The sequence below is a fragment of the Microvirga flocculans ATCC BAA-817 genome, from assembly GCF_000518665.1.
GTDB classification, from domain to species: Bacteria; Pseudomonadota; Alphaproteobacteria; order Rhizobiales; family Beijerinckiaceae; genus Microvirga; species Microvirga flocculans.
The window spans coordinates 110,624-167,476 of record NZ_JAEA01000012.1; the positions used below are offsets into that span (position 1 = coordinate 110,624).

At 66.7% G+C, this 56,853-nt stretch carries 50 protein-coding genes and 5 tRNA genes (2 of these 55 only partly in view); 38 read left to right on the top strand and 17 right to left on the bottom strand.

Features of this window, described 5'->3' with window-relative positions:
* A protein-coding gene (locus L879_RS0114730; RefSeq protein ID WP_027316783.1) for a class I SAM-dependent methyltransferase crosses the window boundary here: on the top strand, positions 1-1,163 show its 3' portion. The gene continues 139 nt to the left of window position 1, outside the view; the window shows 1,163 of its 1,302 coding nt (coding positions 140-1,302); the start codon falls outside the window, past its left edge; its stop codon occupies positions 1,161-1,163.
* Here L879_RS0114730 and L879_RS0114735 read toward each other — a convergent pair.
* The 5 genes from L879_RS0114735 to tsaD form a co-directional block, all read right to left on the bottom strand.
* Entirely contained in the window at positions 1,160-1,666 is a 507-nt protein-coding gene (locus L879_RS0114735; protein ID WP_027316784.1) for a L,D-transpeptidase, read from the bottom strand. The two genes, L879_RS0114730 and L879_RS0114735, sit on opposite strands and share 4 nt — an antisense overlap.
* Positions 1,667-1,790: 124 nt before the next feature.
* Positions 1,791-3,749, bottom strand: a complete 1,959-nt coding sequence (gene acs, locus L879_RS0114740) for an acetate--CoA ligase (protein ID WP_027316785.1) — start codon at positions 3,747-3,749, stop codon at positions 1,791-1,793.
* Between the two features lie 158 nt (positions 3,750-3,907).
* Positions 3,908-4,321, bottom strand: coding sequence for an EVE domain-containing protein (locus L879_RS0114745; RefSeq protein WP_027316786.1), 414 nt, complete (start codon positions 4,319-4,321; stop codon positions 3,908-3,910).
* An 11-nt stretch (positions 4,322-4,332) separates the two neighbouring features.
* Positions 4,333-5,331, bottom strand: coding sequence for an NAD(P)H-dependent glycerol-3-phosphate dehydrogenase (locus L879_RS0114750; protein ID WP_027316787.1), 999 nt, complete (start codon positions 5,329-5,331; stop codon positions 4,333-4,335).
* Positions 5,328-6,383 (bottom strand): tRNA (adenosine(37)-N6)-threonylcarbamoyltransferase complex transferase subunit TsaD, encoded by a 1,056-nt coding sequence (gene tsaD, locus L879_RS0114755; RefSeq protein WP_027316788.1) that lies wholly within the window; start codon positions 6,381-6,383, stop codon positions 5,328-5,330. Before tsaD ends, L879_RS0114750 begins: the two co-directional genes overlap by 4 nt.
* A gap of 121 nt (positions 6,384-6,504) precedes the next feature.
* Here tsaD and hemC point away from each other — a divergent pair, with 121 nt between their 5' ends.
* The 7 genes from hemC to L879_RS0114790 all read left to right on the top strand — a co-directional run bounded on the left by hemC (position 6,505) and on the right by L879_RS0114790 (position 11,834).
* A complete protein-coding gene (gene hemC, locus L879_RS0114760) occupies positions 6,505-7,431 on the top strand; it encodes a hydroxymethylbilane synthase (protein ID WP_027316789.1) in 927 nt (308 codons plus the stop codon).
* Positions 7,431-8,126: a uroporphyrinogen-III synthase gene (locus L879_RS0114765; protein WP_027316790.1), complete on the top strand. Its 696-nt coding sequence runs from the start codon at positions 7,431-7,433 to the stop codon at positions 8,124-8,126. Before hemC ends, L879_RS0114765 begins: the two co-directional genes overlap by 1 nt.
* Before the next feature lie 183 nt (positions 8,127-8,309).
* The gene (locus L879_RS0114770; protein ID WP_027316791.1) at positions 8,310-9,848 is read left to right on the top strand and encodes a COG4223 family protein; all 1,539 of its coding nucleotides are present in this window, start codon (positions 8,310-8,312) and stop codon (positions 9,846-9,848) included.
* A gap of 15 nt (positions 9,849-9,863) precedes the next feature.
* The gene (locus L879_RS0114775) at positions 9,864-11,444 is read left to right on the top strand and encodes a heme biosynthesis protein HemY (RefSeq protein ID WP_027316792.1); all 1,581 of its coding nucleotides are present in this window, start codon (positions 9,864-9,866) and stop codon (positions 11,442-11,444) included.
* An 82-nt stretch (positions 11,445-11,526) separates the two neighbouring features.
* Positions 11,527-11,602 (top strand) — tRNA-Thr (locus L879_RS0114780).
* A gap of 55 nt (positions 11,603-11,657) precedes the next feature.
* A tRNA-Ala gene (locus L879_RS0114785) sits at positions 11,658-11,733 on the top strand.
* Positions 11,734-11,759: 26 nt separating this feature from the next.
* Positions 11,760-11,834 (top strand) — tRNA-Gly (locus L879_RS0114790).
* Positions 11,835-11,997: 163 nt separating this feature from the next.
* Here L879_RS0114790 and L879_RS0114795 read toward each other — a convergent pair.
* From L879_RS0114795 to L879_RS0114820, 6 genes are all read right to left on the bottom strand, one after another.
* A complete protein-coding gene (locus tag L879_RS0114795) occupies positions 11,998-13,689 on the bottom strand; it encodes a methyl-accepting chemotaxis protein (RefSeq protein WP_027316793.1) in 1,692 nt (563 codons plus the stop codon).
* Between the two features lie 219 nt (positions 13,690-13,908).
* A complete protein-coding gene (trpS, locus tag L879_RS21800; protein WP_051435336.1) occupies positions 13,909-14,973 on the bottom strand; it encodes a tryptophan--tRNA ligase in 1,065 nt (354 codons plus the stop codon).
* Positions 14,974-15,174: 201 nt separating this feature from the next.
* On the bottom strand, positions 15,175-16,062 hold the full coding sequence (locus L879_RS0114805; RefSeq protein WP_027316794.1) for a cation diffusion facilitator family transporter: 888 nt from the start codon (positions 16,060-16,062) through the stop codon (positions 15,175-15,177).
* A 279-nt stretch (positions 16,063-16,341) separates the two neighbouring features.
* The gene (locus tag L879_RS0114810) at positions 16,342-18,255 is read right to left on the bottom strand and encodes an adenylate/guanylate cyclase domain-containing protein (RefSeq protein WP_027316795.1); all 1,914 of its coding nucleotides are present in this window, start codon (positions 18,253-18,255) and stop codon (positions 16,342-16,344) included.
* Between the two features lie 68 nt (positions 18,256-18,323).
* Entirely contained in the window at positions 18,324-21,968 is a 3,645-nt protein-coding gene (locus L879_RS0114815; RefSeq protein WP_027316796.1) for a FecR domain-containing protein, read from the bottom strand.
* A 170-nt stretch (positions 21,969-22,138) separates the two neighbouring features.
* Complete coding sequence (locus L879_RS0114820) at positions 22,139-22,528, bottom strand: response regulator (RefSeq protein ID WP_027316797.1); 390 nt, start codon at positions 22,526-22,528, stop codon at positions 22,139-22,141.
* A gap of 375 nt (positions 22,529-22,903) precedes the next feature.
* Here L879_RS0114820 and L879_RS0114825 point away from each other — a divergent pair, with 375 nt between their 5' ends.
* Both L879_RS0114825 and L879_RS0114830 read left to right on the top strand, forming a co-directional pair.
* Complete coding sequence (locus tag L879_RS0114825) at positions 22,904-23,632, top strand: glutamine amidotransferase (protein ID WP_027316798.1); 729 nt, start codon at positions 22,904-22,906, stop codon at positions 23,630-23,632.
* Complete coding sequence (locus L879_RS0114830) at positions 23,629-24,144, top strand: GNAT family N-acetyltransferase (RefSeq protein ID WP_027316799.1); 516 nt, start codon at positions 23,629-23,631, stop codon at positions 24,142-24,144. Before L879_RS0114825 ends, L879_RS0114830 begins: the two co-directional genes overlap by 4 nt.
* Positions 24,145-24,156: 12 nt before the next feature.
* Here L879_RS0114830 and L879_RS0114835 read toward each other — a convergent pair whose 3' ends face one another.
* A complete protein-coding gene (locus L879_RS0114835) occupies positions 24,157-25,590 on the bottom strand; it encodes a helix-turn-helix domain-containing protein (RefSeq protein WP_027316800.1) in 1,434 nt (477 codons plus the stop codon).
* Positions 25,591-25,830: 240 nt separating this feature from the next.
* Here L879_RS0114835 and L879_RS0114840 point away from each other — a divergent pair, with 240 nt between their 5' ends.
* From L879_RS0114840 to L879_RS0114870, 7 genes are all read left to right on the top strand, one after another.
* A complete protein-coding gene (locus L879_RS0114840; RefSeq protein WP_027316801.1) occupies positions 25,831-26,040 on the top strand; it encodes a DUF4170 domain-containing protein in 210 nt (69 codons plus the stop codon).
* A gap of 217 nt (positions 26,041-26,257) precedes the next feature.
* Positions 26,258-27,172 (top strand): glycine betaine ABC transporter substrate-binding protein OsmF, encoded by a 915-nt coding sequence (osmF, locus tag L879_RS0114845; RefSeq protein WP_035459721.1) that lies wholly within the window; start codon positions 26,258-26,260, stop codon positions 27,170-27,172.
* Positions 27,173-27,261: 89 nt separating this feature from the next.
* A complete protein-coding gene (locus L879_RS0114850) occupies positions 27,262-28,437 on the top strand; it encodes an ABC transporter permease (RefSeq protein ID WP_027316803.1) in 1,176 nt (391 codons plus the stop codon).
* A complete protein-coding gene (locus L879_RS0114855) occupies positions 28,424-29,362 on the top strand; it encodes an ABC transporter ATP-binding protein (protein ID WP_027316804.1) in 939 nt (312 codons plus the stop codon). Before L879_RS0114850 ends, L879_RS0114855 begins: the two co-directional genes overlap by 14 nt.
* Entirely contained in the window at positions 29,359-30,126 is a 768-nt protein-coding gene (locus L879_RS0114860; RefSeq protein WP_027316805.1) for an ABC transporter permease, read from the top strand. The genes L879_RS0114855 and L879_RS0114860 overlap by 4 nt, the downstream gene beginning before the upstream one ends.
* 56 nt (positions 30,127-30,182) lie before the next feature.
* Positions 30,183-31,481, top strand: coding sequence for an amidase (locus L879_RS0114865; RefSeq protein WP_027316806.1), 1,299 nt, complete (start codon positions 30,183-30,185; stop codon positions 31,479-31,481).
* A gap of 67 nt (positions 31,482-31,548) precedes the next feature.
* Positions 31,549-31,911, top strand: coding sequence for a YbaN family protein (locus L879_RS0114870; protein WP_368086322.1), 363 nt, complete (start codon positions 31,549-31,551; stop codon positions 31,909-31,911).
* A gap of 295 nt (positions 31,912-32,206) precedes the next feature.
* On the opposite strand, the gene L879_RS0114880 is transcribed toward L879_RS0114870, so the two are convergent.
* A complete protein-coding gene (locus tag L879_RS0114880) occupies positions 32,207-32,485 on the bottom strand; it encodes a hypothetical protein (protein ID WP_027316808.1) in 279 nt (92 codons plus the stop codon).
* Positions 32,486-32,691: 206 nt separating this feature from the next.
* Between L879_RS0114880 and L879_RS0114885 the strand changes: the two genes are divergently transcribed.
* Together L879_RS0114885 and L879_RS0114890 are read left to right on the top strand one after the other, a co-directional pair.
* Positions 32,692-33,264 carry a PRC-barrel domain-containing protein gene (locus L879_RS0114885; RefSeq protein ID WP_035459724.1) on the top strand — a complete coding sequence of 191 codons (573 nt, stop codon included), beginning with the start codon at positions 32,692-32,694 and terminating at the stop codon, positions 33,262-33,264.
* A gap of 36 nt (positions 33,265-33,300) precedes the next feature.
* Entirely contained in the window at positions 33,301-33,480 is a 180-nt protein-coding gene (locus L879_RS0114890; RefSeq protein WP_027316810.1) for a hypothetical protein, read from the top strand.
* A 168-nt stretch (positions 33,481-33,648) separates the two neighbouring features.
* Here L879_RS0114890 and L879_RS21805 read toward each other — a convergent pair whose 3' ends face one another.
* The gene (locus L879_RS21805) at positions 33,649-35,070 is read right to left on the bottom strand and encodes an NAD-dependent succinate-semialdehyde dehydrogenase (protein ID WP_051435337.1); all 1,422 of its coding nucleotides are present in this window, start codon (positions 35,068-35,070) and stop codon (positions 33,649-33,651) included.
* Between the two features lie 451 nt (positions 35,071-35,521).
* Between L879_RS21805 and L879_RS0114905 the strand changes: the two genes are divergently transcribed.
* Positions 35,522-35,606: transfer RNA gene (locus tag L879_RS0114905), tRNA-Asn, on the top strand.
* Positions 35,607-35,730: 124 nt separating this feature from the next.
* Here the strand turns inward: L879_RS0114905 and L879_RS0114910 are convergent.
* Positions 35,731-35,806, bottom strand: a tRNA-Ala gene (locus L879_RS0114910).
* A 165-nt stretch (positions 35,807-35,971) separates the two neighbouring features.
* Here L879_RS0114910 and L879_RS0114915 point away from each other — a divergent pair.
* The 5 genes from L879_RS0114915 to L879_RS0114935 all read left to right on the top strand — a co-directional run bounded on the left by L879_RS0114915 (position 35,972) and on the right by L879_RS0114935 (position 39,572).
* Positions 35,972-36,262, top strand: a complete 291-nt coding sequence (locus tag L879_RS0114915) for a YggT family protein (protein ID WP_027316811.1) — start codon at positions 35,972-35,974, stop codon at positions 36,260-36,262.
* 6 nt (positions 36,263-36,268) lie between these two features.
* The gene (locus L879_RS0114920; protein ID WP_154664223.1) at positions 36,269-36,592 is read left to right on the top strand and encodes a DUF167 family protein; all 324 of its coding nucleotides are present in this window, start codon (positions 36,269-36,271) and stop codon (positions 36,590-36,592) included.
* A complete protein-coding gene (gene folD, locus L879_RS0114925; RefSeq protein ID WP_027316813.1) occupies positions 36,589-37,497 on the top strand; it encodes a bifunctional methylenetetrahydrofolate dehydrogenase/methenyltetrahydrofolate cyclohydrolase FolD in 909 nt (302 codons plus the stop codon). Before L879_RS0114920 ends, folD begins: the two co-directional genes overlap by 4 nt.
* Positions 37,498-37,581: 84 nt before the next feature.
* Positions 37,582-37,881, top strand: coding sequence for a TM2 domain-containing protein (locus tag L879_RS21810; RefSeq protein ID WP_035459775.1), 300 nt, complete (start codon positions 37,582-37,584; stop codon positions 37,879-37,881).
* 266 nt (positions 37,882-38,147) lie between these two features.
* Entirely contained in the window at positions 38,148-39,572 is a 1,425-nt protein-coding gene (locus tag L879_RS0114935; RefSeq protein ID WP_027316814.1) for an FAD-binding oxidoreductase, read from the top strand.
* Positions 39,573-39,604: 32 nt separating this feature from the next.
* Here L879_RS0114935 and L879_RS0114940 read toward each other — a convergent pair whose 3' ends face one another.
* Entirely contained in the window at positions 39,605-40,489 is an 885-nt protein-coding gene (locus L879_RS0114940; protein ID WP_027316815.1) for a LysR family transcriptional regulator, read from the bottom strand.
* 201 nt (positions 40,490-40,690) lie between these two features.
* Between L879_RS0114940 and sdhC the strand changes: the two genes are divergently transcribed.
* The 6 genes from sdhC (at position 40,691) to zapE (ending at position 46,174) form a co-directional block, all read left to right on the top strand.
* On the top strand, positions 40,691-41,086 hold the full coding sequence (gene sdhC, locus L879_RS0114945) for a succinate dehydrogenase, cytochrome b556 subunit (protein WP_027316816.1): 396 nt from the start codon (positions 40,691-40,693) through the stop codon (positions 41,084-41,086).
* 14 nt (positions 41,087-41,100) lie between these two features.
* Complete coding sequence (sdhD, locus tag L879_RS0114950) at positions 41,101-41,517, top strand: succinate dehydrogenase, hydrophobic membrane anchor protein (RefSeq protein WP_027316817.1); 417 nt, start codon at positions 41,101-41,103, stop codon at positions 41,515-41,517.
* 12 nt (positions 41,518-41,529) lie between these two features.
* Positions 41,530-43,353 carry a succinate dehydrogenase flavoprotein subunit gene (gene sdhA / locus L879_RS0114955; protein WP_027316818.1) on the top strand — a complete coding sequence of 608 codons (1,824 nt, stop codon included), beginning with the start codon at positions 41,530-41,532 and terminating at the stop codon, positions 43,351-43,353.
* Positions 43,354-43,367: 14 nt separating this feature from the next.
* The gene (locus L879_RS0114960) at positions 43,368-44,150 is read left to right on the top strand and encodes a succinate dehydrogenase iron-sulfur subunit (protein WP_027316819.1); all 783 of its coding nucleotides are present in this window, start codon (positions 43,368-43,370) and stop codon (positions 44,148-44,150) included.
* A 167-nt stretch (positions 44,151-44,317) separates the two neighbouring features.
* Positions 44,318-44,905 (top strand): AprI/Inh family metalloprotease inhibitor, encoded by a 588-nt coding sequence (locus tag L879_RS0114965; protein ID WP_027316820.1) that lies wholly within the window; start codon positions 44,318-44,320, stop codon positions 44,903-44,905.
* A 75-nt stretch (positions 44,906-44,980) separates the two neighbouring features.
* The gene (zapE, locus tag L879_RS0114970; RefSeq protein WP_027316821.1) at positions 44,981-46,174 is read left to right on the top strand and encodes a cell division protein ZapE; all 1,194 of its coding nucleotides are present in this window, start codon (positions 44,981-44,983) and stop codon (positions 46,172-46,174) included.
* Positions 46,175-46,239: 65 nt separating this feature from the next.
* On the opposite strand, the gene L879_RS0114975 is transcribed toward zapE, so the two are convergent.
* On the bottom strand, positions 46,240-47,547 hold the full coding sequence (locus tag L879_RS0114975) for an NRAMP family divalent metal transporter (protein ID WP_027316822.1): 1,308 nt from the start codon (positions 47,545-47,547) through the stop codon (positions 46,240-46,242).
* A gap of 231 nt (positions 47,548-47,778) precedes the next feature.
* Between L879_RS0114975 and L879_RS0114980 the strand changes: the two genes are divergently transcribed.
* From L879_RS0114980 to lpdA, 7 genes are all read left to right on the top strand, one after another.
* Entirely contained in the window at positions 47,779-48,387 is a 609-nt protein-coding gene (locus L879_RS0114980; RefSeq protein ID WP_084021048.1) for a TetR/AcrR family transcriptional regulator, read from the top strand.
* Between the two features lie 230 nt (positions 48,388-48,617).
* Positions 48,618-49,580: a malate dehydrogenase gene (mdh, locus tag L879_RS0114985; protein WP_027316824.1), complete on the top strand. Its 963-nt coding sequence runs from the start codon at positions 48,618-48,620 to the stop codon at positions 49,578-49,580.
* A gap of 74 nt (positions 49,581-49,654) precedes the next feature.
* The gene (gene sucC, locus L879_RS0114990; protein WP_027316825.1) at positions 49,655-50,851 is read left to right on the top strand and encodes an ADP-forming succinate--CoA ligase subunit beta; all 1,197 of its coding nucleotides are present in this window, start codon (positions 49,655-49,657) and stop codon (positions 50,849-50,851) included.
* Between the two features lie 361 nt (positions 50,852-51,212).
* The gene (sucD, locus tag L879_RS0115000; RefSeq protein ID WP_027316827.1) at positions 51,213-52,100 is read left to right on the top strand and encodes a succinate--CoA ligase subunit alpha; all 888 of its coding nucleotides are present in this window, start codon (positions 51,213-51,215) and stop codon (positions 52,098-52,100) included.
* Positions 52,101-52,160: 60 nt separating this feature from the next.
* The gene (locus L879_RS0115005; RefSeq protein WP_027316828.1) at positions 52,161-55,121 is read left to right on the top strand and encodes a 2-oxoglutarate dehydrogenase E1 component; all 2,961 of its coding nucleotides are present in this window, start codon (positions 52,161-52,163) and stop codon (positions 55,119-55,121) included.
* 66 nt (positions 55,122-55,187) lie between these two features.
* Positions 55,188-56,411 carry a 2-oxoglutarate dehydrogenase complex dihydrolipoyllysine-residue succinyltransferase gene (odhB, locus tag L879_RS0115010; protein ID WP_027316829.1) on the top strand — a complete coding sequence of 408 codons (1,224 nt, stop codon included), beginning with the start codon at positions 55,188-55,190 and terminating at the stop codon, positions 56,409-56,411.
* Between the two features lie 114 nt (positions 56,412-56,525).
* On the top strand, positions 56,526-56,853 hold the 5' end (the start) of the coding sequence (gene lpdA, locus L879_RS0115015; protein ID WP_027316830.1) for a dihydrolipoyl dehydrogenase. The gene runs 1,073 nt beyond the window's last position; the window shows 328 of its 1,401 coding nt (coding positions 1-328); its start codon is at positions 56,526-56,528; the stop codon falls past the right edge of the window.

The window sequence follows — 56,853 nt, forward strand, 5'->3', positions numbered from 1 at the left end:
TGATCAGGCGCGAGAGCGTCATCGCCGCCCTCCTGCGCCGCCCGACCCTCGACACGGCCCTGAACGCCTATGTGGCCGGGCTTCTGGACCTCAAGAACGGCACCATCTTCGACCTCGCCGACCAGCGCCCGCGCGGCAAGGTCGGCAGGCGCCTGAAGGCGGTGAGCAAGCTCAAGGCGCTGAAGGCGGCCTATCACTTCCTGCGCGCGCCCTCGGCCATGCCGCGCCCGCTCGCCCGGGTCGGGGAGAACCCGGACGCCCGGGACGGGAAGCCCCAGACCAACAAGCGCAACGTCGCCTACCATTACGACGTGTCGAACGAGTTCTACCGGCTCTTCCTCGATCCGGAGATGGTCTATACCTGCGCCTACTTTCAGCCGGACTGGCACGACGACATCGCCCGCGCGCAGGCCGACAAGCTCGACATGATCTGCCGCAAGCTGCGGCTCAAGCCCGGCGAGCGCTTCCTCGACATCGGCTGCGGCTGGGGCGCCCTCATCTGCCACGCGGCGCAGCATTACGGAGTGAAGGCCACGGGCGTGACCCTCGCCGAGGAGCAGGCGAAGCTCGCCCGCGAGAAGATCGCGCGACTGGGCCTGCAGGACCGGGTCGAGGTTCTCGTGAAGGACTTCACCGTGATGGAGGGAGAGTTCGACAAGATCTCCTCCATCGGCATGTTCGAGCATGTGGGGATCGCCAATTACCCGTCCTATTTCAGCGCCGTGCACCGCCTGCTCAGGCCGCGCGGGCTCTATCTCCACCACACTATCGCCCGCCGCGCCAAGCGCAGCGACAGGGCGTTCCAGAAGCTCAAGCCCGAATACAGGGCGCTCACCCGCTACATCTTCCCCGGGGGCGAGCTCGATCACTTAGGCATGTCCGTCGCCAACCTGGAGCGCCACGGCTTCGAGGTGCACGACGTGGAGGCTTGGCGCGAGCATTACCAGCGCACCACGCGCCTGTGGTGGGAGAAGCTCAATGCCCGCCGGAAGGAGGCGGAGGCCCTTGTCGGGCCGGAGAAGACCCGCATGTGGCTTCTCTATCTCGCCGGCTGCTCGCTGGCCTTCGAGCGCGCGGCGGTGGGCGTGAACCAGACGCTCGCCTCCAAGCGCACGCGCGGGCCGTCAGGGCTACCGCCGACGCGGGCGGATCTGTACGTTTAAGGCGTCACCACGACCCGCGTGCCCACGCTCACCTGATCGTAGAGATGGACGATGTCCTCGTTGAGCATGCGAATGCAGCCGTAGGACGCGAAGGTGCCGATGGAGCTCGGGCGGTTGGTGCCGTGGATCGCGTATTCGTCGAGGTCGAGGGTGAGCGCCCGCGCGCCCATGGGATTGTTCGGCGCGCCGCCGGGGATCACATCGGGCAGGCGCGGGTTGTCGCGCTTCACCTCGGCAGGCGGAGACCAGGCGGGGCGTACGTATTTTCCGTCGATCCGCGCCTCGCCGAACCATTGCTTGCCGGGCTTGCCCACCGCCACCCGGTAGCGCAGGGCGGTCCCGTCGCCCCGCACGTAATAGAGCCGCCTCTCGCCCGTCCTGATGACCACGGTGCCGGGCGCGATCCGCGCCTCGAACGGCACGACCTCGCGTGCGGAGGCCGATGTGGCGGTGACGGCGATGCCGACGATGGCGGCCAGTGTGAAGGCTGCGCGGATGCTCATGTCTCGAACCCTCCTGCGAGAACGGGTGAGGGTGAGACGCGAGAGATAAGGCTACGGTTCCGTCAGGTTTAGGACCGCCATCCCGGGGCCGCGTGAGCGGCGCCGGGATGGCGCGTCTGCCGGATCAAGCCGCCTTCGTGCGCTTGTTCTGGCGGTTGGTGATCAGGTCGTCGACCACGGTGGGGTCGGCCAGCGTCGAGGTATCGCCCAGCGAGCCGAACTCGTCCTCGGCGATCTTGCGCAGGATGCGGCGCATGATCTTGCCGGAGCGGGTCTTGGGCAGGCCCGGCGCGAACTGGATCAGGTCCGGGGAGGCGATGGGGCCGATCTCCTTGCGCACCCAGGCCACCAGCTCCTTGCGCAGATCCTCGGAGGGCTGCTCGCCCGCCATCAGGGTGACATAGGCGTAGATGCCCTGGCCCTTGATGTCGTGCGGGTAGCCGACCACGGCGGCTTCCGACACCTTCGGATGGGCGACGAGAGCGGATTCCACTTCCGCCGTGCCCATGCGGTGGCCGGAGACGTTGATCACGTCGTCCACGCGGCCGGTGATCCAGTAATAGCCGTCCGCGTCGCGGCGGCAGCCGTCGCCGGTGAAGTACTTGCCCGGATAGGTGGAGAAGTAGGTCTGCACGAAGCGCTCGTGGTCGCCGTAGACCGTGCGCATCTGGCCCGGCCAGGAATCGGCGATCACCAGATTGCCCTCGCAGGCGCCCTCCAGCACCTTGCCTTCCGCATCCACGACCTGCGGCTTCACGCCGAAGAAGGGCCGCGTCGCGGAGCCGGGCTTCAGCTTCGTGGCGCCGGGCAGCGGCGTGATGAGAATGCCGCCGGTCTCCGTCTGCCACCAGGTGTCGACGATCGGGCAGCGGCCGTCGCCGACCACGCGATGGTACCATTCCCAGGCTTCCGGATTGATCGGCTCGCCGACCGAGCCCAGCAGGCGAAGCGACTTGCGTGAGGTCTTCTTCACCGGCTCCTCGCCCGCCTGCATGAGGGAGCGGATGGCGGTCGGGGCGGTGTAGAAGATGTTGACCTGGTGCTTGTCGATCACGTCCCAGAAGCGGGAGATGGTGGGATAGGTCGGCACGCCCTCGAACATCAGCGTCGTCGCGCCGTTCGCGAGCGGGCCGTAGACGATGTAGGAATGGCCCGTCACCCAGCCCACGTCGGCGGTGCACCAGTAGATGTCGCCGTCGTGGTAGTCGAACACGTAATTGTGCGTCATCGCCGCGTAGACGAGATAGCCGCCGGTGGTGTGCAGCACGCCCTTCGGGGTGCCGGTGGACCCGGAGGTGTAGAGGATGAACAGCGGATCCTCCGCGTTCATCTCCTCATAGGGGCAATCGTCGGAGACGAGCTTGGCCGCCTCGTCGTAATAGACGTCGCGGCCCGGCACCATGTTCACGGCGCCGCCCGTGCGGCGCACGACGAGCACGTGGTCCACCACGCCGGGACCGACGGTCTCGATGGCCGCGTCCACGTTCACCTTGAGCGGCACCTTGCGGCCGCCGCGCAGGCCCTCGTCGGCGGTGATGACGAAGGCGGACTTGGCGTCCTGGATGCGGCTGGCGAGCGAATCCGGCGAGAAGCCGCCGAACACCACGGAATGGATGGCTCCGAGCCGGGCGCAGGCCAGCATCGCATAGGCCGCTTCCGGGATCATGGGCATGTAGATCGTGACCCGGTCTCCCTTGCCGACGCCCCGGTTGCGCATGATGTTTGCCATGCGGTTCACTTCCGCGTGAAGCTCGCGGTAGGTGATCTTCTTCGACTCGGACGGGTTGTCGCCTTCCCAGATGATGGCGACCTGGTCGCCGCGGGTGTGGAGGTGCCGGTCGATGCAGTTATAGGCCACGTTGGTGACGCCGTCCTCGAACCAGCGGATCGAGACGTTCTCGGGGCCGAAATTCGTGTTCTTGATCCGGGTCGGCGGCTTGAACCAGTGGATGCGCTTGGCTTCCTCGGCCCAGAAGGCCTCCGGGTTCTTGACGGAAGCCTCGTATTTCGCGCGGTAGCCCGCGTCGTCCAGATAGGCGCGGTGCTTCCACTCCGACGGCACGTCGTAGATCTTCTCTTCCATGGCGCTTCTCCCGAACGCATCTTAGATCAAGTTAGCGCTAGGTTTACGGAAAGAGAGAGGGGTCGGGCAAGCGGGACGGCGATCGGACTTTGGTCTTTGCTACTTTTGGGTGTCGACCGGCCTGTGTCCTCCTCCCATCCCGGGCCGACAGGGGAAGCCTACAACCCGCCCATCCGGCACACGATGGCCCATTCCTCGTCCGTCACCGGCTGCACGGAGAGGCGGGAATTGTTGACGAGAATCATCTTTTCGAGGCCCGGCTGCTTCTTGATCTCCTCGAGCGTGACGGGTTTCGGGAAAGCCTTGACGGCTTTGACGTCCACCATGCCGAACTTGCCGCTCTCATCCGTGTGGTCGGGGTAGTATTCCCGGATCACCTCGACGATGCCGACAACGGCCTTGCCCTCGTTGGAATGATAGAAGAAGCCCTGCTCGCCCAATTTCATCGCCATCAGGTTCTGCTTGGCGACATGGTTGCGCACGCCGTTCCAATGGGTGCCCTTCGCGCCCGCTTCGACCTGCTGGTCCCAGGACCACACGGAGGGTTCTGACTTGTAGAGCCACTTGGCCATCGGTTTCTTGCTCAATGCTCGGATTTGATGGGACGGTTCATGAGCGCATCGACCGCCTCATCGAGGGTCCATGCGCCGGAAAGGATCCGGTCGACGGCTTCCGCGATCGGCATGTCGACATGCTTCGCGCGGGCCAGGGCCACCAGGGCGCTCGCGGTGGCGGCTCCCTCCACCAGCTTGCCGCCGGCAGCCTCCGCGACGCTCATGCCCTGGCCCAGGCGCTGGCCGAAGGCGAAGTTGCGGGAATGGGCCGAGGAGCAGGTGAGCACGAGATCGCCCAGCCCCGAGAGCCCCATCAGGGTTTCCGCCTTGCCGCCATAGGCGCGGGCGAAGCGCAGGAGCTCGGCGAAGCCGCGCGCGATCAGGGCGGCCTTGGCGCTCTCGCCGAGGCCCTTGCCCGCCACCGCGCCGCAGGCGATGGCCAGCACGTTCTTGGCCGCGCCGCCGATCTCGACGCCGCGCAGGTCCTGGCCGTGATAGACGCGAAAGGTCGGGCCGGACAAAGCGGTCGCGAGCTCCTCGGCGAGCGCCGCATCCCCGCAGGCGAGCGTCACGGCGGTGGGCAGGCCCCGCGCCACGTCGTCGGCGAAACTCGGTCCTGACAGCACGGCCACGGGCGAGCCGGGGCGCACGCCCTCCACCACGTCGCAGAGAAACGCCTTGCTCTTGCGCTCGATGCCCTTGGCGCAGAGCACGAGCGGCGTCCCGGGAGGCAGCACGGAGGAGAGCGCCGCCGTCATCTCCCGCGTGGTCTGCGCGGGCGTGACGAGCAGGACGGCGCGGGAGGAGGCCAGATCGCCGAGAGCGGCGGTGACGCGGATGCGCCCGTGCAGCGGGACGCCGGGCAGGAAGCGCGCGTTGGTGCGCGTTTGCGCCAGCGCCTTCGCCTGCTCGGGCGAGCGCATCCAGAGCACCACGTCGTTGCCGGCCGTCGCGGCGGCGTTGGCGAGCGCCGTCCCCCAGGCTCCGGCTCCGGCGATGCCGATCGGTCCGGACGGCTGGGTGGTCACGCCTTCGCTCCCGCCTCGTCGCGGCTCGTGTCCAGGGGCCAGCGGGCGCGGGCCGGGGCGCCGATGTCGTCGATGAGGCCGAGGCGCATCCGCTCCAGGCCCGCCCAGGCGATCATCGCGCCGTTGTCGCCGCACAGCGCCACCGGCGGCGCGACGAGCTTGAGCCCGGCCTCGACGGCGAGACGCTGGAGCGCCTGGCGCATGGCCTGGTTGGCGGCGACGCCGCCGGCCACCACCAGCGCGGTCGGATGGCCCGCGATCTCGCGGAAGGCCCGCAGGCCCACGCGGGTGCGGTCCACCACCACATCCACGATGGCGGCCTGGAAGCTCGCGCAGAGGTCGCAAACGTCGCTCGCCGTCAGCGGCGCGATCTTCTCCGCCTCGATCCGCACGGCTGTCTTGAGGCCCGAGAGCGAGAAATTCGGTTCCGGCCGGCCCTGCAGGGGGCGCGGCAGGGCGAAGCGCTCCGGGTTGCCCTTGGCCGCCTCGCGCTCCACGTGCGGGCCGCCGGGATACGCTAAGCCCAGCATCTTGGCGACCTTGTCGAAAGCCTCGCCGATGGCATCGTCGATGGTGGTGCCCAGCCGCACGTAGTCGCCCACGCCGCGCACCGCCACGAGCTGGGTATGGCCGCCGGAGGCGAGCAGGAGGAGATAGGGAAAGCCGATGCCGTCGGTGAGCCGCGCGGTCAGCGCATGGGCCTCGAGATGGTTCACTGCCATCAGGGGCTTGCGGGTCACGAGCGCGATGGCCTTGGCGGTGGTCAGCCCCACCAGCACGCCGCCGATGAGTCCCGGGCCCGCCGCCACCGCGATCCCGTCGATGTCCTTCACGGAGCAGCCCGCGTTCTTCAGCGCGCGGGCCACGAGACGGTCGATCACCTCCACATGGGCGCGGGCCGCGATCTCCGGCACCACGCCGCCGTAACGGGCGTGCTCGGCGATCTGGCTCAGGACCTCGTTGGAGAGAATCTCGCCCCGCCCGTCGAAGCCGACGCCCACCACGGCGGCCGCGGTTTCGTCGCAGGTGGTCTCGATGCCTAGGATGCGCATGACGTTGGCTGTCTCGATTAAGGTGTTGTCCGGGCTTCCGGCCCGGCGCTCCTCCCCCTATAGTCCGCCGCGCCGCACAAGATCAAACGCAGATCGCACAGGACAGGAGCACCCGAGCAGAATGGCCTCTTCACCGACCCTGGTCATCGGCACGCGAGGCAGTCCGCTTGCCCTCGCGCAAGCTCACGAGACGCAAGACAGGCTGGTCGCCGCCCATGGCTGGACCGTGGAGCAGCTGCCCCTGTCGATCATCAAGACCACGGGCGACGCCATTCAGGACCGGCCCCTTTCGGAGGCGGGCGGCAAGGGGCTCTTCACCAAGGAACTCGACATCGCGCTCCTCGACGGCTCCATCGATCTCGCCGTCCATTCCGCCAAGGACCTGCCGACGACTCTGCCGGAGGGAATCGCCATTGCGGGCTTCCTGCCGCGGGAGGACGTGCGCGACGCCTTCATCAGCCACCGTTTCAAGAGCCTCGCCGATCTTCCCGAGGGCGCTGTGGTCGGCTCCGCATCCTTGCGGCGGCAGGCGCAGATTCGCCGCCTGCGGCCGGATCTCCAGGTCACGCTCCTGCGCGGCAACGTGCAGACGCGGCTCGCCAAGCTCGAACGCGGCGAGGTCGATGCCACGCTTCTCGCCATGGCGGGCCTGCGTCGCCTGGGGCTTACCGATCATGTGACCGCGGTTCTCGACACGCAGGATTTCCTGCCCGCTGTCGGGCAGGGGGCCATCGCCATCGCGGTCCGCGCCGCGGATGAACGGGTCCGCGCGGCGCTCCAGCCGATCCTCGACGCGCCGACGGCGCAGGCGCTCGCCGCCGAACGGGCTTTCCTGACCGTTCTCGACGGCTCCTGCCGCACGCCGATCGCCGGGCATGCGCGGCTGATCGGCAACGACCTGGAAATCCGCGGCCTCGTGCTGCGTCCCGACGGATCTGAGAGCCTGGAGACGGTGCGGCGCGGCGCGCCGGACGACGCGGCGGCTCTCGGGCGGGACGCCGGCAGCGAGCTGCGCGCACGCATGCCGGCCGGGTTCCTGAAAATCTGATGCGGTTCCTCGTCACCCGCTCTCCCGACGACGCCGTGCGCACGGGGCAGAAGCTCGCCGCCCTCGGACATGAGGCATGCCTCGCGCCCGTGACCCGGATCGTCCCGACGGGCGATCCCCTCCCGGCCGATCCCTGTGACGCCCTGATCGTCACCAGCGCCCATGCGGAGGAAGCCCTGCACGCGCTCGACCGTCGCAAGCCCGTCTTCGCCGTGGGCGAGCGCACGGCCGAGGCGGTGCGCGCTGCGGGATTTGCCGAGGTCGCGGTGGCGGATGGCGACGCGGTGTCCCTGTCGCGGCTGATTCGCCTCCGGGCCCGGCCGGGCATCGCGCTCCTTCACGTGACGGCGCGCCATCACAAGGAGGAACCGGCAGCCTCCCTGCGCGCCGCCGGGTTCACAATCGTGCAATGGGAGGCCTATGAGGCGCAGGCCGTCGAGGCTCTGCCCGATATGGCCGTCGAGGCCCTGCGCTCTGGCCAAATCGATGCGGCGCTCCATTATTCCCGGAGGAGCGCCGATCTCGTCGTCCGGCTGGCGGAGGAGGCGGGCCTGGCCTCCGCTCTCCGGGCCATCCCCCATCTCTGCCTGTCGGCGGACGTCGCCGCTCCCTTGAGGGCGCTGGGTGCAACGACCGTCGAGGCTGCGGAACCGTCGGAAGAGGCGCTCCTGTCGTGTCTCGACAGCCTCCCATGACCCGCGCCGCCGCTTCGGTTACGATCCCGCCAGGGATCCTTGCCAAAGGAGACGACCATGATTCGACGGGCCTGCCGTTCCCAGCCGCCAGGCCCGGATGAAGAGGCTGCCGCTTGCCTGCGCTCAAGCTTGCCTCAATTCCATCGCACACTGATTTTTTGCAGATTTCGCCAAGAGTGACCCGTGACCGATTCATCTGATCCCCGACGCCCGAAATCCTCCCGCAGGAAGCCCGCGCGCGAGCCGGCGACCCTCGACCTGCAGGCCACCGTGATCGACGACGGCGCGAACCGGGCCAGCCCCGAAGGCGGCGTCGAGGATAAAGTCGGCCAGGGTATCCACGGCGAGGAGGCGCGGGCGCCGGAAGCCGCACCGGCGGATACCCTGCCGGGCGGGACGCCCGACGAAACCATTCCGAGCGGCAGCGAACCCCCGGTCACGGCGACGGCGACCCCCGAGACCACCCTCGACTCGGGCATGGGCACCGACACGCTGCCGTCCGGGGAGACGACGGAACAGGAAGCCGTCGCTCGGGAGCCGTCCGCATCCGAGGGGCGGGCAAAGCCCATGCCTTCTCCGGCCGCGCCGGAGCCTCGCAGTTCGGCCGGAGCCCTCATCGGGGCGGGATTGATCGGCGGCCTCATCGGAGCGGGAGCCCTCTACGGATTGCAGGCCTGGCAGGCGTCCACGGGCCAGACCCAGCCGGTGGAGCTGCGCCTCGCCCAGCTCGAGCAGCGCGTGGGCGCTCTCCGGCAGCCCGCTCCCGCCGCGCCGGCTCAAGGCAATGCCCAGGCGTTGGAAGGGCGCATCCAGGCTCTCGAAACCGCGAGAGGCGAACTCGACCGGCGGCTCCAGGCTCTCCAGAACACCGCCGGGCAGGCGGCCGCGCAGGCCCAGGAAGCCCTCAGCCGCCCCCTGCCGGAGGCCCCGGCCCCCCAGGTCTCTCCCGAGAACGAGGCCGCGCTCGCCGACCTCTCCAGCCGGCTTTCGTCCCTGGAGGAGCAGATGCGGGCCAATGCGCAGAGCGCGGCGAATGCGGCGGGAGCCGCCCAGGATCTCGACCGGCGGATTGCGGATCTCGACCGCCAGCTTGCGGAAACCGGCCGCCGGTTCGCGGAGGCCGACCGCCGGATCGGCGAGCAGGAGCAGCGTTTCTCCGCCCTGTCCCGGCAGGCGGCCGAAAGCACCCGGACCGCCGAGGCGGCGAGCCAGACCGGAACCCGTGTCGTCCTGGCCGGACGCCTGAACGACGCCCTGAACAGCGGAGCGCCCTATGCGGAGGTGCTCGACGGCGTGAGGAAGGCTGGCGCCGATCCGGCCCGGCTGGCGCCTCTCGAGCCGTTCGCCCAGCAGGGCGCCCCGACGGCGGCGGCGCTGGCGCAGAGCTTCGAGCCCGTGGAGACGGCGATCCTGCGGGAGAGCCGCGGTCCGGCCGAGAGCTGGACGGACCGGCTCCTGCGCATGGCGGACAAGGTGGTGACGGTGAGGCCCGTGACCGAGCCGGGCGCGACCGGCGTTCCCGCTCAGGTCGCCCGGATCCGGCAGGCGCTGGAGCGCGGCGACGTGGTGGAGGCGGCCGCCGCCTGGGACACCCTGCCCGAACCGTCGCGGCGTCTGTCGGAGGAGTGGGGCCGGCAGGTCAAGGCCGTCGCCGAGGCGCACCGGGCCGCTCAGGGGCTCAGCTCCGATGCTCTCGCCACCCTCAACCGTCCGACGCAATAAAAGGATCAGCCCAGCATGTGGCGCGCTCTCGTCTTCATCGGTCTTCTCTGCGTCGCGGCTTTCGGCGCGGTCTGGCTGGCCGACCGGCCGGGCACGGTCCTGATCACCTTCAGCGGCTACGAGGTCCGCATGTCCGTGGCGGTCGCCGCCATCGCCCTGGTCGGCCTGGCGCTCGTCCTGGCCCTGCTCTGGTCCCTGGTCTCGGGAATCCTGCGCCTTCCCTCCCGCCTCACCTTCGCCTCGCGGGCGCGCCGCCGCGCCCGGGGCTATCAGGCCGTCTCCCGCGGCATGGTGGCGGTCGGCGCTGGCGATACCATCGCGGCCCGCCGCTATGCCAACGAGGCCGAACGTCTTCTCGGCCGCGAGCCGCTGACGCTCCTCCTGAAGGCGCAGGCGGCCCAGGTCTCCGGCAACCGCGAGGCCGCCGAGGCCGCCTTCACCCAGATGATGGAGGAGGACGAAACCCGCGTCCTGGGCCTGCGCGGCCTCTTCGTGGAGGCGCGCCGCCGGGGCGACGGGGCCGCGGCCCAGGAATATGCCTCCGAGGCGGTTCGCCTCGCCCCCGCTGCTGCCTGGGCAAGCGATGCGGTTCTCGAGGCGCGCTGCGCCGATCGCGACTGGCGCGGGGCGCTGGAAGCCATCGAGAGGCGGACCTCCCTCGGCCTTCTCGACAAGGCCACCGCCAGGCGCCACCGGGCGGTTCTCCTCACGGCGGACGCCCTGGAGCGGGTGGACCACGATCCGGAGGGCGCCCTGCGCAGCGCCCTGGATGCGGCGAAGCTCGCGCCGGATCTGGTGCCGGCCGCGGCGGTCGCGGGCCGCCTGCTGTCGCGCAGGGGCGACCTGCGCAAGGCCGCCAAGGTGGTGGAGGCCGCCTGGCGCAGCCTGCCCCATCCGGACCTGGCCGATGTCTATCTCAACCTGCGCCCGGGCGATTCGGGCCTCGACCGTCTGAAACGGGCCGAGACCCTCATACGGCTCTCCGGCGGCGCGCCGGAGGGACGCCTCGCCGTCGCCCGCGCCGCCCTGGAGGCGCGCGAGTTCGAACGGGCCCGAAGCGCCCTCGATCCCCTACTTCAGGACCGGCCGAGCATGCGGGTCTGCCTCCTCATGTCCGATCTGGAACAGGCGGAGCACGGCTCCACGGGCAAGGGCCGCGAATGGCTCGCCCGCGCGACCCGGGCCCCGCGCGACCCGGCCTGGATCGCCGACGGGGTCGTCTCCGACCACTGGGCCCCGGTTTCGCCCGTCACCGGCCGTCTCGACGCCTTCGTGTGGCAGGCTCCGCCCGACGTGCTCATCGCACCCGAACTGACCCTGCACGACGATGTGACGGCGGATCTCGACGACGAGCCGAGGCCGCTGCCTGCCATGCCCGCGCCCAAGGCTGCCCTAGGCGAGGCGCCCGTGTCCGAACCGGAGCCCGTCGTCGCGGCGCCCGAGGCGAAGGCCGATGCCACTCCCGGCGAACCGGTGAAGGAGCAGGCGGGCAAGCCGCTGCCCGAACCGGTGGTCTTCCCGGCAAGCCCCCCGGACGTGCCGAAGCCGAAGGAGGAAGCGGCGGCCGCTCGCCGCAGCGTTTTTTCGGTCTGGTAGGGCCATTCCGCCCCTTCCCGCCCTTGCCAAGCGGCGGGGGAGCGGGTAAGAGGGCGGCCTCTCGGATCGCAAGCATTGCGATGCCGCAATAGCTCAGCTGGTAGAGCACCTCATTCGTAATGAGGGGGTCGGGGGTTCAAATCCCTCTTGCGGCACCATTCCCATCCTTGACGGCAGGGCAGCCTGGCGGGCATCGACGGGAAGGACTGGAAGGGGGCCATAGCTCAGCTGGGAGAGCGCTTGCATGGCATGCAAGAGGTCGGCGGTTCGATCCCGCCTGGCTCCACCATCCTGCCAAGACGAGAGACGGAGCGTGCGGGTGTAGCTCAGGGGTAGAGCACAACCTTGCCAAGGTTGGGGTCGAGGGTTCGAATCCCTTCGCCCGCTCCAATTTTCAAAAAAGCCGCCTTCGGGCGGCTTTTTGCTTTTCAGGGCCCATCCGCGCTCGCTGACGGTGTTTCAGCGTGTCGGAAAAGAAAAGCCCGGCCAGGGGCCGGGCTTTCCGTTGGCTTCGAGCTGCATGCTTCCCTTGAGGGAAAAGTCAGGCCGATCCTTAAGCGGCCTTGACGCCGTGAAGGAAGGTCTCGACCTCGCGGCTGAGATCCTCGGAATGGCGGGCGAGCTCCTGCGCGGCGCCCAGCACCTGGGCGGCCGCTGCGCCGTTGCCCTGGGCCGCCTGCTGCACGGACACGATATTGCCCGTGACGGATTCCGTGCCGCGTGCTGCCTCCTGCACATTGCGGGCGATCTCGGCGGTGGCCGCGCCCTGTTCCTCCATGGCGGCGGCAATCGAGGTCGAGATCTGCGACATCTCGGTGATGGTGCGCGCGATCTCCTGGATCGCCGCGACCGTATGCTGCGTCGCCTGCTGCACCGAACCGATCTGGCTCGCGATCTCCTCGGTCGCCTTGGCGGTCTGGCTCGCCAGTTCCTTCACCTCGGTCGCGACCACGGCGAAGCCCTTGCCGGCTTCGCCTGCGCGTGCGGCCTCGATGGTGGCGTTGAGCGCGAGCAGGTTGGTCTGGCCCGCGATCGTGTTGATGAGCTGGACCACGTCGCCGATCTTGCCTGCGGTCGCAGCCAGCTCATGGACCGTCGCATCCGTGCGCCGGGCTTCCTCGACGGCCTTTTCGGCGATCTGCGAGGATTGGGTGACCTGGGTGGAGATCTCGCGGATCGAGATGGACAGCTCCTCCGTGGCGGCCGCCACGGTCTGCACGTTGGACGAGGTCTGCTGCGCGGCGGAGGAGACGCCGATCAGCTGGCCGACGGCCTGCTCGGCGCCGGACGACATGGATTGCGCGGTCGCTTCCATCTCCGTGGCGGCGGAGGACAGGCCCTGCGTCAGGGCCGAGACCGTGGCGTCGAAGCGCTTCGTGAGCTGATCGAGCGCCTCGGCCCGGCGCATCTTGGCTTGGTTCTCGGCTTCCTGCAGGGTGGCGAGGCGGCGCGCCTCGATGGCGTTGTCCTTGAACACCTGCAGCGCGCGGGCCAGATTGCCGACTTCGTCCCTGCGATTGGTTCCCGCGACATCCACCTCGAGATCGCCGCCGGCCAGACGGTCCATCGCGCCGATCATCCCGTTCAGAGGACGCACGACGGCGAACACGACGATCGACCCGAGCAGGGCGATGGCGACGAGAATGCCGATGGTCGAAGAAGCCTTCAGGGTCCATGAGGTCTCGGATGCCAGATCGTCCGCATCGCTGGCTCTTCTCTGAAGCGTTTCAGTAGTAAGTTTCGTCAGATCCTCCAGCATGGTCCGCAGCTTGAGGCGCGCTTCGCGTCCCTCCGTGCTCGACACCTGCATGGCGTCGTCGATGCGGTGCGACCGCGACAACGCGACGCTTTTATCCATGAAGCTGAAATAGGTCTCGACCTGAGCCTTGAGGTTCGCGACTCTTTCTTGGCGCTGCTGATTATCGGCTAGGGCCGCCAGCTGCTCGATCTGCTTGAACACGAGCTCCTTCTGCTGGGCGTAGGTTCTGCCCGCGGACGCGATCAGCTCGGGATCCTTGTACAGGATCAGGTTCTTTTCCTGGGTCGAAGCCTCGTTCACTTCGGCCTTGATCTGAAGGATCAGGGCCTGCCGTGCCACTTCCTGCTCGACGAGATCCTGCGTGTCCTGGGCCAGGTGCTGAAGCCCGCGGTCCGCGATCACGATCAGGCCGATGGCGATGGCGACGAAGATAAAGGTTGGGATGGCTAGTTTGACGATCAGCTTGAGGTTGTCGAGGAAGCGCATGTTTCTTGTGTGGCCTGCCCGCATCGCCGCGGGAGGCGCACGCCCCCATGGCGCGCGGATTGACAGGCTCCCGGGGTCTATCGAGCGAAGCTTGCGCCGTGCTTGCCCGAAGCTTCCATGACCATGCCTTTTCTGCAGGGAAGGATTGCGGCCTGTCAGGACGCTTCCGGTCATGACAGGCTCGCATTCCGAATGCGGCGCATCCGTCGAAGGTGCGCCTCAGGCCGCCGTGCTGTCGCGAAGAGCGCACGCCCGATCTTCAATCCTCTCGAAGGCGAGCAGTCCGAGACCGGACCGCACCTCATCCAGCGTGGCTTGTGTCCTTTCCCGCGCCGCGCGCGTGCCGGATCGCACAATGTCCAGCACGTAGCCCGGATCCTGCGCCAGGGCGGCGCGGCGTTCGCGGATGGGCGCGAGCAGCGCCTGCAGGATGTCCTCCAGGCGGCGCTTCACGGCTGCGTCGCCGAGGCCGCCGCGCCGGTAATGCGCCTTGAGCGCCTCGACGGCCGCGCGATCCTCGTCGAATGCATCGAGATAGGTGAAGACGACATTGCCCTCGACCGTCCCGGGCTCGCCGGCGCGCAGGTGGTTGGGGTCCGTATACATACGGCGCACGGCATCCCGGATGTCGTCGGGCGTCGCGGAGAGCGGGATCGCATTGCCTTGGGACTTGCTCATCTTCCCCTTGCCGTCGACACCGGGAAGACGTCCCACCGATGGAATCAGGGCGCGGGCCTCGGGCAGAACCGCGCGGCCGATCTGCCGGTTGAGACGCCGCACGATCTCGTTCGTCTGCTCGATCAGGGGCGCCTGGTCCTCGCCCACGGGAACGACCGTCGCCTTGAAGCCGGTAATGTCGGCCGCCTGGGCCGCCGGATAGCACAGGAAGCCTGCCGGAATGTCGCGTCCGAAGCCGCGGGCCTGGATCTCCTCCTTGATGGTCGGGTTTCGCTCGAGGCGCGAAACCGTCACGAAGTTGAGATAGAGCAGGGTCAGCTCGGCGAGCGCCGGCAGTCCCGATTGCAGGCAGATGGTGGTCTTCGCCGGGTCGATTCCGACCGCCAGATAATCGAGCGCGACCTCCAGCACGTTCCGGCGCACCTTGGCGGGATCGGCGGCGTTGTCGGTGAGCGCCTGGGTATCGGCGAGCAGAAGATATTGCCGGTGGCTGTGCTGAAGCGCGACGCGGTTCCTGAGGGATCCGGCATAATGGCCGAGATGAAGGGGGCCGGTGGTCCGGTCGCCTGTGAGAATGACGGGGCGCTGGTCGGTGTCGAGGGGCATTCTGGCTCTCCAGGGTTTGAGAGCCGCCGTGACGAAGACCTGTCGGGATGAACGAACGCTGCCTGCCGTGCACGGCGGCTACGTTCGTTTCAGATCATGACGACGTGCCGCTCCCTTCAGGAGCGCCACCACAGAGACTTGATGGAGGTCGCACGGTCGTTCATGTGGGCATGAATGCCATGTCGGGACGGGCCGCGCAAGCTACAGAACCACGATGCCTGCGTGCTTGGCCTTGTTGTCCGGTTCCACGTGGATCGTGATGAGGGCGTCTTCCACATCCGCCTTGAGCGCGCGTTCGAGGCGGTCGCAGATGTCGTGGGCGTCGGTCACGCTCATGGCGCCCGGCACCACGAGGTGAAAATCGATGAAGGTCATCTTGCCCGCATGGCGCGTGCGCAGGTCGTGCGCCTCGATGGCGCCTTCCGCATTCACCGCGATGATCTCGCGCACGCGGGTGAGCGTCGTATCGGGCAGGGCCTCGTCCATGAGGCCGCCGATGCTCTCCTTCATCAGGCTCCAGCCTGACCAGAGAATGTTGAGGGCGACCAGCCCGGCGAGGACGGAATCGAGCCAGGCCCATCCGGTGACGGGGACGAGCATGAGGCCGACCAGAACGCCGCCCGAGGACATGACGTCGGTGAGAAGATGGCGTCCGTCGGCCACGAGCGCGGGGGAACGCAGGCGCCGTCCGCGATGAATGAGGATCCAGGACCAGGCGGCATTGATCACGCCCGCCAGCGCATTGATGGCGAGGCCCTCCATGGGGGCGTCGATCATCTTCGGCGACAGGAAGCCGAAATAGGCTTCGCGCATGATGGCGAGCGCCGCCACGATGATCAGCACGCCCTCGAGGACGGCAGAGAAATACTCCACCTTGTGATGGCCATAAGGGTGATTGGCGTCCGCCGGCGCGGCGCTCACGCGAACGGCCATGAAGGCCGCGACCGCCGTCACCACATTGATGATGCTCTCCAGGGCGTCGGAATAGAGCGCAATGCTGCCCGTGATGTAATAGGCGGCATATTTCAGGACGAAAACAATGGTTCCGACGAATATGCTGCCGATGGCAAGTTTATGAATCTTGTCCATGGCGCGACACGAAAAAAGCTGGATCGGGGAGAACGAGGCGACCTTATAGAGCCTGATGACGCAAGCGCAAGATCTTGTTTTACTTGCAATTCGTTTGCAAAACCAGGATCGCCGCCGTGACGGACAAGGAAAGCCAAGCCTGATCGGGCTTTCACGGCACTTGAGCATTTTTCGGCGAAGTGGATCCCGTTCGCCGTCCAGACAATGCGCCATGGCGAAGACGAGAGCTGCTTTTGCTTGGTGGAAACAGCTCTTGCCGGTCGCGCTTTCGCGCGGGCCTTACTCCTCGATTGCGGACGCCTTGAGCCGCAGCTTCCCGTAATAGGTCGACAGGGACGGCGCGAGCGTCCGGCACTGGTCGATCAGCGCGAGGGCCTCCCCGCGCTTTCCGGCGCCGATGCTGTCGAGAACGGTAGGGTGCAGCTCGGTCAGTTCGGAAAAGGCCTTGTCCTGGCCAGAGTTCTTCGGGGCGAGGATGGTGAACACGGTCGATCTCTCGGTGCGCCCCTTGACGGCGATGCGGTCGAGTTCGATCAGCACGAAATGGTCCTGCAGGGCCTTTGCGGTCGCCGGTCCGAGGACGATGGAAACGCCGTATTCCTTCGACAGGCTCTCCAGCCGCGAGGCCAGGTTCACCGTGTCCCCGAGCACGGAGTAATCGTAGCGCCAGCGGGAGCCCACGTTGCCGACCACGCAATCGCCCGTGTTGATACCGACGCCGATGGCGAAGACCGGCGCATCCTCGCCCTGCTCCCGCCGCAGCTCCGCATTCAGGCGCGCGACCGCCTCCAGCATCCGCAGGGCGGCGCGGGCGGCGCGCAAGGGATGGTCGGGACACGGCAGGGGCGCGTTCCAGAAGGCCATCACGCAGTCGCCGATATATTTGTCGATGGTGCCCCCTTCCGCGAGGATCGCTTCCGAGAGCGGATCGAGCAGGCGGTTGATGAGCGCGGTGAGGCGCTCTGGCTCGTCCTTCAGCTTTTCCGACAGGGTCGTGAAGCCACGCACGTCGCAGAACAGGACCGACAGGTTGCGCCGCTCGCCTCCCAGCTTCAGGGCGCCCGGATCGCGGGCGAGCTGGGCCACGAGCTCCGGCGAGAGATAGCGCGAGAAGGCTTCCGAGACGGCGCGGCGCAGATGCCGCTCGCGGGCATAGTCCAGGCCGAAGCGGGTGCCGAACACCGCCAGCGCCGCCGCCGCCGGAAGGGCCGGCGGCACCCATACGCGGCTGAAGCGCAGAACCGCCCAGGCGCCGACGAAGAAAAAGGCGAGCACGAAGAAGGCGGACAGGCCCGTGCGCCACGAGACGCCGTGCGTGCAGAGGGCTGCGGCCAGCATCGCCCCGGCCAGCACGAGAAGCACCATGGCCCATGGCGGCGCGGGCAGCACGTAGAGGCCGTGACGCAGGTTGTCGAGAATGGTCGCCTGCACCTCCACGCCCGCCGTGAGCGTGCCTTCCGTCAGCGTATAGGGCGTGAGGAACGTGTCGGGCGTGCTCGCGTCGGCCGTGGTCGCCGTCTTCGGGCTCAGGCCGACCAGGACGATCTGGTCCTTGAAGTAGCCGGGCGGCAGAAAGTTCGCCGGATCGAGAGCCTGATAATAGGACGCCGTCGGATAGGAGCGGTCCGGGCCGAAATACTGGATCAACGCGCCGTCGGGAGCGGGCGCGGCCTGCGCCCCGCTCAGGCGGAGCGCCTCGGCCGCGAAGCCGTCGTGAAGCGTGGGCATGCGGCGCAGATAGCCGTCCCCGTCGGGATCGACCGAGGCGATGCCGGCCACGGCTCCGGCATCGAGGAACGGATCGAGCGGATTGACCTGCGTGATCTGGGTTCCCTGGTTCAGCACGATGGTCGCAACATCCGCCGCCAGGACCACGCCCGGGCCGAGCGCCTTGGCGAAAGCCGAATCCGCTTCCTCGGTCGACGGCTCGGCGAAGATGATGTCGAAGGCGACGACTTTCGCGCCGGCCGCGCGCAGGCTCTCGACGAGCCTGGCGTGCAGCTCCCGCGACCAGGGCCAGCGCTGGCCGATCTCGGAGAAGGACGGCTCGTCGATGGCCACCACGATCGCTCCCGGTTGGGATGGACGCGGCGGGGCGATGACCGAGAGCAGGTCGTAAAGCCGTGCCTCGATCAGGCGGAAGGGAGGAAAGAACACGACCGGAATCAGAAGGGCCGCGATGAGGCCCGCCATGGCGAAGTGTCGCCAAAGCGGGTCTCCTGCACCGTTCCTCTGAGAGGCTGTATTCTCGTCGCTCACCCTCAGAACCTGGCCTTCAGGCTTGCCTCGAACGTGCGGCCCGGCCCGCGGGCGTCGAGGGCAAGCTCGTACTTCTCATCGAACATATTGAGCACGCTCAGGCCGAAGAGAAGCCTGCGGTCCGGCGTCTCCCACGAAAGCGTCGCATCCGCCGTCCAGTAATCGTCGATGGGGCGGCCTTCGATGTTGCCGGTGATGTCGCTCAGGAAGGTTCCGGCGAAGGTGAGCTTGAGACGGCTCGGATGGACGAAGGTCACGCCCGCGCGGGCGAACTTGCCGGCGATGAAGGGCACGTCGGCGCCGGGCGCTTCTTCCGAGCGGATCTTCGACGAGACAGTGCCGACGGTGCCGAACACGCCGAAGCCATGGGTGAGCCACAGGTTCGCCGTCGCCGCGAGACGCTCGATGCGTGCCTTCCCGATGCCGAGAGTGTCGACCGAATAGGCCACCGGAATGTTCAGGTCTTCCGCTTCCTGGCGCTGGTACTCGACGGCGGTGAAGACATAGGGCGACCATTCCGCGTCCCAGCGCAGGGCGAGGGTCTTGGTCTCCCCGCCGAATCCGATGGGCAGCTCGTTGGGGGCCAGGCCCACGGTGGTGACGGGCGCCAGCGTGAAGGCGATCGGCTGCAGCATATCCTGACGGTAGGCCGCCCGCAGCCACTGGCCTTCGAAGGGCGAGACGGCGATGCCGACGCGCGGCGCGATCATGGTCTCGTCGTTGTTTTCGACCTCGATGGTGCTGCGCTCGATCCCGGCCTGCGCCTCGAGCCAGTCGAAGGGACGCCAGAACGCATCCGCATAGAGGCGGCTCGCATTGAAGTCGGTGCTCGTCCGGTCGTCGATATTGACGAACTTCTCGTAGGTGCTCGTGACCCGGTTGAAGGTAAAGCCCCAGCCGCTATTGCTCTCGGTGCTGCGTCCCCGCTGCGCCTCAAGTCCGTAGTGCAAGGTGACGTCGCCGAAGCCGATCATGTGGGACAGGCTGGCCGCTGCGCCTTCGACGCGGGTGCGCGTCCAGTTGGTTCCACCTTCGATGAAGTTGGGATTGGTGGGCGAGACGACGGCCACCTCTCCATAGCGCCGGTCCAGGGCATTGATTCCGAACACGGCGCCGGTCAGCACGTTCCTGTCGCTGAAGCTGTGGCTCCACCCGGCGCCGCCCAGCATGGCGGTGCTGTCCAGGGTCGCATTGAGCAGGCTTGAAGGAGTCGAGATCGAGGCCAGGGCAGGATCCCTGTTCGCTCCGGCGCCGAAGACGAGAAAGCGGTCGGATGCCGACGGCGCCATGCCGACGAAGAAGGCTCCGCTATCCGCGCCCTCCTTGTCGATCAGGTCGCGTCCATTGGCCTTGGCGCGGCTCGCCGTCAGGGTGAAGGAGGTCGGCAGCGGCTCGTTCGAGAAGCCCTGCGCCGTCGCTTCGGCGCCCCAGCCCCAGCGGCCGTTGTGACGCAGCGCGGCGCCGCCCACCTCCACGTCCAGGAAGGGACGCCGGATGAAATCGGGGCGTCCGATGCGGCCGGACACGGCCAGCGGATCGAAGAAGAGACCCTGGATCGTGAGGTTGAGCGCCGTCATGTCCGTGTCGACGCCGGTCTCGATGGTCGACACGTCCGGTTTCTGGGTGAAAACCCTGGGCCGCTGGACGGCCGACTGGTCGAAATAGCTCGATGCCGTGAAGGGATCGAATACCCGGTCGCCGTAGAAACGGGACCATTCGTTCAGGTTCAGGAAACGATAGGCCTGCGCCGGATAGGAGCCGCCGTCCTTGTTCACGGCGATGCCTGTGAAGTCGCCGCCCCGCTGGCGGTAGCGCCGCAGGGTCTCCCGGGCTGCCAGAACGGCCTGGTCCGCCTGGTACTGGTCGATGGCGATGCCGGTGCGCACGCTGGAGACGACGGGATCGTTCGGATCGAGCCGGTCCGCATTGTCGAGGGCCTGGATCGCCAGCTCATCGTCGCCGTCCTGGTAATAGGCGAGGGCGGTCAGGAGCAGGCCCTGCGACAGGCCGGGATTGGCGGCCGAGCCGGCGAGGATGGCCTCGAGCCCCTTGGCGGATTCACCCTTCTGGAGCAGGTAGCGGCCCCGTGCGAGATAGGCCACGTGGAAGCCTGGATCGAGGCTGAGCGCCTTGTCGATCAGGGCGCCCGCCTCCTCCACCCGGCTCTGGTCCAGCAGAAAGATCGCCAGATTGGCATAGGCCACCGGGCTCCACGGGTCCTCCGCGATGGCCCGGCGCAGGGCCTCTTCGGCTGCAATCGGCCTGTCGCGATCCGATTCGAACAGGCCCAGCGTATTCCACAGGCCGGCATTGCCCGGCGCGGTCTCAAGGGCCCGGCGCAGGGACTCGACGGCCCCGTTGACCTCTCCGTCGATGTCGCCGCGGATGCTGCTGTCGGCGGCGATCACCTCCGGATCGTCCGGATCGAGAGCCTTGGCCCTGGCGATGGAGGCGCGCATGTCGTCGCGCCGGTTCAGCGTGTAGGCCACCGTCGCCGCGGCGGCGGCGATCCGCGCATCGTTCGGGAAGCGCTTCTCCGCGGCCTTCAGCACGTCGGCCGCCGCGTTCAGGTCCTGCTTGAAGGCGACCACATAGGCATGGGCCAGCGCGCCCCACGCATCGTTGGCGGAAGCCGCAGGCTCCGCGTAGATCCGCTTCGGATCGGCCAGGGATTGCGTGATGTAGCGGCCATAGGAGGCCAGGGCGCGTCTTTTGGGATCGACGCCCCGCTCCGCCTTGGCGAACAGGGCCGCGGCTTCGGACCAGCGGTGCTGCGAACCGAGGAGGGCGGCCTCGACCATGTCCGCGCGGGCGCGCTGCGCTGTGCTGAGCCGCCGCTTGCGGGCCTCGGCGAGGGCCTGTGTGGCGACGTCCCGGCCGTCATAGGAGGGAGCGATCTCCGCCAGGGTGAGCCAGTCCTCCGCGCTGCGCGCCTCAGGCGCAAGGGCCTTGATCCGGGCGCGTTCCGCCCGCAGGCCCGGACCGGTCAGGGGCGTGGTCGAGAGCGATGAGAACGTCTCGCGCAGGCTCAGGTAGAAGAGCATCTGCTCGCGGTCGTTGGAATTCGTGAGCACGAATTTCGTCGGGGCCTGCCCGATGGAGACCACGGCCCCTTCGCCCTGGCGGACCGTCACGGTGCCCTGCGAATTGGTCAGCTCCACCACGCCTTCGAGCACGATGAGGGAGGTGCGGCCGCCTTCGACCGACAGGGACCAGTCGGTGCCGCGGATCGCCGCCACGGCCGCGGGCGTCTTGACGTCGACGCCGGTTCCGCCGCGGGCCGCCCGGGCCCAGATATTGCCGCTCTGAAGGCTGAGCTCTGTCGTGCCGGCGTTGCCGGCGGCCACGTCGTTCACGGTCAGGGTCGAGTTGCGGCCGACGCGGATCTGGGTCTGATCGGCGAACAGGATCGCCAGATTGCCGATCGCGTTGGTGCGCAGGGTATCCCCGCCGACCACGTTCTGCTGGAGCGCGGCCGCGCGCCAGAGATCCTCGCGCACGAAGCGCATTTCCTCGCCGCCCTTCGCCGCCACGATGGCGCCGGCGGACGGGCCTTGCCGCGGAATGGGGGACTGGGCCTGCGCTTCGGCAAGGCTCAGAGCCAGCGCGCTCGCGGCGGCCAGAAGCGTGAGGGAACGGACAGACATGAGTGAACCAACTCGACCGGGGGTACCTGCTCTAACGTTACTCGAACTTAGCAGGAAGGGACCGGGATCAAAGTCGATTCACGCAGCCGATGCTGTGTTTTGGAGCACAGGGTGAACGATTGCGGCATATGCGCCACAGTGAGGCTATGCAATGCCGCTTCGGAACGGCTTCAGCCCGTCTTGCCCCGCGCGGCGAGAAGCTTCTGCTTGAGGTCGTTCTGGGCGAAGGGTTTCTGCAGGACCGGACGGTCGCGGAACGCGTCGCGGATCCCGGCGCTGCCGTAGCCTGTCGAAAAGACGAAGGGAATGGAGCGCTGCGCCAGGGCCTCGGCCACCGGATAGATCGGCTCGCCGGCGACGTTCACGTCGAGAATGGCGAGATCCACCTTCTCCTGCTCCACCGCATCGAGAGCGGCCGAGAGCCGGGCCGCCGGACCGATCACCTCGCAACCGAAATCGAGGAGCATGTCCTCCAGCAGCAGGGAGATTGCCGCCTCGTCCTCGACGACGAGAATCCGCAGGCCGGAGAGATCGTCTTCGCTCGCTAAGCTGTCGGTCACGGTTTTACTTTCTTTCACGCAAGGCCTTGGAGAGGGCTCCCCAGAGCGGAGGTCGGGCGCCCTCGATGCCGTCGACGTCAGGCCTTGAGAATCAGATATTTCTATCATTTCGTGCGGTCATGCAAAAGTTTCGTGCGTGGCTTCGATGCAACATCCTTGCGCGGGTGAACTTAGGGTGACGGTTTCGTTCGCCTAGTCCCGGCCTGCCTGAATCGACCCGGTATGGACAGCGCGGCCCAGGACGGGACGGAGGAGGCCGGAAAGGAAGGGATCGCAGCCTCTTGCGAAGGCGGCCGCTTGTCCTGAATAATGGCCCCATGTTGTCGCGTCGCCGCTTCCTCCCCCTCATGAACGCCTGCGCATCGGACCGCTTCCATGCCTAGGCGGGCCCTCAAAGCACCGGTTCTCATCGTCCTGCACCAGGAGCACTCGACTCCCGGCCGGGTCGGGCGCCTCCTTCTGGAGCGCGGCTATTCCCTCGACATCCGCCGCCCGCGCTTCGGCGATCCGCTGCCGGAGACCCTCGCGGAGCATACCGGCGCCGTGATCTTCGGCGGTCCCATGAGCGCCAACGATCCGGACGATTTCGTCAAGACCGAGATCGACTGGATCGAGGTGCCGCTCAAGGAGAACAAGCCGTATCTGGGCCTCTGCCTCGGGGCGCAGATGATGGCCAAGCACCTGGGCGCCCGCGTCTGGACCCACCCGGAGGGCCGGGCCGAGATCGGCTATTACCCCCTGCTGCCCACGGCGGCCGGGGAGAGGCTGAGCGAGGATTGGGGCGTGCCATGGCCGGGCCATGTCTATCACTGGCACCGCGAAGGCTTCGATTGTCCTTCGGGAGCCGAAACCCTGGCGACGGGCGACGATTTCCCGACCCAGGCGATCCGCGCCGGCGAGAAGGCCTTCGGCCTCCAGTTCCATCCGGAGGTGACGCACGCCATGCTCTGCCGCTGGACCGTCGTCGCCGAAGAGCGGCTGTGCATGCCCGGTGCGCAGGACCGGGTGCGCCAGATCGACGGGCGCTATCAGTACGACCCGCATGTTTCCCGCTGGCTCGACCGGTTTCTCGACCATTGGCTCGACGAGGGCGCGCGCGCATGAGTGGCGGGACCATTCTCGTCACGGAGCGCCTGCGGCTCTGCCCATGGCAGGACGAGGACTTTCCGCTGTTTGCGGCCTTGCATGGCGATCCGGATGTCCAGCGCTTCCTGGAGGCGGGAGAGGATGCCTGGGACGAGCCGATCCTCCGGGAAAAGTTCGCGCGCTTTCGCGCCGATTACGCCGCGCACGGCTGGTCGAAGTTCAAGGCTCTCGACGCGCAGGGCCGGTTCGTCGGCCGCGCGGGCTTCAGCCGCTTCGATGAGACGGGCGAGCTCGAACTCGGCTACAGCTTCAGGCGCGACGTCTGGGGCCAGGGCTATGCAACGGAGGTGGCGAGCGCCCTGCTGAGGTGGATCTATGGAGTTGCGCCCATCGATCATGTGATCGGCTTCGCGGTCGCCGAGCACAAGGCATCCCGCAGGGTGCTGGAGAAGGCCGGAATGACGTTCACGGGCCTGAGGGGCATCAACGGCATTCCCAACGCCTTCTACCGGCACGACCGCCCCGCCTGACGGCCTTCGCCTTCACGTGGCGTCGAATTCGAAGGGCGAGACGCCGCGCCTCATCTCGTCCACGATCAGCGCATGCATGAGCGGCGGCGCGGCCCGCTGCGGGCAGGCGGCGCGCTCGCACAGGCGGCAATTGACGCCGATGGGCGTGGCATCCGCCGAGGCGAGGTCGAGCCCCCGCGCATAGACGAGGCGATGGGCGTATTTCAGCTCGCAGCCGAGGCCCACCACGAATTGCGGATCGGGCGCGCCCCAGGGGTTGAAGGCGCGTTTGACCGTGCGGGCCACGGAGAACCAGCGTGAGGAATCCGGCAACTCGACGATCTGGGTCGCCACCTGGCCCGGCGAGCGGAAGGTGGAGTGCAGGTTCCAGAGCGGGCAGGTGCCGCCGAACTGGGAGAAGGGGAAGCGGCCCGACGAGAAGCGCTTCGACACGTTGCCCGCCGCGTCCACGCGCACGAGGAAGAAGGGGATGCCCCGCGCTCCCGGACGGGCGAGGGTCGTGAGCCGGTGCGCCACCTGCTCGAAGCTCGCGCCGAAACGCGCCCCTAGCACCTCCACGTCGTAGCCCAGGGCCTCCGCCGCCGCATGGAACTTGCCGTAGGGCATCATGAGGGCGCCAGCGAAGTAATTGCCGAAGGAGACCCTGAGCAGGCGCCGGGCCGGGCCGTCCGCGGGCTCCAGCCGCGCGGCCAGCGCGTCGATGGTCTCGCGCATCTCCGCGAAGGCCAGCTGATAGGCGGCCTGGAAGGTGCGTCCCGAAGGATCCACCATTTCCGAGATCAGGAGCTGGCGGCGGTGATGGTCGTAGCGGCGCAGGTTGTCCGACATCACGTCGATGGGCATGACGCGCACGCGGATGCCGTGCTTCGCGCGCAGCCGCTCGGCGATCGCGAAGAAGGGCTCGTGCCCCGTCACGGCGAGATCCGAGGCCAGGGTTTCGGCCGCTTCGTCCAGCTCCGGGAAATGGTTCTTGGCCTCGTGGATCAGCTCGCGCACCCGGTCGACCGGGTTCACCTGCGGCGCGTCCTCGGCGCGGTCCCGGTCGCTGAGGTTCGGGGTCACCGCCTCCCGGGCGCCGCGCATGGCCTGATAGGCGCGGTAGAGGCGGTTGATGGCGTCCACGAGGGAGGGGGCGCTCTCGATGGTCTCGCGCAGCTCGAGCCGCGCCACCGGGGTGCTGCGGAACAGCGGATCGGCGAAAACCTCCTCCAGCTCCGATGCGGTGCGCTCGTGGTCGTCGTTGGCGAATTCGCGCGGGTCCAGCGAATAGGCATGGGCGAGGCGGATGAGCACCTGCGCCGTGATCGGGCGCTGGTTGCGTTCCATGAGGTTCAGGTAACTGGGCGAGAGCCCGAGCTCCTCGGCCATGCGGGCCTGGCTCAAATTGAGGTCCCGCCGCAGGCGCTTGAGGCGGGGGCCGACAAAGAGTTTTCTGCTCTCATCCATTTGTAAATCTTTTTACAAATTGACCGATCTGATGGTGTCGTCCATTTACAAGGCTACTTTTCTTTTGAAATCAGCCATTGAAACAAAGACTTCTTCTGGAATTATATCCCTCAGACGCCCTGCCGACGCAGACTACTTTGTGGGTCGGAGGGGCACCTTGTCAACGGATGTAAACTTTATGATGAGGCTCTGCGCGCGAAGGAAGGCGGCGGGGTCCCGATCGGAGAACGGAGAACGGCCATGCAAAAGTCACGTTTCTGGGTGGTTGGCGGCGAGTACACCTCCTGCGACTGCGAAACCATGATCCAGGGCACGGAACGCGTCGTGGGTCCCTTCGAGAGCCGCACGGAGGCCGAGCGCACCTGGCGTTCCCTCTCCGAGGATCACCGGCCGCAGGCGCAGATCCGTTTCACCATCGCCCAGGAACCTCCGACGACCCTGAGCGCCTGAGAGGCCACCAACCGCGCTTGAGGGGCGTTACCCGCCGGAGGCTTCGTCCTCCGGCGGGTTTTCTGTCTCGTCCGCTCACGTCTTCGTCCGTGCCCCTCTGCCTCAATCCCGCAGCTGTCGTCTTTGTCATGTGCCGCATTTTTGAACGGCGAACCGGATCCACTTCGCCGAAAAGCGCTCTAGATGCAGCGAGGCAGGATTTCACAAGGGGATTTCCATGAAGACCGTCCTCAAGCCGCTCGCCTTCGCCTTTGCCCTCGGCTTCGCGGCCATGAACGCCGCCAGCGCCGACGTGGTCGTCTCCTCCAAGATCGATACCGAAGGGTCGGTCCTCGGCAACATCATCCTGCTCACGCTCAACGCCAACGGCATCAAGACGCAGGACCGGATCCAGCTCGGAGCCACGCCCGTGGTCCGCAAGGCGATCACGGCGGGCGAGATCGACATCTATCCCGAATATACCGGCAATGCGGGCTTCTTCTTCAACAAGGCGGACGATCCTCTCTGGAAGGATGCGGCGAAGGGATACGCGGCGGCCAAGACGCTCGATTACGACGCCAACAAGATCGTCTGGCTCGATCCCGCGCCCGCCAACAACACCTGGGCCATCGCCCTGCGCAAGGATGTGGCCGAGGCGAACAAGCTGAAGACCATGTCCGATTTCGGCCAATGGGTCGCCAAGGGCGGCAAGGTCGTGCTCGCGGCCTCCGCCGAGTTCGTGAACTCGGAAGCGGCCCTGCCAGCCTTCCAGAAGACATACGATTTCAAGATGAAGCCCGAACAGCTCATCGTGCTCTCCGGCGGCGACACGGCGGCGACCATCAAGGCGGCGGCCGAGCAGACGAACGGCGCCAATGCCGCCATGGTCTACGGCACCGACGGCGGCATCGCGCCCTCGGGCCTCGTGGTCATGGCGGACGACAAGGCCGTGCAGCCCGTCTATGCTCCCGCGCCCATCGTTCGCGAGGCCGTTCTCAAGGAGAATCCCAAGATCGCCGAGATCCTGAAACCCGTCTTCGCCTCTCTCGATCTCGCCACGCTCCAGGAGCTGAACGCCCGCGTCCAGGTGGGCGGCGAGCCTGCGAAGGCCGTGGCGACGGATTACCTGAAGTCCAAGGGCTTCCTGAAGTGATGTGACGCCCCGATCCGGCGAACGGGCGGGGATCGACAAGGGCCGGACGCCGCGTGAACACGATCTCTTCCCGAACGACCGCCTCCGGCATGACCTCCTTGCGCTCCATCCCCTCCCTCGATCGGCTCGGAAGCGTGCTCGCCCTCCTGATCGGCGTCGCGCTGCTGGCGGCCCCCTTCATCACGTACCGGGCCAATCGCATCGTCGCGGGCGAAGGGCGCATGCTGGCCGATGCGCTTCCCTCGAAGCCCGCCGTCGCCGTCATCGCCGTGGTGCTGGCCATCGCCTTCTGCGCGGCCTTCGTCCGCAAGCCGCTGGTGCGTCTGGGGGCGGCCGCTCTCGGCCTGGCCGCGATCCTTCCCGCCGCCGGGTGGTCCGCGAGCTTCGTCACGCCGGACGGCAATGCCTTCGCGCGCGTCTCGCCCTCGACCGGGTTCTGGCTGCTTGCGCTGGCCTTCGCGCTGCTCGCGGCCGATGCGCTGGCCCGCCTGCGCCTCGGGCCCTGGGCGAGGTTGCTCGCGCTGGCCGTGGCGGCGGGAGCGGTCGCACTGCTGCTGGCATCGGGCGCTTGGGACGATCTGTCCCTCCTCAAGGAATATGCGAACCGCGCGGACAGCTTCTGGCGCGAGGCGCGCCGGCATCTCTGGCTCGCCCTCGGCTCCATGGCGGCGGCCTGCCTCGTCGGGTTGCCGCTCGGCATCCTGGGCCATCGCATCCGCGCCATGCGGATTGCGGTCCTTCAGGGGCTCACCATCGTGCAGACGATCCCCAGCATCGCGCTCTTCGGCATCCTGATCGCGCCTCTCGGATTCCTCGCCGCTCAGGTGCCGCTCGCGGCGGCCCTCGGCATACACGGCATCGGCGCGGCGCCCGCCTTCATCGCGCTCTTTCTCTATTCCCTGCTGCCGGTCGTCGCCAACACGGTGACGGGTCTCGATCAGGTGCCCGCAGCCGTCATCGATGCGGCGCGCGGCATGGGTCTCTCGCGGCGGCAGCGCCTGGTGCAGGTCGAGCTGCCGCTCGCCTTTCCGGTCATTCTCGCGGGAATCCGCATCGCGCTGGTGCAGAATCTGGGCCTCGCCACCATCGCCGCGCTGATCGGGGGAGGGGGATTCGGCACCTTCGTCTTCCAGGGCATCGGGCAGACGGCCATCGACCTCGTGCTGCTCGGCGCGATTCCCACGGTGGCCCTGTCCTTCGCCGCGGCCATCGTCCTCGATGCGATCATCGATCTGACACAGCGGGGTGCGCATGATCGACATTGAGCATCTCACCAAGCGCTACGGCGCAACCACGGTCGTCGACGACGTGTCCTTCCGCGTGGAGGAGGGCACGGTCGCGGTCGTGGTCGGCACCTCGGGAGCGGGCAAGTCGACCCTGCTGCGCATGATCAACCGCCTCGTGGAACCGAGCGCGGGCCGCGTCCTCATCGACGGCAAGGACACGATGACGATTCCGGAGGACGAGCTGCGCCACCGCATCGGCTACGTGATCCAGGGATACGGACTCTTTCCGCATCGCACGGTCGCGCAGAACATCGCCACGGTGCCGCGCCTGCTCGGCTGGGACAGGCGGCGCATCGCGGCGCGCGTCGAGGAGCTGCTCGACCTCTTCCAGCTCGATGCGGCGGAGTTCGCGACGAAATTTCCGCACCAGCTGTCCGGCGGCCAGCAGCAGCGGGTAGGCGTCGCCCGCGCCCTTGCGGCCAAGCCCGCCGTTCTTCTGATGGACGAGCCCTTCGGCGCGCTCGATCCGGTGATCCGCGGCAAGGCGCAGGACGACCTGCGCGCGATCCAGAAGCGCCTCGGCACCACCATCATGCTCGTGACCCACGACATGAACGAGGCGTTTCATCTCGGCGACCGCATCGCCGTCATGGACCGGGCGCGGCTCCTGCAATATGCCTCTCCGGCCGATATCCTGACGCATCCTGCGGAAGCCTTCGTCGAGGAGCTCGTGGGCACGACGGAGCGCCCGTTCCGTCTCCTGTCGCTGACGACGGTTCAGGACGCCCTCGAGCCCGGAAGCGCCGAAGGGCAGCCGGTTCCGCTTTCCGCCAGCCTGCGCGATGCGCTCTCGCAGCTGATCTGGCTCGGCAGGCAGGCGCTGCCCGTCACCGATTCGTCCGGCGCGCCGGTCGGACGCATCAGCGTGGACCGCATCCTCCGGCACGGTCGCGCTGACCCATGAGAGCGCAAGCGGTCCTTCTTCGCGCGGCGGCTCTTCTCCTGCTCGTGGCGTTCGTTGCGCGGCCGCAGCTCTTTGCCTTCGCATTCGAGCCGCTCACCGCGAACAACGCGTCGGCGATCTACGATCAGGGCAGTCTCCTCGCGCTCACCCTGTCGCATCTGCGCACGGTGTTTCTCGCGACTCTCGCGAGTTCCGTTCTGGCCGTGACGCTCGGCGTCTTCGTCACGCGTCCCTTCGGGCAGGAGTTCCTGCCGCTGTCGCGCAGCCTCGTGAATATCGGCCAGACCTTTCCGCCCGTCGCGGTGCTGGCGATTGCGGTGCCGCTCGTCGGATTCGGCGAGAAGCCCACCTTCATCGCGCTCTTTCTCTACGGCCTCCTGCCGATCTTCGAGAACACCCTCACCGGATTGGCGGATGTGGAGCCGCAGACGCTGGAGGCTGCCAAGGGCATGGGCATGAATGCCCGCCAGCGCCTGATCCAGGTGGAGCTGCCTCTCGCGCTGCCGGTGATCCTCGCGGGCATCCGGCTCTCGGTCATCATCAGCCTCGGCACCGCCACCATCGGCTCGACGGTGGCGGCCAAGGGGCTGGGCGAGGTCATCATCGCCGGCCTGCAATCCAACAACGTCGCCTTCATCCTCCAGGGCGGATTGGTGGTCGCGCTGCTGGCGGTTCTCATTCACGGCGGATTGGCAGCGGTGGAGCGCGCCGTGGCCCGGCGGCTGGGCCGTCCGGCTGGGGCGGCGACGTCCCAGCCGTCTTGACAGCGGGCGCCCGCTCGGGTGCTAACCTTCCTGTCCCGCCTTCCATTCGGTGTTTCATGACGACGATCCGAGACAAGCTCGAAACCATCCTCGCGCGCCTGGAAAGGCGCGCCGCCGAGGAGCGCGTGTTCCTGCGCCTTTACGAAGATGCGGCCCGCGCCGCGGCGGACGCCGCCGACGCGCGCAAGCGCGCAGGCGTCTCCTTGGGCCCGCTCGACGGCGCGATCGTCTCGATCAAGGATCTCTTCGACGTGGCGGGAGAAACCACCCTGGCGGGCTCCGTCGCCCTGCGCGACAGGCCGCCCGCGGCGCGGGACGCCGCCATCGTCCGCCGGTTGCGCCAGGCGGGGGCGGTGATCCTGGGCAAAACCAACATGGTCGAGTTCGCCTATTCGGGGATCGGCCTCAACCCGCATTACGGCACGCCCGGCAATGCGGCCGATCCGCTGCGGGTTCCCGGCGGCTCCTCGTCGGGGGCCGGCGTTTCCGTGGCCGAGGGAACGAGCGAGATTTCCATCGGCAGCGATACGGGCGGCTCGGTGCGCATTCCGGCGGCCTTCAACGGCGTCGTTGGCTTCAAGCCCACCGCCCGCCGCATCCCGCTGGAGGGCGTATTCCCGCTCTCGCCCAGCCTCGATTCCGTGGGACCGCTTGCGAAGAGCGTCCAGGACTGTGCCGATGCGGACGCCATCATGGCGGGCGAGGAGCCGCGCCCCGTCCAGCCCTGTCCGCTGGCGGGCTTGCGGATCGGCTTGCCGCGCGGACGCCTGTTCTCCGACACCGAGCCGATGGTGGCCCAGGCCTTCGAGGCGACCGTGAGCCGCCTGTCGCAGGCGGGCGCGCGCCTGTCGGAACACGACATCGACGATCTGCTCGAGGCCATGGCGCAGACCACGCGCGCCGCGTCCATCGCCTCCATCGAGGCGGCGGAGATCCATGCGGATTGGCTGACGGCGAAGGAGGCGGAGATCGACCCGCTCGTGGGGCCTTCCATCGCCCGCAGCGGCGCCGTTCCGGCTCCCGTCTACATCCGCATGCTCCGCGACCGGCGCGCGCTCGCCGCCGCCATGGACGAGCGCCTGTCGGCCATCGACGTGCTGGCCCTGCCGACCACCGCCATCTCCGCCCCGCCGATCGCGCCGCTGGAGGCGGACGAGAAGCTCTATCACCGGACGGATTGGCATATCCTGCGCAACACGATGTTCGGCAATCAGTTCGATCTCACCGCCATCTCGCTGCCGATTCCCGGATGCGAGCGCCCCGTGGGCTTCATGCTGGTGGCGCGCCACGGGCAGGACAGGCGGCTTCTGGACATCGCGGCGGGCGTCGAGGCGATGCTGGCGCAGGGACGATGAGCGGGCAGGCACGAAAGCGCGGGACTAGCGTTATGTCTCATCCGTGCCGAAGCCTGCGAGAACCGGGATGATGCGCCTCGTCTATCTGTGCTGCGGCTATGCGAGCCTGGGGCTCGGCATCGTCGGAATCTTCCTGCCGGTTCTGCCGACGACGCCCTTCGTTCTGCTGGCCGTCTGGTGCTTCGCGCGTTCCAATCCCGATCTGGCGCACAAACTTTACAGCCATCCCCGGTTCGGTACCCTGCTCACCACATGGCGCGATCAGCGGGCCATTCCCTTTCGCGCCAAGGTCTGGGCGCTGACCATGCTGGCATCATCCTATGGGCTGATCCTGTGGCTCTCCGAAAGCCGCGTCGTGCCCATGCTGCTCGCTGCGATCATGGGCAGCGTCGCGCTCTTCATCGCGACGCGCCCGAGGCCGCGGCCATAGGGAACATTCAAGGCGTCAGGAGATTTCAAACAAGCGAAGTCGGATCGCGCTCCGGCACGGGCGTCTCCGATTTGGCCCCGCTTGCGCCATGCTATGGCCCAGGTTCCGGTTAGGCTTCATGCATCTTCAAAGGGAGCAACGCCATGCGAAGTGTCAGCCTTTCGGTCTTTCTGCTTGCGGCTGCGGCCATCCTCTCGCCGCTGCTGCTTGCGCTGGCCTACACGGCAAGCGTGTTCGCATCCGCCCTGATGTTTCCTTGACGATCCGGCATCCGCTTTTTTGCCCCGACATTGTATCAATGCCGAGGATTGGCGATCTCCGCCGTCAGCTTCGGCAGTTCCTTGGTCATCCAATCGACCATCTGTTCGCTGGTCGTGAGGTGGTCGGGCATGGAAATGTACGGCCCGTGCGACTCGTAAATCGCGATCGGGTCGCGGGCTCCAAGGATCGGGTCGAGTTCGTCCTCGATCTCCGGCGTGATGGTCCGTCCGCCGAACCAGGTCAGGAGCAGGAGGAGCATCCCGACGGCGCCGGCAAGGACGACGAGCAGAGACATGGTCAGGTCTGCGATCACCGGCCCTTTCCTCGCGGTCCGACACCCCATCTTCTGGCACCAGCCTAGCGCATCGCGCCTCAAAAGTGGACCCGGTATTTGTCGGGCGCGACACTCCGGTTTTGCGGTTTGCCATGCAGGAACCGGTTTGAGGCCGGGACATTGAGGTTTACAATGATCACCCGGTCCATGAATGCGACGCAATTGATCCTGTGAGGGAGGCGCGCATGAGAACCTATTACGTGTTCCAGTCGACGAGCATTCCCGGCCTGCGCGGGTTCGCCGAGAGCCCCGCCGGAGAGGCATTGCCCGCGGATCAGGGGCCCTGGACCCCCTTGCAGCAGATCGGCCCCGACGAGGAATGGACGCTCGATATCAGCCGCGCGATCGTCGCCGCCGGAATTCTCGAAAACGGCTTCTATCTCTGGGGGCCCGTCAACCGCCCGGCTTCGACGCATCCCGTGATCGAGAGCGACCGCGTCGAGGGCACGGCCGTCTACGACCCGCAGGGAACGCAGATCGGCACCATCAAGCGGCTTCTGATCGAGAAGGCGAGCGGGCGCGTGCTCTATGTCGACGTGACCTTCGGCGGGTTCTTAGGGGTAGGCGTGCACCATCACACGATCCCGTGGGACAAGCTGTCCTACGACACGGAGCTCGAAGGCTATCGCACCGATATCACGGAGGCGCAGGTCGTCGGTGCGCCCGCCTTCTACGGCGACGATCGGGTCTGGCCCGAACGCAGTCGCGAGCAGGAGCTGCGCGATTACTGGCACGACATCCCACGCGGCCCGATCTGATCGGGACGCCAAACGGAGACGATCAGGATGAAGCACATGTTCAAGGTCGGCCAGGTCGTTCAGCCCCGGAGCGTTTCACAGAAGCTTCCGCACGACCGCTTCAGGATTCTGCGCCTGCTTCCGTCGACGGCGGGCGGAATGCCTCTCTATTGCATCAGGAACGACGCGGAAATGATCGAACGCGTCGTCGAGCAGAACGACATCGAGGCCGCATAGCGGCCGGTATCCGGCGCGCCGCGCGGGCCATTCCGGGGCCTGCCCTTCCGGGAACTCGTGGGCGTTTGCGCCGTTGATTCTCCGAATGCCTTCGTTCCCTCTGGTAAACTCAGACAGCCTGTCGGGTCCTCCGTTCAGGCTTTTTCTTTGCGCTCTTTCCTTCGCGCCTCAACGCTCCACCACCACGCTCTTGATGTTGGTGAATTCGCGGATGCCGAAATAGGAGCATTCGCGGCCATAGCCCGATTCCTTCACGCCTCCGAACGGCATGCGCGGATCGGAGCGCACATTCGCATTCACGAAGCTCATGCCGGATTCGAGCGCGCCGGCGGCGATACGCTCGCCGCGGTCCAGGTCCCTTGTGAGAACGCCTGAGCCCAGGCCGAAGGGCGAGGCGTTGGCGATGCGGATGGCCTGCGCCTCGTCGGCGGCTTCGATGATCGCCGCCACGGGGCCGAAGACCTCCTCGTCATAGGCGGGCATGCCGGGCCGCACATCCGTCAGCACGGTTGCCGGATACCAGGCGCCCGGCCGGTCGGGCACCTCGCCGCCGAGGAGAAGACGGGCGCCGCGATCGATGCTTTTCTGAACCTGAACGTGGATCGCGTCGCGCGCCTTCACGCTCTGCAGCGGCCCGAGCTTCGTCGCTTCGTCGCGGGGATCGCCCATCGGATAGGCCCTCATGGCCTCCACGAAGGCGCGCTCGAACGCCGCGCGCACCTCCTTGAGCACGATGAAACGCTTGCCCGCGATGCAGCTCTGCCCGCCATTGACCATGCGCGCGGCGGCGCAGACGCGGGCCGCCCGGTCGATATCGGCATCCTCGAGAACGAGATAGGCGTCGGAGCCGCCGAGTTCGAGCACGCTCTTCTTCAGCGCTCCGCCGGCAGCGCTCGCCACCTCGCGCCCGGCTCCTACGCTGCCCGTGAGGGTCACGGCGGCGATGGAGGGCGCTTCGATCAGGGCGCGCACATCCCGGCTCGGGACCAGCAGCGTGCGGAAAAGGCCCGCCGGAAACCCCGCCTCGCGAAACACGCTCTCGATGGCAAGCGCGCAGCCCGGAACGTTGCTCGCATGCTTGAGCACGGCCGCATTGCCCGCCATGAGAGCGGGCGCGGCGAAGCGGAACACCTGCCAGAACGGGAAGTTCCACGGCATGACGGCGAGCACGACGCCGAGCGGATTGTAGGTGACGAAGGCCCTGGGGCCGCCGAGATCCACAGGCTCCGCGGCGAGGTAGCGTTCTGCGTTCTCCGCGAAGTGGTCGCAGTTGAAGGCGCATTTCTCGATCTCGGCCAGGCCTTCCTTGCGGAGCTTGCCCATTTCCGCGGTCATGATGTCGGCGAATTCCGCTTGTCGGCGGCGCAACACGGTGGCGGCCTTCCTCATGAGGCCCGCCCGGTGCGCGAAGGACGTCTGCCGCCAGGCTTCGAAGGCGTGGCGCGCCTCCCGCGTCATGGCCAGGGCCTCGTCGAGGCTATGGCCTTCGTAAACGCGGCCGTCTTGTCCGGTTGCCGGATCGACGGTTCCGAAACGCGGTCTCTGGTCCTGCGATGCACCGCTCTCGGGCCGGCGGGTATTCTCGTCCATGGCTTCGACTCCCGGGGCTCGACGGCCCGTTTCCTGCGGCGAAGGAACGGACGGAATGGGGGAGCCGTTCCCGCATCCTCTTCAGCACATGATCACGTTCCCGGCCCTTGCTTCGGCCCTCGCCGGCCGCGAGGGCCTATTCGTGAAGTAATCAGGAAGGGGCACTCGGTGTTGTGCAGCATATCGTCGGAGCACGGCCTTCCGCAGAGAGGTAATACCCAAGAGCATGTTTTGCTGCATTGCAAAAATGAGCCTGAAATTGATAATGATTGTGCGCGATAAGGACGGAATGAAGAAGGTTATTTCAATCAAACGAAGCTCAGTTGTTTGGTAATATCCTTTCGAATTGCGTTCATCTGCGAAAAGCGAGGATGGTTATTCGCCGATGATGGCCTGCAGCCTGTATCCGGTGAAGAGCTGCTTCAAGGATCGGTCCGATACTTTCGGGTATTCCCAGATGGCGGAATTGGAAGACGCAGCGTGCTGTTGACGCGCCGCCGCAAGGCGTGGGGGTTCGAGGCCCTCTCTGGGAGCCACCTTGCTCGAAGACTTCGTGAAAAATTCACCCTGTGAGGCAAGGTAAGCCGCCCAGCGGAGGCTTCATGCCTGTCTTGAGTTTGGGGAGAGGAAAGCGAAGGACCGAAAGTTCTGCCAAGGGCTTGGTGGAGCTGAGGGGATTCGAACCCCTGACCTCTGCAGTGCGATTGCAGCGCTCTCCCATCTGAGCTACAGCCCCGGTCTGTATCACGACCAAGCGGGGCTCGTTTTAGGCTTCCTCGCTTCGGTCTGTCAATCGGCGTGAGGGGCTTCCGCAAGGCGGGAGGCCTCAAAGGGGCGGGATGGGTTGTTCGGCCGCGCTTCAAACGCTACATGAGCAACGCCGATCCCTGACAGGTCTCCCATGCGCGCGCTCCTCAATGTCATTCTGCTGGCCCTGCAGCTCTATACCTACCTGATCATCGCCTCCGCGATCCTGAGCTGGCTGGTGGCCTTCAACGTGGTCAACACCCGCAACGATGTCGTCCGCTCGATCTGGAACTTCCTGGATGCTGTGACCGAGCCGGCCCTGCGGCCGATCCGGAACATCCTGCCCAATCTCGGCGGGGTCGACATCTCGCCCATCATCCTGATTCTGCTGATCATTTTCATCCAGAACCTGATCGTCGACTATCTCATGCCGATTGCCTTCTGAGGAGGCCTGGCCATGCCCTGGCGCATCCGCCCCGACGGCCTCGAGGTCCGGGTCCGCGTGACCCCCCGGGGCGGGCGCGATGCGGTCGACGGGGTCGAGACCCTCTCCGACGGCAAGCCCGTCCTCAAGGTCCGGGTCAGGGCCGTGCCCGAGGACGGGGCGGCGAACGAGGGCGTGAGGCGCCTTCTCGCCAAGGCCCTCAAGGTTCCCGCCTCGGCGGTGAGCCTGGAGGCGGGCGCCACGGCCCGGCTGAAAACCTTTCTGATCTCAGGCGAAGGCGGCCCGCTCGCCGCCGCTCTCGCCGCTTTGACAGGACGAGACGACCCATGACCGCCACGATCATCGACGGAAAAGCCTATGCCCAGGGCCTGCGCGCCCGCATCGCCGCGGCGGTCGGGACGCTCGCGGGGCAGGGCGTGACGCCGGGGCTCGCCGTGGTGATCGTCGGCGAGGACCCGGCCAGCCAGCTCTACGTGAAGAACAAGGCCCGCCAGACCGTCGAGGTCGGCATGCGCTCCTTCGAGCATACGCTTCCGGCCTCCACCAGCGAGGCGGAGCTGCTGGCCCTCGTCGCGACGCTCAACGCCGATCCGGCGGTGGACGGCATCCTCGTGCAGCTGCCGCTGCCGAAGCAGATCGATGCGCAGAAGGTGATCGAGGCCATCGATCCGGCCAAGGACGTGGACGGCTTCCACCCGATCAATGCCGGCCGGCTGATGACCGGCGTGCCGGGCCTCGTTTCCTGCACGCCGCTCGGCTGCCTGCTGCTCGCGCAATCGGTGCGCCGGGATCTGTCGGGGCTCAACGCCGTGGTGGTCGGGCGCTCCAACATCGTCGGCAAGCCCATGGCGCAGCTCCTCATCGCCCAGAGCTGCACGGTGACGGTCGCCCATTCCAGGACCCGCGACCTTCCGGCTGTGTGCCGTAACGCGGACCTGCTCGTCGCCGCCGTCGGACGGCCCGAAATGGTGCGCGGCGACTGGATCAAGCCCGGCGCCATCGTGATCGACGTGGGCATCAACCGGGTGCCGAACCCCGCCGCGGGCGAGGGCAAGACCCGGGTGGTCGGCGACGTGGCCTATGCGGAGGCCGTGAAGGTCGCCTCCGCCATCACCCCGGTGCCGGGCGGCGTCGGCCCCATGACCATCGCCTGCCTCCTGCGCAACACCCTGGAAGCGGCCTGCCTCCGGCGCGGGCTGACGATGCCTCAGGTGGATTTTGCGAGTGCCTCGTGAAAGGATTCACATTCGTCTGACAGATATCCTCGACGGATACCGCAAAGTCTGACACTGATGATCGATATAAAAGCGGGGGCGCGCATGACACTGACGACAGAGCAACATCTTCTCATCGAGACCCGTGTCACGAACGAGGGGCCAAGCATTGTCGTGGCCTATCTGTTCTGGTTCTTCCTTGGCATTTTCTCGGCCCATCGCTTCTATCTCGGGCGACCCGGCACGGCGATCCTTCAGATCCTGTCGTTCTTTGTTCTGATCGGCTTCGTCTGGCTGTTCATCGATCTCTTCCTGATCCCTGGCATGGTTCGCAGCAAGCAGCAGGAACTCAGGCAGCGCTTGGCCTATCAGCTGAGTGGACAATCCGGGTTGGTTCCCGCCTGATCCCCGCTTCGTCGGAAGGGGGCTTGAGCCGTCCTTCCGCACATACTCCATGAGCTGTCGTGCCGAGGGGGCGGCCCTCCTTCGGGTCGACGCCATGAATGGCCATGGTGCGTGCGGTTCGCCTCGATCACGCGTCGGACGGCGTCGAAGCTGCGCAGCCCTGCCGGAAAATCCCGCAGGATCCGAACGAATGCCTTGCGCCGTCTGGATGGCGGGCGCAAAATGTTGGCTGTGGGGCGACGGTTCACCCTTGAGAGGAGCGAACCATGAACGACATGAGCCTCATGAATCTGCAATCGGAAATGACGACGGTCAGCGCCGCTGCGATCGAGGCGCTGGCGGCGCAGCAGCGCGGCCCCGTGCTCGATGCGCACCACCCCTCCTATGACGGCGTGCGCGGAATCTGGAATGCGATGATCGACCGCAAGCCCGCCCTGATCGTGCAATGCGCGGGAGCTGCGGATGTCATTCATGCGGTGCAGTTTGCGCGCGACAACCGATTGCTCGTCTCGGTCCGTGGCGGCGGGCACAACATCGCCGGCAACGCCGTTTGCAACGGCGGCCTGATGATCGATCTGTCGCCGATGAAATCGGTGCGCGTGGATGCCAAGGCGAAGCGGGTCTGGGTCGAGCCGGGCGCGTCGCTGGCCGATGTGGACAAGGAAACGCAGGCCTTCGGCCTCGCGCTGCCGACGGGCATCAATTCCACCACGGGCATCGCCGGGTTGACGCTCGGCGGCGGGTTCGGCTGGATCACGCGCAAGTTCGGCCTCACCATCGACAACTTGGTGGCGGCCGACGTCGTGATGGCGGACGGCCAGATGGTGCGCGCCAGCGCGACCGAGAACCCGGATCTCTTCTGGGCCCTGCGCGGCGGCGGCGGGAACTTCGGCATCGTCACCTGCTTCGAGTTCAAGCTCCACGAACTCGGCCCACAGGTGATGTCGGGCCTGGTGGTGCATCCGTTCGACGATGCGAAAACGGTTCTGGCCCAATACCGCGATGCCCTGGAGGCCGCGCCCGACGAGCTGACGTGCTGGGCCGTGATGCGCCAGGCGCCGCCGCTGCCGTTCCTCCCTCCGGAATGGCATGGCAGGAACGTGGTGATCCTCGCCATGTGCTATTGCGGCGATCTCGCCGCAGGCGAGAAAGCGACGGCCGGGCTGCGCGCCATCGGCAGGCCGATCGCCGATGTGGTCGCTCCGCATCTTTTCGCCGGCTGGCAGCAGGCCTTCGATCCGCTGCTGACCCCCGGTGCCCGCAATTACTGGAAGAGCCTCGATTTCATCGAGCTCTCCGATGCGACCATCGACCTTCTGACCGATGCGATCCGCGCATTGCCGGGCCCGGAATGCGAGATCTTCATCGGCCATGTGGGCGGCGCCGCCGGACGGGTCCCAGCGGAGGCGACGGCATTTCCGCAACGAAATTCGCATTTCGTGATGAACGTGCACGCGCGCTGGCGCGATCCGGCGATGGACAAGGCCTGCATCGCCTGGGCGCGTGGGATCTTCGAGGCGGGCAAGCCTCACGCCGCTCCGACCGCTTACGTCAACTTCATGCCGGGCGACGAGTCGGACCGCGTCGAAACCGCCTATGGAGGGAATTATTGCCGCCTGGCCGAGATCAAGCGGCGTTACGATCCGGAGAACCTGTTCCGCATGAACCAGAACGTGCGGCCCGCGCATTAGGCTCCCTTGAGCGTGGGTGAGTTCTCAACCCCTCACCCCTTGCGCAAGTGCTCCACGAGCTGCCGCGCCGAGGGGGGCAAGTCCTTGAGCGAGCGGATGCACAATGTGAGGTCGCGGGCGGCCCAGGGATCTTCCAGGGCGACGGTCTGGATGGCCGTGGTGCGGGTGGCGCGGCGGGCCGTGGTCTCGGGCACGATGCCGACGCCCACGCCCGCCTCGACCATGCGGCAGACGGCGTCGAAGCTCCTGAGCTGCACCCGCAGGCGCAGGGGCTTGCCGGTCCGGCTGGCCTTGGCCGAGAGGAAGCGCTGGAGGGCGCTCGCCCGGTCGAGGCCCACGAAATCGTGCTCCAGCACCTCGGCGAAGGGGATGCTGGGGCGGGAGGCGAGGGGATGGCCCTTCGGCACCGCCAGGACGAAGCGGTCGCTGCGGAACGGGTAGGTTTCGAGCTGCCCGGTCTCGACCGTGCCCGCCACGATGCCGATATCCCCGACCCCCTCCGCGATGAGCCCCACGATCTCGTCGCTCAGGCGCTCCTCCAGGTCGATGGACACCTGGGGGTGCCCGGCGAGGAACGTGCCCAGGGCCTCCGGCAGGAACTCGGTGAGCGCATTGGTGTTGGAGAGAATCCGGATCTGGCCTGTCAGCCCGCCCGTGTAGGAGCCGAGATCCTCCCGCAGGCGCTCGGCCTGGGCCAGCAGGGCGCGGGCATGCTGTAGCAGGGTCCGCCCGGCAGGCGTCGGGGTCACGCCCGCCCGGGTGCGCAGGAGAAGGGGAGCCCCGAGGGACTTTTCCATGTTGCGGATGCGGGTGCTCGCGGCCGCCAGGGCCAGATGGGCCCGCTCGGCCCCGTGGGTGATGCTTCCCGCCTCGACCACATGCCGGAAGAGGCTCAGGTCCGTCAGATCGAATTGCATAGGTTTCCTTCGTCATTCGCGAAGGGAGATAAGAATAATTAAAAATTGCGCGGTATGCGAGCCTGAAGCATCTTCGCCGCTGACGAAGTGTGGCCCTCTGTCACCCGATTGGGCGGAAGGCGCATTGCGGTGTTGCCGCGCATCCGATACGAACCGTTCCAAACTACGCGCGACGACCGTCGCCGACCAGGAGTGAACACCATGGCTGAGGCGAAAGTGGCCCCCAGGCCCCTGTCCCCGCATCTTCAGATTTACCGGTGGAGCTGGACGATGGCGATGTCCGTCGCCCACCGCCTGACCGGCATCGCGCTTTACGGCGGCATCGCGCTCTTCGCGATCTGGCTCGTTTGCCTCGCCGCCGGTCCCGGGGCCTTCGACGCCGTGCAGTGGTTCTTCGGCTCGCCCCTCGGCACCCTCATCCTCTTCGGCTACACCTGGATCCTCATGCACCACATGCTCGGCGGCGTGCGCCACCTCGTGTGGGATTTCGGCTACGGCATGGAGGCCGCCCAGCGGATCGGCATGGCCCGCCTCACCCTCATCGGCTCGGTCGCGCTCACCCTCGCGATCTGGGTCGTCGCCTTCGTCGCTTTCTAAAGGAGACCGGACCCATGGCCGACAACAGGGCTGATACCCGCGTTTCCATGCGCACCCCGCTCGCCCGCGTGAAGGGCCTCGGCGCCGCCGGGCACGGCGTCGAGCATTGGTGGCTCCACCGCGTCACCGCGGTGGCGAACATCCCGCTCGTCATCGCCTTCGTGATCGTCGTGGCGGCGCTCGCCGGCTCCTCCTACCAGGACGCCATCGCCATCGTCTCGCATCCGCTCGTCGCGATCCTCCTGATCCTCGCGGTCGTCTCGGTCACCAACCACATGCGCCTCGGCATGCAGATCGTGATCGAGGACTATGTTCACGACAAGGGCCTGCGCGTCGTCGCCGTGATTGCGAACAATTTTTATGCGGCGGTCATCGCGGTCGCCTGCCTCTACGCCATCCTCAAGGTCAGCCTCGGCCGCATCCTGGTTTAAGGAACTCAACACATGGCTCAAGCAACGAACGGCGCAGCCATCAACGGCAAGGCCTACACGATCGTCGACCACACCTTCGACGTGGTGGTCGTGGGCGCGGGCGGCGCGGGCCTGCGCGCCACCGTCGGCTGCTCCCAGGCGGGCCTGCGCACCGCCTGCATCACCAAGGTGTTCCCCACCCGCTCGCACACGGTCGCGGCGCAGGGCGGCATTTCCGCCTCGCTCGGCAACATGGGGCCGGACGACTGGCGCTGGCACATGTACGACACCGTGAAGGGGTCTGACTGGCTCGGCGACCAGGACGCTATCGAGTATCTGTGCCGCAACGCTCCCGCCGCCGTCTACGAGCTGGAGCACTGGGGCGTTCCCTTCTCCCGCACGGCGGAAGGCAAGATCTACCAGCGCCCCTTCGGCGGCATGACCACCGAATACGGCAAGGGCACCGCGCAGCGCACCTGCGCCGCCGCCGACCGCACGGGCCATGCGATCCTGCACACGCTCTACGGCCAGGCGGTGCGCAACCAGACGAACTTCTTCATCGAGTATTTCGCCCTCGACCTGATGATGAACGACGAGGGCCGCTGCATCGGCGTCGTCGCGCTCAACCAGTCGACCGGCGAGATCCACCGCTTCCGCGCCCATATGACGATCCTCGCCACGGGCGGTTACGGACGCGCGTATTTCTCGGCCACCTCCGCCCATACCTGCACGGGCGACGGCAACGCCATGGTGCTGCGCGCCGGCCTGCCGCTGCAGGACATGGAGTTCGTGCAGTTCCACCCGACCGGCATCTACGGCGCGGGCTGCCTCATCACCGAGGGCGCGCGCGGCGAGGGCGGCTATCTCACGAATTCGGAAGGCGAGCGCTTCATGGAGCGCTATGCGCCCTCCGCCAAGGACCTCGCCTCCCGTGACGTGGTCTCCCGCGCGATGACCATGGAGATCCGCGCCGGGCGCGGCGTGGGCAAGAACAAGGACCACATCTATCTCCACCTCGACCATCTCGACCCGAAGATCCTGCACGAGCGCCTGCCCGGCATCTCGGAAAGCGCGAAGATCTTCGCGGGCGTCGATGTGACGAAGGAGCCGATCCCGGTCCTGCCGACCGTGCATTACAACATGGGCGGCATCCCGACGAACTATCACGGCGAAGTGCTGACGCTTAAGAACGGCAACCCGGACACGGTGGTGCCGGGCCTGATGGCGCTCGGCGAAGCGGCCTGCGTGTCCGTGCACGGCGCGAACCGCCTGGGCTCCAACTCGCTCATCGACCTCGTGGTGTTCGGTCGCGCGGCGGGCCTGCGCTGCGCCGAAATTCTGGAGCCCAACGCGCGCCATGCGGACCTGCCGAAGAATGCCGACGAGCTCGCGCTCTCGCGCCTCGACAAGTTCCGCTACGCCAACGGCTCGACCCCGACCGCCGAGCTGCGCCTCCAGATGCAGAAGACCATGCAGAACAACTGCGCGGTGTTCCGCACCGGCGAGGTGCTGGAAGAGGGCAAGAAGCTGATCCACGACGTGTGGAACGCGGCCGCCGACATCAAGGTCACCGACCGTTCGCTCATCTGGAACACCGACCTTCTCGAGACGCTGGAGTTCGACAACCTCATCGGACAGGCGGTCGTTACCATGGAAGGCGCGGCGAACCGTCAGGAATCCCGCGGCGCCCACGCCCGCGAGGACTTCGCCGAGCGCGACGACAAGAACTGGATGAAGCACACCCTGGCCTGGCTCGACGACACCTCCCACAAGGTGACCCTCGATTACCGCCCGGTGCACACCTACACCATGTCGAACGACATTCAGTACATCGAGCCCAAGGCTCGCGTGTACTAAGGAAGACAGCAACGATGGCTCAGTTCACTCTTCCCAAGAACTCCCAGTATACCGAAGGCAAGTCCTGGCCGAAGCCGGCCGGCGCCACGAACGTCCAGGAATTCCGCATCTACCGCTGGAACCCGGACGATGGCGCCAATCCGCGCATCGACACCTACTATGTCGATCGCGACGATTGCGGCCCGATGGTTCTCGATGCGCTTCTGTGGATCAAGAACAACGTCGACTCGACGCTGACCTTCCGCCGCTCCTGCCGCGAGGGCATCTGCGGCTCCTGCGCCATGAACATCATGGGCGGCAACACGCTGGCCTGCACGCTCGGCATCGACGATTGCGGCGACGGCGCGATCAAGATCTATCCGCTGCCGCACATGCCGGTGTTGAAGGATCTGGTGCCGGACCTCACGAGCTTCTTCGCCCAGCACGCCTCCATCGAGCCCTGGCTGCAGACGGAGACGGCGGAGCCGGAGACCGAGTGGCGCCAGACGCCGGAGGACCGCTCCAAGCTCGACGGGCTCTACGAGTGCATTCTCTGCGCCTGCTGCACCACCTCCTGCCCGAGCTACTGGTGGAACGGCGACCGGTTCTTGGGCCCCGCGGCCCTGCTCCAGGCCTATCGCTGGCTCATCGACAGCCGCGACGAGAACACGGGCGAGCGCCTGGACAACCTGCATGATCCGTTCCGGCTCTATCGCTGCCACACGATCATGAACTGCGCGAACACCTGCCCCAAGGGCCTGAATCCGGCGAAGGCCATTGCCGAGATCAAGAAGATGATGGTCGCGCGCGCCGTTTGAGGCGTCTTCGCAACACATCCCCAAAAGGCGCCTCGTGCGCCTTTTTTTGTGGGCCGCGATCCCATATGTCGAAGCCAGAATAAAGTTGGCCTGGGTTCATATTCCTTCCTGTAGCCTGGGTTGAATCGGGACCCGTCCGGGTGGACGGCCTGCATGCGAGGACGACGATGACGAAGCCCCTCTGGCTCACGATTGCTGTGATCTCTTCCGCGCTCGCCCTCGGCGCGTGCTCCTCGACCCGCCTCGGCGGCGCTCCGGTCCGGAGCGCGGCGGCGGCCCCCATCACCGAGGCTCCCCCTGTCGAGGCGGTGCCGTCCGGCCCCATCGAGGCCAGCCCGCTGCCGCCCGTCGCCGGTGCTCCCGTCGCTCCCAACCTGACGGAACCTCCGGCCGGAGGCACGGACATCGCGGGCCTGCCGCCCGCGCCTCCGCCGCCGACCGTGGCCGCGCCTGCGCCCGCGCCGGTTGCGGTGCCCTCCAGCCGCACCGCCATCGTCGGCAACTGGAACGCCCAGACCTCCGGCGGCAGCTGCCGCATCCAGCTCTCCAGCAGCCCGGCCCTCGACCTCTACCGGGCCTCGGCCACCGCTTGCGCCAACAAGGACCTGTCCAAGGTCAATGCCTGGGATTACCGCGACGGCGAGGTCTATCTCTACCAGACCGGCGGCGCCGTCGCCGCGCGCCTGCGCGGCTCGTCCTCATCGCTCAGCGGCGTGATCGCCAAGTCCGGCGCTCCCCTGTCGCTCTCGCGCTGAGTTCCGAAGAGCGCGGCAGTCCATTCAGGCGCAAGCCGTTTGCGCTGAAGGCACGAGAGGCGTATCGATCATCCCGTGAACGACACCTCCTTTTCCTCGCCTCTCTCCATCACGGCCCGGTACAACGCCCTGGTCACGTCGGGCGCCATCGAGCGCGATCCCGCGCAGGTGGCGCTGCTCCGGCGGCTCGAGGCGCTGGCCGAAAGCCTCGCCAATCACCGGCTCGCCCGCAAGCCCAGCGCGCTCGGCTGGCTCTTCGGCAAAAAGAGCGCCGCGCCGCCGCAGGGGCTCTATGTCTGGGGCTCGGTCGGGCGCGGCAAGACCATGCTGATGGACCTCTTCTTCGAGGCGCTGACCGTGCGGCGCAAGCGCCGGGTCCATTTTCACGCCTTCATGGCCGATGTGCACGAGCGGATCCACGAGTACCGGCAGAAGCTGAAGAGCGGGAAGGTCGCGGGCGACGATCCCATCGCGCCCGTGGCGGAGGCGCTGGCGCAGGAAGCCTGGGTGCTCTGCTTCGACGAGTTCACCGTCACCGACATCGCCGACGCCATGATCCTGGGGCGGCTGTTCACGGCCCTCTTCGCCCATGGGGTCGTGGTGGTGGCGACCTCCAACGTGGAGCCGGAACGGCTCTACGAGGGCGGCCTAAACCGGTCGCTCTTCCTGCCCTTCATCGGGCTCCTGCAGGAGCGGATGGCGGTGGTGAAGCTCGAGTCCCGCACGGATTTCCGGCTGGAGAAGCTCGCGGGCAGCCCGGTTTTCTACACCCCGGCGGACAACCACGCCCATCTTGCCTTGAGCCGCGCCTTCAGGAGCCTTACGGGCCGGGATCACGGCAACCCCGTGACCCTGACCGTCAAGGGCCATCCGGTGGAGGTGCCGCAGGCGGCGGGCGGGGTGGCCCGCCTCTCCTTCGCGGATCTCTGCTCCAAGCCGCTCGGAGCCGCCGATTACCTCGCCGTGGCCGAGGAGTTCCATACAATCATCCTCGAGAACATCCCGAAGATGACCTTCGAGCGCCGCAACGAGGCGAAGCGCTTCATCATGCTGGTCGATGCCCTCTACGACGCCCATGTGAAGCTTCTGGCCTCCGCCGAGAGCGAAGTGCACGCGCTTTATCATGCCGATACGGGCCGCGAGGCCTTCGAGTTCGACCGCACCGTCTCGCGCCTGATCGAGATGCGCTCCGAGGAATATCTCGCCCTGCCGCATGGCCGGTCGGATTCGGAAGCCTCCGGCAGCACGACGGGGCTCGCCGAGACCTGAGGCGGCTCAAGCATCGGACGAGAAAGTGGACTTGCACTTTTGGGATCGAATCCGATGCTTTCTTCTCAGCCGAGGAACAGGCTCGCAAGAAGAGCGATGACGGCGAGGCCCATGAGCCCCGTCGCGCCCCAACCGGCCCAGGCGAGCCAGGTCCGCACCGTATAGTCGCCCAGTACCCGCCTGCTGGTGACGATGCCCATCATCATGCCCATGATGGGGGCCGCCGCGATGCCGTTGAAGACGGCGCTCCAGAGAAGCAGCTTGATCGGGTCGATGCCGGACAGGGCGAGCAGGATCCCCAGGGATGTCGCGCCGCCGAGGATCAGGTAGAAGCCGCGCGCTTCGACCACGGTGAGCTCCAGGCTGTTGCGCCAGCCGAACGCATCCGCCACCGCGTAAGCCGCGGAGCCCGCGAGCACCGGCACGGCGAGCAGGCCAGTGCCGATGATCCCCATGGCGAAAACGGCGAAGGTGAAGGGGCCCGCGATGGGCCGCAGGGCCTCGGCCGCTTCCGACGCGGTCTGGATATCCGTGACGCCGCTCTTGTGCAGGGTGGCGGCGGTCGTGACGATGATGAAGAAGGCGACGAGGTTGGAGAAGACCATCCCGATCCAGGTATCGACGCCGATCTCCCAGAGCCGCGCCTTGGCCCGCTCCGGCGAGCGCGAGAAGCTGTGGAGATGCCCGAGCTTCTCCTCCTCCACCTCCTCGGCCGCCTGCCAGAAGAACAGGTAGGGGCTGATGGTGGTGCCCAGGATGGCGACCACGAGAAACCAGTAATCGGCGTTCGACGAGAATCGCGGCAGGAAGGTCGCGGCAAAGACCTCCGCCCAGGGCACATGAACGCTGAAGGCCGCCGCCACATAGGCGAAGAGAACCAAGGTCAGGCTCTTGAGGTAGGGCGCGTAGCGGCGATACGAGATAAAGACCTGGAGCACGAGGCAGAGCAGGCCGAAGGCGGCGGCATAGACATGAGCCGGACCGCCGGCGAGCATCCGCAGGGCTTCTCCCATGGCGGCCAAGTCCGCCGCGAGATTGACGATGTTGGCCGCGCATAGCAGGGCGACCAGCGCCAGCACGAAAGGGCGCGGATAGATCGCCCACGCATTGGCGACAATCCCCCGCCCCGTGATCGCGCCGATCCGGGCGCTGACGGTCTGGATCGCCACCATGAAGGGTGTGGTCAGGAACACCGTCCACAAGAGGCCGAACCCCGTCTGGGCCCCGGCCTGGGAATAGGTCGCGATTCCGCTGGGATCGTCATCCGCCGCGCCCGTGATCAGGCCAGGGCCGAGCAGGTTGGCCAGGGACCTGCGATGCCGCGACGAGCTTGGGTGCTTGCTCCCCGGGTGCTTGGGCGGAGATTTCGCCACGTGGACCTCTCGGCGGTTGCTCTCGGCAGGGACGGAACGTCGGATCGATCCCGGGATGGCCAATCCGCCGGCGGACCGATGCGCCAGTAGGCGCGATGCAGGAGGGCCGCGTCAAGCTGGCTTGATCCTGGCGCCGCCGGCGTCCCGATGGTATCGATACGGCGATCGCCTCAATCCTGGAATGCGGTCGGGCCGAGCCGGTCCCGATCCTCCCGTAGCCGGGCCGAAGTCATGAAGAATGTGCGCCATACGGTGCCGGTGGACGTGCAGCTCCTGAACATCGCGGCCGATCAGCTGCGCCGCCACGGCCCCCGCCACGTGACCGTGGTCGGCATCGCCGATGCCGCCGGCATGACCCATGCCAATGTCTACCGCTACTTCGCCAACAAGGGCGCCCTCATCGACGCAGTGGCCGGCCAATGGCTGCGGCAGATGGAAGCCATCATCGCCGAGATCGCGGATTCCCCCGACCCCGCCGACGACAAGCTCGAACGCCTGATCCAGGCCTGGGCGCGCGCCCACCGGGACCTGCTGAAGCAGGACCGGCACCTCTTCGATGTCTATTGCACCGCCACCGAAACTTCGCGCTCCCTTGTCCGCAAGCACCGGGCGCGGATGCGCCAGCTCATCGAGCGGGTCCTGGACGAGGGCATCGTCACGGGCAAGTTCGACCCCCGGGACCGGGAGAAGGCCCACGCCTTCATCAGCGACGCGGTCTACCGCTTCATCAACCCCCTGACCGTCCGCCTGGACGCGGACGTTCCGCAGGACATCCTCGACCAGCGCCTCGCCACGATGATCCGCGTAGTCTTGAGGGCTCTGGCCAATGGAAGCGTGTAGCGTTAGTTACAAATTTCAAAAAATGTAACAGGAAAATCCTCTGCCTCTCGGCCGGTCCAAGCGCCTGTAATGCAAAAGTATTTTCCAACGGTTAAGCTTGAGCGCCAGGCCGCGAAAGCGCAAAGCCTTGATCTTTAACCTTTTGTTCGCTTGATGACGGGCCATCTCTCGTGTCAAACAGCGCCGACCTCAAGAAGGCTCTTCGCCTCAGCAAAACCCAAGGACAGACCATGGCCCGGAAAAAGATCGCGCTCATCGGTGCAGGCCAGATCGGCGGAACGCTCGCCCATCTCGTCGGCTTGAAGGAACTCGGCGACGTCGTGCTCTTCGACATCGCGGAAGGCATTCCCCAGGGCAAAGGTCTCGATATCGCGGAATCCGCGCCGGTCGACGGGTTCGACGCCAAGTACAAGGGCGCCAACGACTACGCCGCCATCGAAGGCGCCGATGTGATCATCGTGACCGCCGGCGTGCCGCGCAAGCCCGGCATGAGCCGCGACGACCTGATCGGCATCAACTTGAAGGTCATGGAAGCGGTCGGCGGCGGCATCAAGCAATATGCCCCGAACGCCTTCGTCATCTGCATCACCAACCCGCTCGACGCCATGGTCTGGGCGCTCCAGAAGTTCTCGGGCCTTCCTGCCAACAAGATCGTGGGCATGGCCGGCGTTCTCGACAGCGCCCGCTTCCGCCACTTCCTCGCCGAGGAGTTCAACGTGTCCGTCGAGGACGTGACCGCCTTCGTGCTCGGCGGCCACGGCGACGACATGGTGCCCCTCGTGCGCTACTCCACCGTCGCCGGTATCCCGCTGCCCGACCTCGTGAAGATGGGCTGGACTTCCCAGGAGAAGCTCGACACCATGGTCGAGCGCACCCGCAAGGGCGGCGGCGAGATCGTCAACCTGCTCAAGACCGGCTCCGCCTTCTACGCGCCGGCCGCTTCCGCCATCGCGATGGCGGAGAGCTACCTGAAGGACAAGAAGCGCGTCCTGCCCTGCGCCGCCTACCTCAACGGCCAGTACGGCGTGAAGGACATGTTCGTCGGCGTTCCGATCGTGATCGGCGAGAAGGGCGTGGAGCGCATCGTCGAAGTGTCGTTCTCGGCCGAGGAGAAGGCCATGTTCGACAAATCGGTCGCATCCGTGCAGGGTCTCGTGGACGCCTGCAAGCAGATCAACCCGGCTCTCGCCTAAAATAACCTCAGGACGTCATGGCCGGGCTCCGTCCCGGCCTTCACGCCTTCAACCGCAGCCGCGGAGACAAACGAATGAACATCCATGAATATCAAGGCAAAGCCATTCTGAAGGAGTTCGGGCTGCCGGTCTCCCGCGGCAAGGCCATCTTCTCCGCCGACGAGGCGGAAGCCGCCGCCAAGGAACTCGGCGGTCCACTCTGGGTCGTGAAGTCCCAGATCCACGCGGGCGGCCGCGGCAAGGGCAAGTTCAAGGAAGCCGCCGCCGGCGAGAAGGGCGGCGTGCGCCTCGCCAAGTCCGTGGACGAGGTGAAGGAATTCGCCAAGCAGATGCTCGGCAACACCCTCGTCACGATCCAGACGGGCGAGGCCGGCAAGCAGGTCAACCGCCTCTACATCGAGGACGGCTCGGACATCGAGAAGGAATTCTACCTCTCCATGCTCGTCGACCGCGAGACCGGCCGCGTGGCCTTCGTCGTCTCGACGGAAGGCGGCATGGACATCGAGCAGGTCGCCCACGACACCCCTGAGAAGATCCTGACCTTCTCGGTCGATCCGGCCACGGGCGTCCAGGCCTTCCACGGCCGCAAGGTCGCCCAGGCGCTCGGCCTCAAGGGCCCGCTTGCCAAGGAGGCCGAAGACCTCACCGCCAAGCTCTACGCCGCCTTCACGGCCAAGGACATGAGCATGCTGGAGATCAACCCGCTCATCGTCACAAAGGACGGGCACCTCAAGTGCCTGGATGCGAAGATCTCCTTCGACTCCAACGCGCTCTACCGTCACCCTGAGATCGTCGAACTGCGCGACATCACGGAAGAGGACGAGAAGGAGATCGAGGCCTCGAAATACGACCTCGCCTATATCGCGCTGGACGGCACCATCGGCTGCATGGTCAACGGCGCGGGCCTCGCCATGGCGACCCTCGACATCATCAAGCTCTACGGCGAGGAGCCGGCGAACTTCCTCGATGTCGGCGGCGGCGCGTCCGAGGAAAAGGTGACGGCGGCGTTCAAGATCATCACCGCCGACCCGAACGTGAAGGGCATCCTCGTCAACATCTTCGGCGGCATCATGAAGTGTGACGTCATCGCGCGCGGCGTGCTCGCGGCCGTGAAGGCGGTGGGCCTCCAGGTTCCGCTGGTGGTGCGCCTCGAGGGTACCAACGTCGAAGAGGGCAAGAAGATCATCCGCGAATCCGGCCTCAACGTGATCCCGGCGGACGACCTCGACGACGCCGCCCAGAAGATCGTGAACGCAGTTCGGGGCGTTTGATGAAAGCCGAGCAAGCATTCACCCCTAGCACGACTGACCTCGAATTCCCGCATTTCGTATGCTGGGATACCGAGCCGGTACGAAACGCCGCCCACGAGGCGAGGTTTTCAAGCCAACAGGATGCGAAAGACTTCTTCGAAATCAAGAAGCTAGTGCGGCCTGAGCTTTGTGTCTGGAGGGGAGTGCTTGGCAGGCGTCTCGATAATGATTCATTTGATTGGATGCATATTGAATGGTCTCCTGCCAGAGCTGAACAGCAACAAATCCCGACAGATGGAGAGGCTTATGCTTGGTCGGACTGGAAGAAAGTTCGATACAAAGCGTGCAAGCCCGAGGCATAGAAATCCCTAAGGCGCAAAAAATGTCCATTCTCATAGACAAGAACACCAAGGTCATCTGCCAGGGCTTCACCGGCAAGAACGGGACCTTCCACTCCGAGCAGGCCATCGCCTACGGCACCAAGATGGTCGGCGGCACCTCGCCCGGCAAGGGCGGCTCCACGCACCTGAACCTGCCCGTGTTCGACACGGTCAAGGAAGCGCGCGAGAAGACCGGCGCCGACGCCTCGGTCGTCTATGTTCCGCCGCCGGGCGCGGCCGATGCCATCCTCGAGGCGATCGACGCGGAGATCCCGCTCATCGTCTGCATCACGGAAGGCATCCCGGTCCTCGACATGGTGCGCGTGAAGCGCGCGCTCGAAGGCTCCAAGTCGCGCCTCATCGGCCCCAACTGCCCCGGCATTGTGACGGCGGGCGAGTCGAAGATCGGCATCATGCCGGCGAACATCTTCAAGCCCGGCTCGGTCGGCATCGTGTCGCGCTCCGGCACGCTCACCTACGAGGCCGTGTTCCAGACCACCAACGAAGGCCTCGGCCAGACGACGGCGGTCGGTATCGGCGGCGACCCGGTGAAGGGCACCGAATATATCGAGATGCTCGACATGTTCCTCTCCGACCCCAAGACCCAGTCGATCATCATGATCGGCGAGATCGGCGGTTCGGCAGAGGAAGAGGCGGCCGAGTTCATCGCCCGCGAAGCCAAGAAGGGCCGCAAGAAGCCGATGGTCGGCTTCATCGCCGGCCGCACGGCTCCTCCCGGACGCCGCATGGGCCATGCCGGCGCGATCATCTCCGGCGGCAAGGGCGGCGCGGAAGACAAGATCGCCGCCATGGAGGCCGCGGGCATCCGCGTGTCGCCATCCCCGGCACGTCTCGGCAAGACCCTCGTCGAGGTTCTCAAGGGTCAGTAAAGAGAGAAAAGGCCGCTCCGGTGTCGGGGCGGCCAAACAGCTTTTGGATTGCAGATTGCCATGGCACGTCAAGACGCCAACGAAAACTTCCTGAACACCGCTTTCCTCTATGGGGCGAACGCGCCCTATATCGAGGAGCTTCAAGCCCGCTATGAGAAGGATCCGAACTCGGTCGATGCCGAATGGCAGGCCTTCTTCGGCGCGCTGAAGGACGACAAGCAGGCTGTCGAGAAAGCGGCCACGGGGCCGTCCTGGGAGAAGCCGAACTGGCCGATTGCCGCCAATGGCGAACTGATTTCCGCCCTCGACGGCAACTGGTCCCAGGTCGAGAAGGCCGTCGGCGACAAGATCAAGGCGAAGGCGCAAGCCAAGGGCGCCGAGATCAGCCCCGAGCAGGTGCTGCAATCCACCCGCGATTCCGTTCGCGCGATCATGCTCATCCGCGCCTATCGCGTGCGCGGCCATCTTCATGCGAAGCTCGACCCGCTCGGCATCAACCCGCGCCCGAGCGACGAGGAGCTGCATCCCTCCCATTACGGCTTCACTGAGGCCGACTGGGACCGCAAGATCTTCCTCGACAACGTGCTCGGCCTCGAATTCGGCACGATCCGCGAGATCGTCGCCATTCTCGAGCGCACCTATTGCCAGACCCTCGGCGTCGAGTTCATGCACATCTCCGACCCCGTGGAGAAGGCGTGGCTGCAGGAGCGCATCGAGGGGCCGGACAAGGAGATCACCTTCACGAAGGAGGGCAAGCGCGCCATCCTCAACAAGCTCGTGGAGGCCGAAGGCTTCGAGAAGTTCCTCGACCTCAAGTACACCGGCACCAAGCGTTTCGGCCTCGACGGCGGCGAATCGCTCATTCCGGCGCTGGAGCAGATCATCAAGCGCGGCGGCAATCTCGGCTGCAAGGAGATCGTCCTCGGCATGGCCCATCGCGGCCGCCTCAACGTGCTGACGCAGGTGATGGGCAAGCCGCACCGGGCGCTCTTCCACGAGTTCAAGGGCGGCTCCTTCGCCCCCGACGACGTGGAAGGCTCCGGCGACGTGAAGTACCACCTCGGCGCATCCTCCGACCGCTCCTTCGACGGCAACAACGTCCACCTGTCGCTCACCGCCAACCCCTCGCACCTGGAGATCGTCGATCCGGTGGTGCTCGGCAAGGTGCGCGCCAAGCAGGACCAGCACGGTTGCTCGGCTGACAACCGCACGGCGGTCATGCCGCTCCTGATCCACGGCGACGCGGCCTTCGCGGGCCAGGGCGTGGTGGCGGAATGCCTCGGGCTTTCGGGCCTGCGCGGTCACCGCACCGGCGGCTCGATCCACTTCATCATCAACAACCAGATCGGCTTCACCACCGATCCGCGCTTCTCGCGCTCCTCGCCCTATCCGTCCGATGTGGCGAAGATGGTCGAGGCGCCGATCTTCCACGTGAACGGCGACGATCCGGAGGCCGTGGTCTTCGCCGCGAAGGTCGCGACCGAATACCGCCAGCGCTTCCAGAAGCCCGTCGTGGTAGACATGTTCTGCTACCGCCGCTTCGGCCACAACGAGGGCGACGAGCCGGCCTTCACCCAGCCGCTCATGTACCGCAAGATCCGGTCGCATCCGTCGATCACCGAGATCTACTCCAAGAAGCTCATCGCCGAGGGCGTCGTCACCGAGGCGGAGTTCGAGGAGATGAAGAACTCCTGGCGCTCGAAGCTCGACGCCGAGTTCGACATCGCGTCGAACTACAAGCCCAACAAGGCCGACTGGCTTGACGGCCGCTGGTCGGGCCTGAAGGCGGTGCGCGAGGATCAGGACGATCCGCGCCGCGGGCAGACGGGCGTGTCGGTCGAGACCCTTCAGAAGATCGGCAACGCACTGACCTCGGTTCCGGAGGGCTTCCACGTCCACCGCACGATCCAGCGCTTCCTCGACAACCGCAAGAAGATGATGGAGACCGGCGAGGGCCTCGACTGGGCCATGGCCGAGGCGCTCGCCTTCGGCTCGCTCCTCGTCGAAGGCCATCGCGTGCGCCTCTCCGGCCAGGATTGCGAGCGCGGCACCTTCTCGCAGCGCCATTCGGTGCTCACCGACCAGGAGAACGAGGAGCGCTACACGAACCTCAACCACATCTCCGAAACCCAAGCCCGCTACGAGGTCATCAACTCGATGCTCTCGGAAGAGGCGGTGCTCGGCTTCGAATACGGCTACACCCTCTCCGAGCCGAACGCGCTCACCATGTGGGAAGCCCAGTTCGGCGACTTCGCCAACGGCGCGCAGGTGGTGTTCGACCAGTTCATCTCGAGCGGTGAGCGCAAGTGGCTGCGCATGTCCGGTCTCGTCTGCCTCCTGCCGCACGGCTACGAGGGCCAGGGACCGGAGCACTCCTCCGCCCGTCTGGAGCGCTTCCTCCAGATGTGCGCCGAGGACAACATGCAGGTCGCCTATTGCTCCACGCCGTCGAACTACTTCCACATCCTGCGCCGCCAGCTCAAGCGCGACTTCCGCAAGCCGCTGGTGCTGATGACGCCGAAGAGCCTGCTGCGCCACAAGCGCTGCACCTCGACGCTCGCCTCGATCTCGGAAGGCACGCATTTCCACCGCGTGCTGCAGGACGATGCGCAGACCGGCCGCGACGGCATCAAGCTCGTGAAGGACGACAAGATCCGGCGCGTCGTGATCTGCACCGGCAAGGTCTATTACGACCTGCTGGAGGAGCGCGAGAAGCGGGGCATCGACGATGTCTATCTTCTGCGCGTCGAGCAGCTCTATCCGTTCCCGGCGAAGTCGCTGGCCGCCGAGCTCTCCCGCTTCAAGAAGGCCGACGTGGTGTGGTGCCAGGAAGAGCCCAAGAACATGGGTTCCTGGACCTTCGTCGAGCCCTATCTCGAATGGGTGCTCAAGACGGCCGGCTCCAAGGTGGAGCGCCCGCGCTATGTGGGCCGTCCCGCCTCCGCCGCCACCGCCACCGGCCTCATGTCCAAGCATGTGGCCCAGCTCCAGGCTTTCCTCGACGAGGCTTTTGCGGCCTGAACGCCGCAGGAGCCCATCCCTTTTCCAAGGGGCTCGTCCGGGCCCCGCAGAGACTAAAAGACGACCATGGCAACCGAAATCCGCGTACCCACCCTTGGCGAATCCGTCTCCGAAGCCACCATCGGCCGCTGGTTCAAGAAGCCCGGCGATCCGGTGAAGGCCGATGAGCCCGTGCTCGAGCTCGAGACCGACAAGGTCACCCTCGAGGTGAATGCTCCCGTCAGCGGCACGCTGGGCGAGATCATCGCCAAGGACGGCGAGACGGTCACCCCCGGCGCGGTGCTCGGCTCCGTCGTCGAAGGCGGCGCTGCGGCCGCTTCTGCCGCGGCCCCCAAGGCCGAGGCTCCGAAGGCTGCTCCGGCTCCGGCCGCTCCCGCTCCGGCGGCTCCCGGCGCCGCGAAGGATCACGGCCCCGCCGTCGCCCGCCTTGCGGCCGAGAGCGGCGTGAGCCCGGCCGCTGTGCCCGGCACCGGCAAGGACGGCCGCGTGACGAAGGGCGACATGCTCGCCGCCATTGCCACCGGCGGCGCTGCCGTTCCCGCGCCCTCCGCTCCGGTATCCGTGCGCGCGCCCTCCGCTCCGGTCGATGCCGAGCGCGAAGAGCGCGTGAAGATGACGAAGCTGCGCCAGACCATCGCGCGCCGCCTGAAGGACGCGCAGAACACCGCCGCCATGCTCACCACGTTCAACGACGTGGACATGAGCGCCGTGATGTCCCTGCGCAGCCAGTACAAGGACATCTTCGAGAAGAAGCACGGCACTAAGCTCGGCTTCATGGGCTTCTTCACCAAGGCGGTGATCCAGGCTCTCAAGGAGATTCCGGCGGTCAACGCCGAGATCGACGGCACAGATCTCGTCTACAAGAACTACTACCACATCGGCATCGCGGTCGGCACCGAGAAGGGCCTCGTGGTTCCGGTCGTGCGCGACGCCGACCTGCTCTCGGTTGCCGGCATCGAGAAGACCATCGCCGATTTCGGCCGCCGCGCCCGTGACGGCAAGCTCGGGATCGAGGAGATGCAGGGCGGCACCTTCACCATCACCAACGGCGGCATCTACGGCTCGCTCATGTCGACGCCGATCCTCAACGCGCCGCAATCGGGCATTCTCGGCATGCACCGCATCGAGGACCGTCCGGTGGTCCGCAACGGCCAGGTCGTTATCCGCCCGATGATGTATCTCGCGCTCTCCTACGATCACCGGATCGTCGACGGCAAAGAGGCCGTGACCTTCCTCGTGCGCGTCAAGGAGGCCCTCGAGGATCCGGCGCGTCTCGTGCTCGACCTCTAAGAACGATCACCCTTTCGGCGTCATGGCCGGGCTCGCCCTGGCCATCCACGACACAGATGCAAAGCCGTGGATGCCCGGATCGCCTCCGGGCATGACTTTCAGTGGAGACAACCCATGTCCTACGATCTCATCGTCATCGGCACCGGCCCCGGCGGCTACGTGGGCGCCATCCGCGCCGCGCAGCTCGGCCTGAAGACCGCCGTCGTCGAAAAGCGCAAGACCCATGGGGGCACGTGCCTCAACGTGGGCTGCATTCCCTCGAAGGCCCTGCTGCACGCCTCGCACATGTTCGAGGATGCGAAGGATCACTTCGAGCATCTCGGCATCGGCATCAGCGCGCCGAAGCTCGACCTGAAGAAGATGCAGGCCTTCAAGCAGGAAGGCGTCGACGGCAACACCAAGGGTGTCGAGTTCCTGCTCAAGAAGAACAAGATCGACGCCT

Bases quoted from the DNA above. Each gene is read 5' to 3' on its own strand.
- L879_RS0114735 (WP_027316784.1), bottom strand. From the start codon at position 1,666: ATGAGCATCCGCGCAGCCTTCACACTGGCCGCCATCGTCGGCATCGCC.
- acs (WP_027316785.1), bottom strand. From the start codon at position 3,749: ATGGAAGAGAAGATCTACGACGTGCCGTCGGAGTGGAAGCACCGCGCC.
- L879_RS0114745 (WP_027316786.1), bottom strand. From the start codon at position 4,321: ATGGCCAAGTGGCTCTACAAGTCAGAACCCTCCGTGTGGTCCTGGGAC.
- tsaD (WP_027316788.1), bottom strand. From the start codon at position 6,383: ATGCGCATCCTAGGCATCGAGACCACCTGCGACGAAACCGCGGCCGCC.
- hemC (WP_027316789.1), top strand. From the start codon at position 6,505: ATGGCCTCTTCACCGACCCTGGTCATCGGCACGCGAGGCAGTCCGCTT.
- L879_RS0114765 (WP_027316790.1), top strand. From the start codon at position 7,431: ATGCGGTTCCTCGTCACCCGCTCTCCCGACGACGCCGTGCGCACGGGG.
- L879_RS0114775 (WP_027316792.1), top strand. From the start codon at position 9,864: ATGTGGCGCGCTCTCGTCTTCATCGGTCTTCTCTGCGTCGCGGCTTTC.
- L879_RS0114795 (WP_027316793.1), bottom strand. From the start codon at position 13,689: ATGCGCTTCCTCGACAACCTCAAGCTGATCGTCAAACTAGCCATCCCA.
- trpS (WP_051435336.1), bottom strand. From the start codon at position 14,973: ATGCCCCTCGACACCGACCAGCGCCCCGTCATTCTCACAGGCGACCGG.
- L879_RS0114805 (WP_027316794.1), bottom strand. From the start codon at position 16,062: ATGGACAAGATTCATAAACTTGCCATCGGCAGCATATTCGTCGGAACC.
- L879_RS0114810 (WP_027316795.1), bottom strand. From the start codon at position 18,255: ATGGCGGGCCTCATCGCGGCCCTTCTGATTCCGGTCGTGTTCTTTCCT.
- L879_RS0114815 (WP_027316796.1), bottom strand. From the start codon at position 21,968: ATGTCTGTCCGTTCCCTCACGCTTCTGGCCGCCGCGAGCGCGCTGGCT.
- L879_RS0114825 (WP_027316798.1), top strand. From the start codon at position 22,904: ATGCCTAGGCGGGCCCTCAAAGCACCGGTTCTCATCGTCCTGCACCAG.
- L879_RS0114830 (WP_027316799.1), top strand. From the start codon at position 23,629: ATGAGTGGCGGGACCATTCTCGTCACGGAGCGCCTGCGGCTCTGCCCA.
- L879_RS0114835 (WP_027316800.1), bottom strand. From the start codon at position 25,590: ATGGATGAGAGCAGAAAACTCTTTGTCGGCCCCCGCCTCAAGCGCCTG.
- L879_RS0114840 (WP_027316801.1), top strand. From the start codon at position 25,831: ATGCAAAAGTCACGTTTCTGGGTGGTTGGCGGCGAGTACACCTCCTGC.
- osmF (WP_035459721.1), top strand. From the start codon at position 26,258: ATGAAGACCGTCCTCAAGCCGCTCGCCTTCGCCTTTGCCCTCGGCTTC.
- L879_RS0114850 (WP_027316803.1), top strand. From the start codon at position 27,262: ATGACCTCCTTGCGCTCCATCCCCTCCCTCGATCGGCTCGGAAGCGTG.
- L879_RS0114855 (WP_027316804.1), top strand. From the start codon at position 28,424: ATGATCGACATTGAGCATCTCACCAAGCGCTACGGCGCAACCACGGTC.
- L879_RS0114860 (WP_027316805.1), top strand. From the start codon at position 29,359: ATGAGAGCGCAAGCGGTCCTTCTTCGCGCGGCGGCTCTTCTCCTGCTC.
- L879_RS0114865 (WP_027316806.1), top strand. From the start codon at position 30,183: ATGACGACGATCCGAGACAAGCTCGAAACCATCCTCGCGCGCCTGGAA.
- L879_RS0114870 (WP_368086322.1), top strand. From the start codon at position 31,549: ATGATGCGCCTCGTCTATCTGTGCTGCGGCTATGCGAGCCTGGGGCTC.
- L879_RS0114885 (WP_035459724.1), top strand. From the start codon at position 32,692: ATGAGAACCTATTACGTGTTCCAGTCGACGAGCATTCCCGGCCTGCGC.
- L879_RS0114890 (WP_027316810.1), top strand. From the start codon at position 33,301: ATGTTCAAGGTCGGCCAGGTCGTTCAGCCCCGGAGCGTTTCACAGAAG.
- L879_RS21805 (WP_051435337.1), bottom strand. From the start codon at position 35,070: ATGGACGAGAATACCCGCCGGCCCGAGAGCGGTGCATCGCAGGACCAG.
- L879_RS0114915 (WP_027316811.1), top strand. From the start codon at position 35,972: ATGCGCGCGCTCCTCAATGTCATTCTGCTGGCCCTGCAGCTCTATACC.
- folD (WP_027316813.1), top strand. From the start codon at position 36,589: ATGACCGCCACGATCATCGACGGAAAAGCCTATGCCCAGGGCCTGCGC.
- L879_RS21810 (WP_035459775.1), top strand. From the start codon at position 37,582: ATGACACTGACGACAGAGCAACATCTTCTCATCGAGACCCGTGTCACG.
- L879_RS0114935 (WP_027316814.1), top strand. From the start codon at position 38,148: ATGAACGACATGAGCCTCATGAATCTGCAATCGGAAATGACGACGGTC.
- L879_RS0114940 (WP_027316815.1), bottom strand. From the start codon at position 40,489: ATGCAATTCGATCTGACGGACCTGAGCCTCTTCCGGCATGTGGTCGAG.
- sdhC (WP_027316816.1), top strand. From the start codon at position 40,691: ATGGCTGAGGCGAAAGTGGCCCCCAGGCCCCTGTCCCCGCATCTTCAG.
- sdhD (WP_027316817.1), top strand. From the start codon at position 41,101: ATGGCCGACAACAGGGCTGATACCCGCGTTTCCATGCGCACCCCGCTC.
- sdhA (WP_027316818.1), top strand. From the start codon at position 41,530: ATGGCTCAAGCAACGAACGGCGCAGCCATCAACGGCAAGGCCTACACG.
- L879_RS0114960 (WP_027316819.1), top strand. From the start codon at position 43,368: ATGGCTCAGTTCACTCTTCCCAAGAACTCCCAGTATACCGAAGGCAAG.
- L879_RS0114965 (WP_027316820.1), top strand. From the start codon at position 44,318: ATGACGAAGCCCCTCTGGCTCACGATTGCTGTGATCTCTTCCGCGCTC.
- L879_RS0114980 (WP_084021048.1), top strand. From the start codon at position 47,779: ATGAAGAATGTGCGCCATACGGTGCCGGTGGACGTGCAGCTCCTGAAC.
- mdh (WP_027316824.1), top strand. From the start codon at position 48,618: ATGGCCCGGAAAAAGATCGCGCTCATCGGTGCAGGCCAGATCGGCGGA.
- sucC (WP_027316825.1), top strand. From the start codon at position 49,655: ATGAACATCCATGAATATCAAGGCAAAGCCATTCTGAAGGAGTTCGGG.
- sucD (WP_027316827.1), top strand. From the start codon at position 51,213: ATGTCCATTCTCATAGACAAGAACACCAAGGTCATCTGCCAGGGCTTC.
- L879_RS0115005 (WP_027316828.1), top strand. From the start codon at position 52,161: ATGGCACGTCAAGACGCCAACGAAAACTTCCTGAACACCGCTTTCCTC.
- odhB (WP_027316829.1), top strand. From the start codon at position 55,188: ATGGCAACCGAAATCCGCGTACCCACCCTTGGCGAATCCGTCTCCGAA.